Source organism: Campylobacter sp. CNRCH_2015_0814 (genome assembly GCF_025772765.1).
Lineage (GTDB): Bacteria > Campylobacterota > Campylobacteria > Campylobacterales > Campylobacteraceae > Campylobacter_D.
The window spans coordinates 57,672-115,342 of the sequence record NZ_JAKMSR010000006.1 but is presented as its reverse complement, the minus strand read 5'-3'; the positions used below and the strand labels follow the sequence as shown (position 1 = coordinate 115,342).

The 57,671-nt window shown below is 29.5% G+C and carries 58 protein-coding genes, 1 tRNA gene and 2 pseudogenes (1 of these 61 only partly in view); 24 read left to right on the top strand and 37 right to left on the bottom strand.

Annotated features, from left to right (window positions below; genetic code table 11):
• Window positions 1–181 precede the first annotated feature (181 nt).
• A complete protein-coding gene (locus L8X24_RS04815) occupies window positions 182–1,534 on the top strand; it encodes a hypothetical protein (protein WP_263663841.1) in 1,353 nt (450 codons plus the stop codon).
• 52 nt (window positions 1,535–1,586) lie between these two features.
• Here L8X24_RS04815 and L8X24_RS04810 read toward each other — a convergent pair whose 3' ends face one another.
• Genes L8X24_RS04810 through nadD form a run of 3 tightly spaced genes read right to left on the bottom strand, consistent with a single transcriptional unit; the run spans window position 1,587 to window position 4,860 of the window.
• Window positions 1,587–3,962: a tetratricopeptide repeat protein gene (locus L8X24_RS04810; RefSeq protein ID WP_263663840.1), complete on the bottom strand. Its 2,376-nt coding sequence runs from the start codon at window positions 3,960–3,962 to the stop codon at window positions 1,587–1,589.
• A 9-nt stretch (window positions 3,963–3,971) separates the two neighbouring features.
• The gene (rsfS, locus tag L8X24_RS04805; RefSeq protein ID WP_012661160.1) at window positions 3,972–4,301 is read right to left on the bottom strand and encodes a ribosome silencing factor; all 330 of its coding nucleotides are present in this window, start codon (window positions 4,299–4,301) and stop codon (window positions 3,972–3,974) included.
• Between the two features lie 13 nt (window positions 4,302–4,314).
• Window positions 4,315–4,860, bottom strand: coding sequence for a nicotinate (nicotinamide) nucleotide adenylyltransferase (nadD, locus tag L8X24_RS04800; RefSeq protein WP_263663839.1), 546 nt, complete (start codon window positions 4,858–4,860; stop codon window positions 4,315–4,317).
• A gap of 59 nt (window positions 4,861–4,919) precedes the next feature.
• On the opposite strand from nadD, the gene gap reads away from it, so the two are divergent.
• The 10 genes and pseudogenes from gap (at window position 4,920) to L8X24_RS07980 (ending at window position 14,051) form a co-directional block, all read left to right on the top strand.
• Window positions 4,920–5,915: a type I glyceraldehyde-3-phosphate dehydrogenase gene (gap, locus tag L8X24_RS04795; RefSeq protein WP_039628046.1), complete on the top strand. Its 996-nt coding sequence runs from the start codon at window positions 4,920–4,922 to the stop codon at window positions 5,913–5,915.
• A 1-nt stretch (window position 5,916) separates the two neighbouring features.
• On the top strand, window positions 5,917–7,119 hold the full coding sequence (locus L8X24_RS04790) for a phosphoglycerate kinase (protein WP_263663838.1): 1,203 nt from the start codon (window positions 5,917–5,919) through the stop codon (window positions 7,117–7,119).
• Window positions 7,116–7,796: a triose-phosphate isomerase gene (locus tag L8X24_RS04785; protein WP_263663837.1), complete on the top strand. Its 681-nt coding sequence runs from the start codon at window positions 7,116–7,118 to the stop codon at window positions 7,794–7,796. The genes L8X24_RS04790 and L8X24_RS04785 overlap by 4 nt, the downstream gene beginning before the upstream one ends.
• 3 nt (window positions 7,797–7,799) lie before the next feature.
• Window positions 7,800–9,434 carry a hydrogenase small subunit gene (locus L8X24_RS04780; protein WP_263663836.1) on the top strand — a complete coding sequence of 545 codons (1,635 nt, stop codon included), beginning with the start codon at window positions 7,800–7,802 and terminating at the stop codon, window positions 9,432–9,434.
• A gap of 126 nt (window positions 9,435–9,560) precedes the next feature.
• On the top strand, window positions 9,561–10,106 hold the full coding sequence (locus L8X24_RS04775) for an ATP-binding protein (protein ID WP_263663835.1): 546 nt from the start codon (window positions 9,561–9,563) through the stop codon (window positions 10,104–10,106).
• A 13-nt stretch (window positions 10,107–10,119) separates the two neighbouring features.
• Complete coding sequence (locus L8X24_RS04770; protein ID WP_240390174.1) at window positions 10,120–10,812, top strand: dUTP diphosphatase; 693 nt, start codon at window positions 10,120–10,122, stop codon at window positions 10,810–10,812.
• Window positions 10,809–11,519 (top strand): EI24 domain-containing protein, encoded by a 711-nt coding sequence (locus L8X24_RS04765; protein ID WP_263663834.1) that lies wholly within the window; start codon window positions 10,809–10,811, stop codon window positions 11,517–11,519. The genes L8X24_RS04770 and L8X24_RS04765 overlap by 4 nt, the downstream gene beginning before the upstream one ends.
• Complete coding sequence (locus L8X24_RS04760) at window positions 11,512–11,919, top strand: pyridoxamine 5'-phosphate oxidase family protein (protein ID WP_263663833.1); 408 nt, start codon at window positions 11,512–11,514, stop codon at window positions 11,917–11,919. Before L8X24_RS04765 ends, L8X24_RS04760 begins: the two co-directional genes overlap by 8 nt.
• A gap of 134 nt (window positions 11,920–12,053) precedes the next feature.
• Window positions 12,054–12,704: pseudogene (locus L8X24_RS07985) on the top strand (cache domain-containing protein); the annotation flags it as partial.
• A gap of 231 nt (window positions 12,705–12,935) precedes the next feature.
• Window positions 12,936–14,051, top strand: coding sequence for a methyl-accepting chemotaxis protein (locus tag L8X24_RS07980; protein WP_412175328.1), 1,116 nt, complete (start codon window positions 12,936–12,938; stop codon window positions 14,049–14,051).
• Between the two features lie 30 nt (window positions 14,052–14,081).
• Here L8X24_RS07980 and fldA read toward each other — a convergent pair whose 3' ends face one another.
• From fldA to L8X24_RS04730, 5 genes are all read right to left on the bottom strand, one after another.
• Window positions 14,082–14,573, bottom strand: a complete 492-nt coding sequence (gene fldA, locus L8X24_RS04750; RefSeq protein WP_240388293.1) for a flavodoxin FldA — start codon at window positions 14,571–14,573, stop codon at window positions 14,082–14,084.
• On the bottom strand, window positions 14,574–15,266 hold the full coding sequence (locus L8X24_RS04745) for a hypothetical protein (RefSeq protein ID WP_263663831.1): 693 nt from the start codon (window positions 15,264–15,266) through the stop codon (window positions 14,574–14,576). It abuts the gene before it with no gap.
• A 3-nt stretch (window positions 15,267–15,269) separates the two neighbouring features.
• A complete protein-coding gene (locus tag L8X24_RS04740; RefSeq protein WP_012661148.1) occupies window positions 15,270–15,587 on the bottom strand; it encodes a DUF2325 domain-containing protein in 318 nt (105 codons plus the stop codon).
• 87 nt (window positions 15,588–15,674) lie between these two features.
• The gene (gene truD, locus L8X24_RS04735; protein WP_263663853.1) at window positions 15,675–16,808 is read right to left on the bottom strand and encodes a tRNA pseudouridine(13) synthase TruD; all 1,134 of its coding nucleotides are present in this window, start codon (window positions 16,806–16,808) and stop codon (window positions 15,675–15,677) included.
• The gene (locus tag L8X24_RS04730; protein ID WP_263663830.1) at window positions 16,777–17,598 is read right to left on the bottom strand and encodes a thiamine-phosphate kinase; all 822 of its coding nucleotides are present in this window, start codon (window positions 17,596–17,598) and stop codon (window positions 16,777–16,779) included. The genes truD and L8X24_RS04730 overlap by 32 nt, the downstream gene beginning before the upstream one ends.
• Before the next feature lie 97 nt (window positions 17,599–17,695).
• On the opposite strand from L8X24_RS04730, the gene L8X24_RS04725 reads away from it, so the two are divergent.
• From L8X24_RS04725 to L8X24_RS04675, 11 genes are read left to right on the top strand one after another with little or no spacing between them, the layout of a single operon-like run.
• Window positions 17,696–18,334 (top strand): DUF5644 domain-containing protein, encoded by a 639-nt coding sequence (locus L8X24_RS04725; RefSeq protein WP_257396275.1) that lies wholly within the window; start codon window positions 17,696–17,698, stop codon window positions 18,332–18,334.
• Window positions 18,335–18,344: 10 nt separating this feature from the next.
• Entirely contained in the window at window positions 18,345–19,049 is a 705-nt protein-coding gene (locus L8X24_RS04720; protein WP_263663829.1) for a hypothetical protein, read from the top strand.
• On the top strand, window positions 19,033–19,428 hold the full coding sequence (locus L8X24_RS04715) for a hypothetical protein (protein WP_263663828.1): 396 nt from the start codon (window positions 19,033–19,035) through the stop codon (window positions 19,426–19,428). Before L8X24_RS04720 ends, L8X24_RS04715 begins: the two co-directional genes overlap by 17 nt.
• Window positions 19,421–20,077, top strand: coding sequence for an RsmD family RNA methyltransferase (locus tag L8X24_RS04710; RefSeq protein WP_263663827.1), 657 nt, complete (start codon window positions 19,421–19,423; stop codon window positions 20,075–20,077). Before L8X24_RS04715 ends, L8X24_RS04710 begins: the two co-directional genes overlap by 8 nt.
• Window positions 20,078–20,134: 57 nt before the next feature.
• Window positions 20,135–21,181 carry a flagellar basal body P-ring protein FlgI gene (locus L8X24_RS04705; RefSeq protein WP_039617681.1) on the top strand — a complete coding sequence of 349 codons (1,047 nt, stop codon included), beginning with the start codon at window positions 20,135–20,137 and terminating at the stop codon, window positions 21,179–21,181.
• Window positions 21,181–21,546, top strand: a complete 366-nt coding sequence (locus tag L8X24_RS04700; RefSeq protein ID WP_039617679.1) for a rod-binding protein — start codon at window positions 21,181–21,183, stop codon at window positions 21,544–21,546. Before L8X24_RS04705 ends, L8X24_RS04700 begins: the two co-directional genes overlap by 1 nt.
• A gap of 60 nt (window positions 21,547–21,606) precedes the next feature.
• Window positions 21,607–21,813 carry a hypothetical protein gene (locus L8X24_RS04695; protein ID WP_012661139.1) on the top strand — a complete coding sequence of 69 codons (207 nt, stop codon included), beginning with the start codon at window positions 21,607–21,609 and terminating at the stop codon, window positions 21,811–21,813.
• A 42-nt stretch (window positions 21,814–21,855) separates the two neighbouring features.
• Window positions 21,856–22,290 (top strand): flagellar protein FlgN, encoded by a 435-nt coding sequence (locus L8X24_RS04690; RefSeq protein ID WP_263663826.1) that lies wholly within the window; start codon window positions 21,856–21,858, stop codon window positions 22,288–22,290.
• 10 nt (window positions 22,291–22,300) lie between these two features.
• Window positions 22,301–24,130: a flagellar hook-associated protein FlgK gene (gene flgK, locus L8X24_RS04685; RefSeq protein ID WP_263663825.1), complete on the top strand. Its 1,830-nt coding sequence runs from the start codon at window positions 22,301–22,303 to the stop codon at window positions 24,128–24,130.
• Entirely contained in the window at window positions 24,130–24,879 is a 750-nt protein-coding gene (locus L8X24_RS04680) for a TIGR02757 family protein (protein WP_263663824.1), read from the top strand. Before flgK ends, L8X24_RS04680 begins: the two co-directional genes overlap by 1 nt.
• Window positions 24,864–25,616 (top strand): TSUP family transporter, encoded by a 753-nt coding sequence (locus L8X24_RS04675; protein ID WP_263663823.1) that lies wholly within the window; start codon window positions 24,864–24,866, stop codon window positions 25,614–25,616. Before L8X24_RS04680 ends, L8X24_RS04675 begins: the two co-directional genes overlap by 16 nt.
• Here L8X24_RS04675 and L8X24_RS04670 read toward each other — a convergent pair.
• The 27 genes and pseudogenes from L8X24_RS04670 to L8X24_RS04540 all read right to left on the bottom strand — a co-directional run bounded on the left by L8X24_RS04670 (window position 25,613) and on the right by L8X24_RS04540 (window position 51,409).
• Complete coding sequence (locus tag L8X24_RS04670; protein ID WP_263663822.1) at window positions 25,613–26,773, bottom strand: type II secretion system F family protein; 1,161 nt, start codon at window positions 26,771–26,773, stop codon at window positions 25,613–25,615. The genes L8X24_RS04675 and L8X24_RS04670 overlap by 4 nt on opposite strands.
• A complete protein-coding gene (locus L8X24_RS04665) occupies window positions 26,770–28,284 on the bottom strand; it encodes a GspE/PulE family protein (protein WP_263663821.1) in 1,515 nt (504 codons plus the stop codon). The genes L8X24_RS04670 and L8X24_RS04665 overlap by 4 nt, the downstream gene beginning before the upstream one ends.
• Window positions 28,277–28,606 (bottom strand): hypothetical protein, encoded by a 330-nt coding sequence (locus L8X24_RS04660; protein WP_263663820.1) that lies wholly within the window; start codon window positions 28,604–28,606, stop codon window positions 28,277–28,279. The genes L8X24_RS04665 and L8X24_RS04660 overlap by 8 nt, the downstream gene beginning before the upstream one ends.
• Window positions 28,587–29,977, bottom strand: a pseudogene (gene mshL / locus L8X24_RS04655) (pilus (MSHA type) biogenesis protein MshL). The gene L8X24_RS04660 and the pseudogene mshL overlap by 20 nt, the downstream one beginning before the upstream one ends.
• The gene (locus tag L8X24_RS04650; protein ID WP_263663819.1) at window positions 29,949–30,209 is read right to left on the bottom strand and encodes a hypothetical protein; all 261 of its coding nucleotides are present in this window, start codon (window positions 30,207–30,209) and stop codon (window positions 29,949–29,951) included. The pseudogene mshL and the gene L8X24_RS04650 overlap by 29 nt, the downstream one beginning before the upstream one ends.
• A 66-nt stretch (window positions 30,210–30,275) precedes the next feature.
• A complete protein-coding gene (gene nifJ / locus L8X24_RS04645; protein WP_263663818.1) occupies window positions 30,276–33,830 on the bottom strand; it encodes a pyruvate:ferredoxin (flavodoxin) oxidoreductase in 3,555 nt (1,184 codons plus the stop codon).
• 117 nt (window positions 33,831–33,947) lie between these two features.
• Window positions 33,948–34,592, bottom strand: a complete 645-nt coding sequence (locus L8X24_RS04640; protein ID WP_263663817.1) for an HAD family hydrolase — start codon at window positions 34,590–34,592, stop codon at window positions 33,948–33,950.
• Window positions 34,593–34,595: 3 nt separating this feature from the next.
• Window positions 34,596–35,582 carry an OmpA family protein gene (locus tag L8X24_RS04635; RefSeq protein WP_263663816.1) on the bottom strand — a complete coding sequence of 329 codons (987 nt, stop codon included), beginning with the start codon at window positions 35,580–35,582 and terminating at the stop codon, window positions 34,596–34,598.
• A gap of 251 nt (window positions 35,583–35,833) precedes the next feature.
• Window positions 35,834–36,223 (bottom strand): 30S ribosomal protein S9, encoded by a 390-nt coding sequence (gene rpsI / locus L8X24_RS04630; RefSeq protein ID WP_039617655.1) that lies wholly within the window; start codon window positions 36,221–36,223, stop codon window positions 35,834–35,836.
• A gap of 2 nt (window positions 36,224–36,225) precedes the next feature.
• A complete protein-coding gene (rplM, locus tag L8X24_RS04625) occupies window positions 36,226–36,651 on the bottom strand; it encodes a 50S ribosomal protein L13 (RefSeq protein WP_039617653.1) in 426 nt (141 codons plus the stop codon).
• A gap of 175 nt (window positions 36,652–36,826) precedes the next feature.
• Complete coding sequence (locus L8X24_RS04620) at window positions 36,827–39,574, bottom strand: RecB-like helicase (protein ID WP_263663815.1); 2,748 nt, start codon at window positions 39,572–39,574, stop codon at window positions 36,827–36,829.
• Entirely contained in the window at window positions 39,571–41,961 is a 2,391-nt protein-coding gene (locus L8X24_RS04615; RefSeq protein ID WP_263663814.1) for a PD-(D/E)XK nuclease family protein, read from the bottom strand. The genes L8X24_RS04620 and L8X24_RS04615 overlap by 4 nt, the downstream gene beginning before the upstream one ends.
• Window positions 41,961–42,473 (bottom strand): FixH family protein, encoded by a 513-nt coding sequence (locus tag L8X24_RS04610; RefSeq protein WP_263663813.1) that lies wholly within the window; start codon window positions 42,471–42,473, stop codon window positions 41,961–41,963. The genes L8X24_RS04615 and L8X24_RS04610 overlap by 1 nt, the downstream gene beginning before the upstream one ends.
• Window positions 42,474–43,049, bottom strand: coding sequence for a hypothetical protein (locus L8X24_RS04605; protein ID WP_149062089.1), 576 nt, complete (start codon window positions 43,047–43,049; stop codon window positions 42,474–42,476).
• Window positions 43,046–43,147 carry a hypothetical protein gene (locus L8X24_RS04600; protein WP_149062088.1) on the bottom strand — a complete coding sequence of 34 codons (102 nt, stop codon included), beginning with the start codon at window positions 43,145–43,147 and terminating at the stop codon, window positions 43,046–43,048. Before L8X24_RS04600 ends, L8X24_RS04605 begins: the two co-directional genes overlap by 4 nt.
• 2 nt (window positions 43,148–43,149) lie before the next feature.
• A complete protein-coding gene (locus tag L8X24_RS04595) occupies window positions 43,150–43,362 on the bottom strand; it encodes a DUF4006 family protein (RefSeq protein ID WP_263663812.1) in 213 nt (70 codons plus the stop codon).
• Window positions 43,362–44,240 (bottom strand): cytochrome-c oxidase, cbb3-type subunit III, encoded by an 879-nt coding sequence (ccoP, locus tag L8X24_RS04590; RefSeq protein WP_263663811.1) that lies wholly within the window; start codon window positions 44,238–44,240, stop codon window positions 43,362–43,364. The genes L8X24_RS04595 and ccoP overlap by 1 nt, the downstream gene beginning before the upstream one ends.
• On the bottom strand, window positions 44,240–44,443 hold the full coding sequence (locus L8X24_RS04585) for a cytochrome c oxidase, cbb3-type, CcoQ subunit (RefSeq protein WP_039617636.1): 204 nt from the start codon (window positions 44,441–44,443) through the stop codon (window positions 44,240–44,242). Before L8X24_RS04585 ends, ccoP begins: the two co-directional genes overlap by 1 nt.
• A gap of 8 nt (window positions 44,444–44,451) precedes the next feature.
• On the bottom strand, window positions 44,452–45,117 hold the full coding sequence (ccoO, locus tag L8X24_RS04580; RefSeq protein WP_149062087.1) for a cytochrome-c oxidase, cbb3-type subunit II: 666 nt from the start codon (window positions 45,115–45,117) through the stop codon (window positions 44,452–44,454).
• An 11-nt stretch (window positions 45,118–45,128) separates the two neighbouring features.
• Entirely contained in the window at window positions 45,129–46,595 is a 1,467-nt protein-coding gene (gene ccoN / locus L8X24_RS04575; protein WP_263663810.1) for a cytochrome-c oxidase, cbb3-type subunit I, read from the bottom strand.
• Window positions 46,596–46,718: 123 nt separating this feature from the next.
• Entirely contained in the window at window positions 46,719–47,381 is a 663-nt protein-coding gene (locus tag L8X24_RS04570) for a sulfite exporter TauE/SafE family protein (protein ID WP_263663809.1), read from the bottom strand.
• Window positions 47,378–48,496, bottom strand: coding sequence for a glutamine-hydrolyzing carbamoyl-phosphate synthase small subunit (gene carA, locus L8X24_RS04565; RefSeq protein WP_263663808.1), 1,119 nt, complete (start codon window positions 48,494–48,496; stop codon window positions 47,378–47,380). Before carA ends, L8X24_RS04570 begins: the two co-directional genes overlap by 4 nt.
• Window positions 48,493–49,044: a DUF507 family protein gene (locus tag L8X24_RS04560; RefSeq protein ID WP_039617626.1), complete on the bottom strand. Its 552-nt coding sequence runs from the start codon at window positions 49,042–49,044 to the stop codon at window positions 48,493–48,495. The genes carA and L8X24_RS04560 overlap by 4 nt, the downstream gene beginning before the upstream one ends.
• A 61-nt stretch (window positions 49,045–49,105) precedes the next feature.
• Window positions 49,106–49,621 carry a MotE family protein gene (locus L8X24_RS04555; protein ID WP_412174992.1) on the bottom strand — a complete coding sequence of 172 codons (516 nt, stop codon included), beginning with the start codon at window positions 49,619–49,621 and terminating at the stop codon, window positions 49,106–49,108.
• Window positions 49,621–50,040: a flagellar FliJ family protein gene (locus tag L8X24_RS04550; RefSeq protein WP_263663807.1), complete on the bottom strand. Its 420-nt coding sequence runs from the start codon at window positions 50,038–50,040 to the stop codon at window positions 49,621–49,623. The genes L8X24_RS04555 and L8X24_RS04550 overlap by 1 nt, the downstream gene beginning before the upstream one ends.
• Complete coding sequence (locus L8X24_RS04545) at window positions 50,037–51,287, bottom strand: adenylosuccinate synthase (protein WP_012661109.1); 1,251 nt, start codon at window positions 51,285–51,287, stop codon at window positions 50,037–50,039. Before L8X24_RS04545 ends, L8X24_RS04550 begins: the two co-directional genes overlap by 4 nt.
• Window positions 51,288–51,311: 24 nt before the next feature.
• Window positions 51,312–51,409: transfer RNA gene (locus L8X24_RS04540), tRNA-Sec, on the bottom strand.
• Between the two features lie 159 nt (window positions 51,410–51,568).
• Here L8X24_RS04540 and yedE point away from each other — a divergent pair.
• Both yedE and yedF read left to right on the top strand, forming a co-directional pair.
• Window positions 51,569–52,783, top strand: a complete 1,215-nt coding sequence (gene yedE, locus L8X24_RS04535) for a selenium metabolism membrane protein YedE/FdhT (RefSeq protein ID WP_263663806.1) — start codon at window positions 51,569–51,571, stop codon at window positions 52,781–52,783.
• On the top strand, window positions 52,780–53,007 hold the full coding sequence (gene yedF / locus L8X24_RS04530; protein ID WP_012661107.1) for a sulfurtransferase-like selenium metabolism protein YedF: 228 nt from the start codon (window positions 52,780–52,782) through the stop codon (window positions 53,005–53,007). Before yedE ends, yedF begins: the two co-directional genes overlap by 4 nt.
• Before the next feature lie 17 nt (window positions 53,008–53,024).
• On the opposite strand, the gene putP is transcribed toward yedF, so the two are convergent.
• Together putP and L8X24_RS04520 are read right to left on the bottom strand one after the other, a co-directional pair.
• Entirely contained in the window at window positions 53,025–54,506 is a 1,482-nt protein-coding gene (gene putP, locus L8X24_RS04525) for a sodium/proline symporter PutP (protein WP_263663805.1), read from the bottom strand.
• 17 nt (window positions 54,507–54,523) lie between these two features.
• Window positions 54,524–57,671 carry the 3' portion of a bifunctional proline dehydrogenase/L-glutamate gamma-semialdehyde dehydrogenase gene (locus L8X24_RS04520; RefSeq protein WP_263663804.1) on the bottom strand. It continues 350 nt past the right edge of the window, so the window shows 3,148 of its 3,498 coding nt (coding positions 351–3,498); the start codon falls outside the window, past its right edge — the gene reads right to left on this strand; the stop codon is at window positions 54,524–54,526.

Below are 57,671 nucleotides of genomic sequence, written 5' to 3'. Positions count from 1 at the left end.
TAGCTATATAGCTTTATTGAATCATCCACTTGGAGTTATTTTTTATTTATGTTTTTGGTTTTTTGTAGCATTTTTTAATGATTCATACCAAACTAGTATTTTTTTACTTTTAACCCTATTTATAATTTTTTGTGAAACATTCACTGAATCAAAAAGCAATTTAATACAAAATTATAAAAGTTTGAAAAATTTATGGGTTGGATTTTTTGGGCTAATTTTTTATATATTTTTAAATTTTATTTTTAAAGATGGTATAGAAAATTATTTAATATTTTTTACTAATAATTCTTTGTATATTTCCTTAACAACAGCTCTTATAGCTTTAGTATGTGCAAGAAAATTATATGATTTTAATTATTTTCATCATTTTTTAGCTGCCATTTCTTTTAGTATAAGCTTTTGGTTCATTTTTGGTATATTTTTGGCTATATTTTATGGTTCATTTGATTTTTTATTTGATATTTCTTCAAGCATGTTAGATTCTTGTGTTTTATCATTATGGCTTTGTAGTGCTGGAATTGTTTCTTTATTTTTACTTGGCAATTTTACTTCATACAATTTTCATAAAATTTTTGTTTTTATACTAAATACTTTTAGTATTTTATATATAATCATGCTTTTTACCTATGGTTTAGGAGCATTATTTAATCTTTTAGAAAATCTTAGTATAGTTCATTTATGTCTTTGGTTTGGTAGTTTTTTATTAATTAATCTTTGGATAAATTTATCTTTTTATAAAATCAAAAAATCATTACTTTATGCCTTTTTTATTGTGGTACTATCACTAAATATTTTCGTATTTTATGCTATTATAATTAGAATTACACAATATGGCTTTACGCCAGAACGCTTAGCAGTATTAGCTTTAAATTTATGGCTTTTGATTGCAAATTATCTAAGCGTGTTTAAACAAAAAATAGCATTAAAATTTTCTTTTTATCTACTTGCACTTATGGCACTATTTTTAGGATTTTTTGCAAATTACATAAGCTTTTCTTCACAAAAATATCAATTGCAAAAATTAGAAAACTCTATACATTCTTTAAATCTTGACTATATTCAAAGCAGGCAATATTATAATCAAATTAAAAGTATCAAAAACACTTTGCACAATCTTAATAAAAATTATAACAACAATTATAGTTTTGATGATTTTTTAAAAACTTATAATTTAACTCATTTAAAACCACAAAAGATAGAATTTCACAATATGTCCAAAAAATTTCATCCAAAATACTCCAAATTAAAAGAAAATTATGATGAAGTATTATTTGATTTTATTGCTGATTCAAGTGACTTTAAATATTTTATGAAAATTGATGATAATACCTTGTATTTTTTACTTCAAGAAAAAGAACTTTTAAAGCTTGAAAATTTTGACAAAATATTAAAAAATTATCAGAAAAATTCGCAATTAAGCTACAAACTTAACAATAACTCATCTTTGATTTTTATCCCTTTAGAATTTAATATAAATACAAAAGGTCAAATAACTTTTTTCAAAACTCATATTTTCATTAAAAACACCAAATAGACTTTATTTATGCAAATTTTCAAATCTGCACAAATAATAAATCACACAAAGCTTAATTCCAAATTTGCCACCATTTTTTATTTTGCTGTTTTAATTTTTGCATTAAAATATTTTGATTTTTTAATGCAAATTCATTTTCTTCATCAAGCTTTAATAATTCTTTAGTACACTCTAAAGCTTGCTCGTATTCTTTTAGCTCTTCTAAACACTGAATTTTTCCCACCAAAGCATCAGTATTTTCTTTTGTTATCTTTAAGCAATCTTCATAACATTGCAATGCATCGTGAAAATCACCTAAATTTCTTAAACACTCTGCCTTATAATAATGTGTCCAATTTTGACTTTCATCTAAATTTAAAGCCATATTAAGATATTTTATAGCTTCTTTAAAATCTTGCGAATACACTTTAACTGCACCCATAAAATGATAACACTCATATGATTTTGGTTCAAGCTCACTTGCTTTTTTTGCTGCTTTGAAGCTTTCATCATATTTTCCTAAAAAGCTTAAAATTTGTGCTTTTTCTATCCAATACTCCCCAATATCATCAATTATTTTTAAGCATTCATTGATATCTTTTAAAGCTTCATTATATTTTTCAAGATTTCTTTTACATTTTGCTCTATGAAAATATGATTCATCATCTTCTTCATTACTTAAAATCACACTATCGTAACATTTTATAGCTTCTTCAAACATATAAAGATCTTCATAACAAAGCCCCTTATAATACTTTGCTCCATTATGGTTTTTATCAATTTTTAAAGCCTTATTTAAATCTTCTATAGCTTCTTCTTCTAAGCTTAAATTATATTTAGCAATTCCTCGCCAAAAATAAAGTTTAAAATTATTTTTATCCACCTTATACGCTGCATTACAATAAGCTATTAATTCTTCATAAGATTCAAGTTCTTTTGCACAATATGCTCTTTCAAGTAATACATCTTTTAAATCAATATAATCTTTATATGTTTTTATAAGCTCATTGTATTCATCCATAGCTTCTTGAAATCTTTCAAGCTTGCTTTTGATCCAAGCTCTTTGAGAAAGAGAATTAACATAATCTTGAGTATTATTTTGCTTTTTATAGTATTTAACAGCTAATTCGCTATCTTCTAAAGCTTCCTCGTATTTTTCAAGATCAGATTTTAAATAAGCCCTATTAAAAAACACATCAGGATATTCTTTTTGATATTTCAAAGCTTTTTCATAACTTATCAAAGCTTCATCATATTTGTCTATTTCATATAAACTATTACCCAAATGATAAAAACCATAAGGAACTGCGTGTTCAAGTTCTGCTAATTCTGATGGAGTAAAATCATGCTTTCTTGCTCTTTCTTGATAATATTTAGCTGCTAAATCAAAATCTTCTATAGCCTCTTCAATCATTTTTAGGTTAATTTTAGTGTTGCCTCTATTAATATATGCTTGAGCGTATTCTTCATAAAGCTCAATTGTTTTATCATAATACCTCAAAGCTTGTTCATAATCTTTTAAATCATACAAAACTCTAGCTAATGCAAAACATGGATATTGTAAATTTTCATCTAAATCGATTGATTTTTTAAAAGCATCTATTGATAATTCTATCTTTTCTAAGTCTTTATAAATATGTCCCAAAATCAAATATGCCATTGCATTTTCATTGTCTAGCCCAATAGATTTTAAACAATCTTGCAAAGCTCCTTCTAAATCATCAACTTTACGTTTATTATTAGCCCTTTTATAATACGCATCAGCAAAACTCTCATCTTGCTCAATCGTCTTAGTAAAAAATTCTATAGCTTTTTGATAATCTTCCAAATTCTCACAAGCTACACCTTGATAATAAAAAATCTGCGAGGATTCAAATCCTAAATCTTGAGACTTTTTAAAATCAATCAAAGCTTGTTTTGGATCAACACTAAGCAAAGTAATAGCTCTAGTATAATAAGCCATATAATATTCTGGAGCCAAATCAATACAAGTTTGCAAATCTTTTAAAGCTTTTGTGTGCTCATCTAAAAGTATATAAACTCTAGCCCTATTAAAATATGCTAAATAATATGCATTATCTAGCGCTATAGTTTTATTAAAAGCCAAAAGTGCTTCTTGTAATAAATCTAATTTAAAATTACATAGACCCAAAAGATTAAATAAAAATACATTACTAGGATCAAATTCTACAGCTATGGTTGCATCTTTAAGTGCTTCTTGAAATTTCAAACAATTAAATCTACAAAGCGCTCTATTATGGTAAGCTTCTAAAAGCAAACGATGTTTGTCTTCATCATCTATAAAAATCATTTTACCATCTTGAGCAAGCGTAACCTCGCCTTTGCAAAAAGCTATAAGTTCACTTAAAACCTCATCGCATTTTTCAAATTCTGAATTTTCAAAATATTCTTTAGCTAAATCTGATAATTCAGTGATTAGATTATCCAAATCTTAATCCTAGTTTTGATTTTCTTTATTTAGACTTTTTAAAAATTCTTCTATATTATATTTTGCTCTATAAGTTTCACTCATTAAATGAATTAAAATATCACCTAAATCAAGCACAGTCCATTCTTCGCTACTTTCTATATTTAAAAACTCTTCACCCTTACTTTTAAGATTGGTTTTTAAATCATCAATCAAAGAAAGCGCATGTCTTTCCCCCATAGTAGTAGCAATCACTACAAATTTAACAAAATAATCTTTATCTTGCATATCAAAAGTTTCTATTAAATCTGCTTTTTTATCATCTAAAATCTGTACTATATTATTAATTCTTTCTTGCATTATTTTCCTTTTGTTAAATATTTTTAAATTTAGAATAATAAAGCTTAACTTCTTCTTTGATTTGCTCACAAACTTGCGATGTTTGCAAGGTTTCTCTTATAAAAGAAGAAGAGATATTTACTTTAGTATCTAAAGTTTTAAAATGTTTTGGTATAAAAATACTATCTCTTTTGGCTACAACAAATTCTACCAAATTTTGCAATCTTTCAAATTCATGCCATTTTTCAAGACTTCGTAAATGATCAGCTCCCAAAATAAGATAAAATTTAGAAATTTCATATTGCTTATGCAAAAAATCAACACTTTCTATACTAGGTACGGGTCTTTGTTTTTTTATTTCAAAATCACAAATTTCAACTTTTTCCAAACCTCCCCAAATCATCTCACACCATTTTAAGCGTCTTTGCTCATTTGCTGTAAATTCTTGCTTAAAGGGGCTAATAAAAGTTGGCATAATAATGAGTTTATCAAGCTCTAAATTTGCTAGTGCATTAAAGACTATAGCATTATGCCCTAAATGGGGTGGATCAAAACTGCCACCAAAAAGTGCGATTTTCATTAAAATTTAACCTTTTTTTAGTAGAATTTTACCTACTTAATCATAAAAAGGAAATGAAAATGGCTGTAAAAGTTGCAATAAATGGTTTTGGACGCATTGGAAGATGTGTTGCAAGAATTATTATGAAGCGCGATGATATCGAACTTGTAGCGATTAATGATACTACTGATATAGAGCTTACTAAATATCTTTTTAAATATGACACTGTTCATGGGGTATACGATGGTAGTGTTGAAAATGATGGTGATGATTTAATAATTGATAATAAAAAAATAAAAGTTTTAAAAAGCAGAAATGTAGCGGATTTAGACTTTGCAAAATATGGTGCACAAATTGTTTTAGAGTGTACTGGCGCACACTTAACTATGGAAAAATGTCAAGGATTTTTAGATCATGGGGTGCAAAAAGTTATCATGAGTGCACCTGCAAAAGATAAAACTCCAACTTATGTTTTAGGAGTAAATGCTCACGAATATAAAGGCGAAAACATCATCTCAAATGCAAGTTGCACCACTAACTGCCTAGGACCAATTTGTAGAGTTTTGCAAGATAATTTTGGCATAGAAAAAGGTTTAATGACTACTATACATGCCTACACAAACGGACAAAGCATTATTGATGCAAAAGCAAGAGATAAAAGAAGATCACGTGCTGCTGCGCAAAATATCATTCCTACATCAACTGGTGCAGCAAAAGCTATGAAACTTGTTATGCCTGAGCTTGATGGAAAATTACACGGTCAAAGTATGCGTGTACCTGTAGCTGATGTATCAACTGTGGATTTAACTGCAACTTTAAAGAAAAAAGTAAGTAAAGAAGAAATCAATGAAGCCTTTAGAAAAGCAGCTGCTAGCAATTTAAAAGGTATATTATTGGTTGATGATGAAGAAAGAGTTTCAAGTGATTTTATAACTTGCTCTTATGGTGCGATTGTAGCAAGTGATTTAACTCAAGTTATTTGTGATGATTTTGTTAAAGTGGTTGCTTGGTATGATAATGAATGGGGATATTCTTCTCGTTTAGTAGATATGGCAGTATTTGTAGCAAAGGCTTAAGATGAGTAGTATTTTATCGATTAAAGATATTGATCTTGCAAAGAAAAAAGTGTTTATTAGATGTGATTTTAATGTTCCTCAAGATGAGTTTTTAAATATCACTGATGATCGTCGTATTCGCTCGGCTATCCCTACTATAAGATATTGTTTAGACAATGGCTGTGCAGTTATTTTAGCTTCACATTTAGGGCGTCCAAAAGAAATAGCTTCAAAATACTCTTTAGAGCCAGTTGCAAAAAGACTTGCGCGTTTAATGTCTAAAGAAGTCATTATGGCTAAAGATGTTATAGGTGAAGATGCAAAGAAAAAAGCTAGCGAATTAAAATCAAGTGAAATTTTGCTTTTAGAAAATTTACGCTTTGAAAAGGGTGAAACCAAGAATGATGAAAACTTAGCCAAAGAACTTGCTTCTATGGCTGATGTTTATATTAATGATGCTTTTGGGGTTTGCCATAGAGCTCATGCTAGCGTTGAAGCTATTACAAAATACTTTGATAATGCAAATAAGGGTGCAGGATTTTTACTCCAAAAAGAAATCGAATTTGCAAGCAATCTCATCAAACACCCTGCACGACCTTTTGTGGCAGTAGTAGGTGGTTCTAAAGTAAGTGGGAAATTGCAAGCTTTAACTAACTTACTTCCAAAAGTAGATAAGCTCATCATAGGTGGTGGTATGGCCTTTACTTTCTTAAAAGCTCAAGGTTATGATATAGGAAATTCTCTCTTAGAAGAAGATTTAATTGAAGAAGCAAATAAAATCTTGCTCAAAGGTAAAAATCTAGGGGTGAAAATTTATCTTCCTGTGGATGTTACAGCAGCACAAACTTGCTCTCAAGAAGCGGTGATGAAATACACTCCTGTGCAAGAAATTCCTGCGGGTTGGATGGGGCTTGATATAGGTCCTGCTAGTGTAAGGTTGTTTAAAGAAGCACTTTCTGATGCTCAAACTATATGGTGGAATGGACCTATGGGGGTTTTTGAAATCGATAAATTCTCAAAAGGTAGCATTAAAATGAGTCATTATATTAGCGAATCTCATGCAACAACTGTAATAGGTGGTGGCGATACTGCTGATGTCGTAGCAAGAGCAGGTGATGCTGATGAGATGACTTTCATTTCAACCGGTGGTGGAGCATCATTAGAGCTTATAGAAGGAAAAGAACTTCCTGGTGTAAAACCTTTGACTATAAAGGATAATGAATGATTTTTGCAGCAAATTTAAAGTGTAATCATACAAGATCAAGCTTTGAACTTTACGCTCAAAAATTAAACCAAAACTTAAACAAAGAAGATGAAATTTTCATCTTCCCTCCTAGCATAGCTTTCTTAAAAGACAATTTTTCATTTCAACAAGGCGCGCAAAATTTCTACCCTTGCGAAAATGGAGCATATACTGGGGAAATAGGTAAAATTCACTTAGAAGAATTTAATATCAAAAGCGTTTTAATAGGCCATTCTGAAAGAAGAGCTTTAAAGGAAGATGAAAGCTTTTTAAAGGCTAAATTTGACTTTGCAAAAAATCTTGATTTTAATATCATTTATTGCATAGGCGAAAGCTTAGAAACTAAAAAAGCTAACAAAAGCTTGGATTTTTTAAAAAAACAAATTGAAAATATTGATCTATCTTATAAAAAACTTATCATAGCTTATGAGCCTATTTATTCTATAGGTACAGGAGTTAGTGCTAATCTTGATGATATCAACACTATACTTAATTTCTTAAGAGAATTTACTAATGCTAAGCTTTTATATGGCGGAAGTGTTAATCAAAGCAATATTAAAGAAATTTGCGCTTTAAAAAATTGCGATGGAGTATTGATAGGTTCAGCTGCATTAAATGCAAATGATTTTTTAAATATGATACAAATAGCTAAAGGTTAAAAAATGTCTTTGGACAATGAAGAATTAAAAAGCATATTAGAGCATAAAATCACTCTATTAGAAAACTCTCGCAAAGAAGAAAAAAATATCTCATTAGAGGCCGTAAATTCTATCATTAAAATTTTAGGCTTACCAAATGAATTTAGCCCTTTGGCGCATAGATATTTTCAACTTCACACCCCACCTAGTCTCATATGGCTTCATTTAAGTGAATGCACAGGGTGTAGCGAGAGCTTACTTAGAACTTCATTGCCAGATTTTTTGGATTTAATTTTTGATTTTATTTCCTTAGAGTATCATGAAACCTTTATGAGTGCTAGCGGACATCAAGCAGAATCACATTTAGAGGAAGTTTTAGAAAAAAAAGATTTTCTTTTAGCTGTTGAAGGTGGAGTTTGTGCTATAGATCCTTTTTATCTAACCATAGGAGCACATGGTGAAAATGGATATGAAATTTTACAAAAATGTGCTAAAAATGCTAAAACAATCTTTGCTATGGGAACTTGCTCAAGCTATGGAGGAATTCAAGCTGCATATCCAAATCCTACCAAAAGCATAGGAATTTCTAAAGTCTTAGAAGAAAAAGTAATCAATATACCAGGTTGTCCCCCAAGTGATGTAAATATCATCGCAGCACTTTGTTTTTATATATTATTTGAGCAAGATATGGCTTTAGATGAGCAAAATAGACCTTTAGCCTTTTATGGTAAATGCTTGCATGATTTATGCGAAAGAAAAGCTAAATTTGAAGCAGGAAATTTTGCTCAAAGTTTTGATGATGAAAATATAAAACAAGGTTATTGTCTTTTTAAAGTAGGTTGCAAAGGACCTTATGCTTATAATAATTGTCCTAAGGTTAAATTTAACTCCAAAACCTCTTGGCCGGTAGCTGCAGGACATGGATGCATTGCTTGTAGTGAAGAAAATTTTTGGGATGATTTTGGTTTTTATGAAAAACCTATGAGTAATGAATTTGCTTATAATGATTTTTCTATTTTATTAGATGATAAAATAGTCCATAATAGTTCCATCAATGAGCTTAATTCAAATAATATTTTACTAGATTTAGAAAGTGACACTAGTGGGATTTTTTATCAAAATGATACAAAGATTAATTTTTTAGATTTTAGTTTTGAAGCTAATCCTAAAGTTTTCTTAAATAATTTTGCAAAAACCAAAATGGCTATGACTTTAGTGCAAAATTACCAAGAGCAATTTAAAACATATTATGATTTTATACAAGAAAATTATGGTGATGAAAGTAAAACTAGCAATAATATCTTAGACTTATTTTATTTTATATATCCATTTATTAGTGGAAAAAAATTAAACCATTTAGATGAGTTTTTAGATCTTGCTTTAGCTTATAAGTTTAAACATCCTAGCAAATTTGATTTTAAAATCACAATTAATGAACAAGCAAAACTTGATGTTTCTAAATCAATGCGCATGCCTTTAATTTATATTCTAGGCGGCTTAGATAAAGAAGGTATTGCTTTTGGATTGATTTTTTCTTTAAAAGAACATTTAAAACAAGCTCTAAAAGCATGCAAAAAGACACATAACAAAGAGCAAATTTTAATATGTGCAAAAAACGAAAAATTATTAAAATTATTTTGGGATTTAACGAGCATTTAAAGACTTAATGCTAAAATATTTATCTCCCTAAATATTTGAAATTTGCAAAGTGCAAAACTTTGCAAATTTATTCAAGATTTGGTTATTTTGACGATATAACCTTATCTTTACTTGAAAGGAAAAGCTATGCAAATTTCTAGCTACAATTCTCAAAATTTTTCTATGGATATTAAAACAAAAAATGGCAACCATCTTTCTTTTTCTATGTATGATAAAAAAGAAGCAAAATTAGATAAAGATGGAAATTCAGCATCTTTGAGTTTAAGAAATCAATTTGGTTTTTCATTTTCATATAGTGGAACTAAACTTTCACAAGAAGAAATTGAAGAAATAAAAGAAGCAGTAGCCAAAGTACAACCTCAAATCGATGAGTTTATGAAAAACTCAAGAGTTGGAACCTTAAAACCAAAAGAGCTCATTACCACTGCAATGAAAATTGGCGATGCCTTACCTGAACCAAAAAATGAAGAACATAAAAAGGCTACTTTACATGAGTTATTTAACACCATGGATAAGAGTTTAAACAAAGAAATGAATAAAACTGATCTTGAAGATATTAAAAAACAAATTTTCCAAGATAGCACTAAATTACTAGAAGAAATTTGGGAACAATATAACAAACAAAAAGAACAAAAAGAAGAAGACGATAAAGAATTTGGATTTTATGCTTAAAAAAGGAAATAACATGGAAGTAAAAGATATTTTAAAAAGCATGCTAGAACTCCAGCAAAAACTAAATGATGATACCAATGGTATAGGATGGGAAAATGGCTATACCAAAGAAGGCAAATTGATTAGTTTTAGAAGATGTATTTATATGGAGTGTGCTGAGCTTATTGATTCTTTTGCTTGGAAACATTGGAAAAGCATACACACTCCTGCAAACTGGGACAATGTGCGCATTGAAATAGTGGATATATGGCATTTTATTTTAAGTTTGATTTTAGAAGAATACAAAGAAAAACAAATAGATGATAAAAATTTCATAGCAGAGGAAGTTTCTTCTGTAACTTTTTTTGATGACTTTTGCAAAGAAACTTCTAATCCAAATGAAGCAGATATCTATGGAATTTTAAATGATATTGAGCTTATTATCCACAAATGCAGTGGTTTTGATTATGATTTAGGTGAACTTTTGAGTGCATATTTTGTTTTAGCGAGAAAATGTGGTTTAAATTTCTTTGAGCTTTATAAAACCTATATTGGAAAAAATATATTAAATCAATTCAGACAAGAAAACGGCTACAAAGAAGGCACTTATAAAAAAACTTGGAATGGCACAGAAGATAACGAAGTTTTAAATCAAATTTTAAAAGAAACACTAGATTATAAAGAAATCTATCAAAAACTTCAAGATGCTTATAAGCAAATTAAATGAATATACTATACCTAAGCTTGCAAGATTTTCTTAGCAAGCCTTTTTTAAAATTCTCAACTTTGCCTTTTTTAATCAGCTTGGTTATTTTTGCCCTGCTAGTGTATTATAGTTATGATGTATTTTTTTCTTATATTGAAGATGTAGTCAGTGGCTCTTTTATGGCTTGGTTTTTTAGTTTTTCTATAGTGCAATTTTCACTTGCATTTTTAAGTGCTATAGGAGGATTTTTTATAGTAGTATTTGCCTCTGTATTTTTTACTATGTTTATAATTTCCTTTTTAACTCCTTATATAGTCAAAAAAATCAACCAAAAATACTACAACTATTCTATGCAAAAAGAAGTAAATTCTTTAGAAATTTTACTTAAAACATTCAAATTTTTACTCATCTCATGCGTATTATTTGTAGTAGCTACTTTCTTGTTAATTATACCTTTTGTTAGCATTGTGATTTATTATGGAGTATTTTATTATTTATTTCACAAACTTTTATTACTAGATGTATTAAGCAATGTCTTAGATAAAAACAATTTTGATGATTTTTATAAAAATTCATCACCATTATATTTTAAAATTATCACCTTAGTCTTTTTTGCTTTATCAAGCATACCTTTACTTGGTTTATTTTTACAAGTATTTTATATAATCTTCTTAACCCACTTAAGTTATCAAAAAATTTTAAAACTTAAAGCCAATAACAATGGATGAAAGAATTAAAAAATTTATCCATTCACAAAAACTTTTAAATTTAAGTATGCTTGATGAGGATGGTGGAGTATATTGCGCAAGCTGTTATTATGCTTTTGATGATAAAAATTTAGCTTTAATTTTTGCTAGCGAAGAACATACTAAACATATTCAACTTGCCTATAAATCCCCTAAAGTAGCAGTTAATATAGCGCTAGATACAGATATTATTAATCTTATTAAAGGAGTGCAAATCAAAGCTCTTTTTCAAAAAGCCACCAAAGAGCAAGAAAGAATATACTATAAAAAATTTCCCTTTGCAAAACTTGCACAAGCTTGTATTTTCGCTTTAAATATACAATGGGCAAAATACACTGATAATAAAATTTTACTTTCCAAAAAATTAGAATTTTCTCTTTAAAATACTTTTAAAATATATTGTATTTTTAATAAAACCTAATATTATTTATAAATTTTTAAATATTTTTTTAATAAAATCATATAATTTACCATAGTAGTAAAACTTTAAATTTTTAACTTTTCAAGGAGAAAAAAATGTTCTCATCTACCAAAAAATATTTACTAGGTAATTTTTCCAACAAAATTGCCTTTTTGGTTTGTATTTTTGTTATAGTTTTATTATGTGTTTTAGGTGTTTTTAATTATATTAAATCAAAATCTAATAGCCATACTTTGTTAGTTCAATTTCAACAAAAAGTTGCTTTTGATGTAAGCAAAAGATTTGATTTATATGCAAGTGATAGACGTAATATAATTAATTCTTTAACAAAATATATCAAAGAAAATAAACATAATATAAATTCAAAACAATACACTAGCTTGTTAAAATCCATAGGAGATTCTTTAGGTTTTGACTTAACTTATGTAGGATTTGAAGATGGCTCTATGTTTAGATCAAATGGTAACAACCAAACTCCAGAAAGTGGATATGATCCTAGAACTAGAGGATGGTATAAAGAAGCCAAAGAAAAAAAAGAGTTAATTGTCACAGAACCATACATATCTTCTAGCATGAAAAAACCTACTATTTCTTATGCCAATCCTATTATAGAAAATGGTGAAGTTATAGGTGTAGTTGCGGCTGATTATGATTTAAAAAAATTCTCAGAAGAAGTTTTAGCTATAGGTAAAACTTCTTATTCGCATGCTGCTGTTTTAGCTCATGATGGAACCTATCTTTTTCACACTGATCCTTCTAAAATTTTAACCTCAACCAATACAAGTAAAGATATTGTTGCATATTATCTTAAAACACCAGAAGGTACAAATAGAAGTCTTTCAAAAGATATTTTTAAAATTCAAACAAAAGAAAATGAAACTAGAGCTTTAATTTGTAATGGTGGAATTAATCCAAAATATGTTATCTGTTCTATAGCTGATTATGATTTTTACAATGATGCAGCTAAACAAACACTAATGGAACAAATTATTATTTCCTTGATTGCTATTTTTTTCACTTTGATTTTTATTAGAATGATTATTTCTTACAATCTTAAACCAATTGCAATCATTTCATCAGGATTACATAATTTCTTTAATTATTTAAATCACAAAGATTCTCACTCTCATCCTATTAAGCTTAAAACTCAAGATGAATTTGGAAAAATGGCAGAAGAAATTAATGAAAACATTGAGATCATTAAAGAAGCTCTAAACAAAGATGCAAAAGCCATTGAAGAATCTGTCAATATTGCTAAAAAAATAGAAACAGGTGAGCTTGATTTGCATATTAGCTCTCATGCTAACAACCCTCAAATTCAAGAATTAATGAAAGTGTTAAATAGTATGCTTACAACTTTACAAAGAAAAATTGGCAGTAATTTAAACGAAATTTTAGCTGTATTTGATAGCTATAAACGCTTAGATTTCACAGCAACTATTAATGCACCAAAAGGCGATATTGAAAAGGCTATAAATTCTCTTGGAGATGAGATAAAGAACATGCTTACACAATCACTTTACCAAGGAGAATTACTCAACCAAAAGGCCGAAGCACTCAAACAAAGCATGCAAGAACTTACAAATGACGCTACACATCAAACCTCATCACTGCAAGAAAGTGCAAGAGCTTTAGAGCAAATGAACTCGGCTATGAGTGAAATTTCCATTAAAACACAAGATGTAGTAAAACAAAGCAATGATATCAAAAATGTAACTACAGTAATTTCAGATATTGCAGATCAAATTAACCTACTTGCATTAAATGCAGCTATTGAAGCAGCACGTGCTGGTGAACATGGACGTGGCTTTGCTGTTGTTGCTGATGAAGTTAGAAATCTAGCAGAAAGAACTCAAAAGTCTTTAGGTGAGATTGAAGCTAATACTAATATCTTAGCCCGGTCAATAAATGATATGGGTGAAGCCATAAAAGAAGAAGCAGATGATATTAGTCAAATCAATGAATCAGTAGCTACTATAGAAAAACTCACACAACAAAACTCTCAAACAGCTATGCAGACTAATACTATTGCAAATGAAGTAGATTCTTTAGCACAAGATATGCTAAGTGAAACTAAAAAAAGAAAATTTTAAACATAAAGATGCCTTTTAGGCATCTAATTTTTAAGAAAAAGAAGGTTTAATTTGCTCTAACCAAGCATCAATTCTACTTTCTGTTAAATCCTCATGATTATCATTATCTAATGCTAGTCCTACAAACTTATCACCTTCTACGGCTTCACTTGATTCAAAAGTATAACCACCCGTAGAAACAGCACCTACCAAATTTGCACCCGCTGCTTTTAAAGCTTGAGCAAGTTTTCCCATAGCACTGCAATATGTATCTGAATAGCTTTCACTATCTCCCATACCAAAAACAGCAACAGTTTTACCGCTAAGATTTAAAGCTGAAAAATCAAAACCATCCCAATCATCTTGAAAATCACCACTTCCCCAAGTAGAAGTTCCGCAAATTAATTTATCATAAGAATTAATTTTCTCTGCATCAATATCTGCGATATTTAATACATCTGAAATTCCTAATTTTTGAGCGATCATGTTTGCCGCACCTTCGGTATTACCCATTGAACTACCATAAATTACTGCTATTGACATTTAACATCTCCTTAAAATTTGATTATTAATAGTATAGGGAACTAATTTTAGCAAAGTTTTATTATTTTCGCATAAAAAATGTCTTATTTCTTCATGTTGAGTGAAATTTTTATTTCTTGGATACACAATATAAAATCTTTCAAAAGAATTTTCTTTTATAAATTGCAAAGCAAGCTCTATATCTTTATCACTATCTTTACAAAATAAAGGCATGACTGCCATTTTTTCATTAATAATAATGATATTTTTATAAATCTTTACTTTGGATTTGGTATTGCTTTTGCAAATTTTATCATATACAAAAGCCTCAAAAGCAACTTGTAAAGGCAAAGTAAAACTAGGCGATAAGAACACATTTTGTATTAATTTAGCTAAAGTATATTTTGGCATCTTTGCTTCAAGTTGTATTTGATTTAAATTTCCTTCTTTATAAGCTTTGATGATTTTATGAGAATATGGACAAAATTGTTTTATTTTGCTAAATCTCAAAGTCCTTTCTATGCTCATATTTTGAATTTTTAACTCAAAAATATTTCTTAAACAGTCAGCTTTTTTTGCATAGATATAAGGTATTTTTAGATCATCTTCAACTAAAGAATTATATAAATTTAAAAAAATATGATTAATACTTTTTTGCTCTAAATCTCTAAATATTTTAGGTATAAAATCCTCTTTTTCATTAAATCCAAACATACACTAAGCCTTCTTTGCGCACTCATAGGTTTGATCAAGTCCAAAAACCTTACAATATTCACAATACACGCAACTTACACTGCGTTTAGCACAAACTAAAGGTATATTGCGTTTTTTTGCCTCTGTTTTGATTTTTTTCATAGTATTATGATTTAAAAAACTAGTAAGCATAACTATACATTCAGTATTTTGTGGAATGGGTTTTCTATTTACCCTATTTTCATTTCTAGCATCCCAATGCTCTATGCTTTTTGCACCTAGGTTTGTCAAAACTGCTTTTATTGGGGTTATTTCATCCGCTCCGATAACCAAAACTGACATTGAGTTTTCCTTTTTATAAAAATGATAATTGTTATTATAATTTATAAAAGATAAATTTTTACTGATACTCAATATCAATTTTTTAAATTATATATTATGAGTTTGTTCAAAGATATCTGTGTGTAAAATTTCTTCTAAAATCACTGTGGCATACGAGCCTTTTTGCAAGAAAAACTCCAAAGTAAAATGAGCTTTTTCTTCATCATAATAACTTTTGCAATCTTGCAAATAAGACCACATAAAGCGCCTTGAACCTTGCATTTTATTTTTAAACTCATATGCAAAAGAAAAAATCTCATCTTCTAATTTTTTAGCTAAACCTTCGTTTGCTTCATAAGCTTTAGAGCCTATTAAAAGACCCATCGCGCTAATATCTTTTTGATTAAATCTTTCTACTTCACTTGATAAATCTTCACATATAAAACATTTACCAAAAGGATAATGTCCTAAAACTTCACCCTTTAAAAGTTTAAAAAACTGCTTTTGATTTTTTAAACTTTTGATTTCTTCTTTTTCTAAACCATAAATTTGTTTTATTTCTTTTTCACTAAATTCATTAATAAAATGTGATAATTCCACCCTTTTGCTCAAATATCTATTAAAAAGCTCGCTTTGAAAAGCAGAAATTAAAAATTCTTGCATTTTTTTATTTTTGATTTTTTTGCCTTTTAAAATTTCTAGTCCTTGTGAAAAATTATCTTGAAATTTGCCAAAACGCTGATATCCAAAATAATTAGCAAAACCTTGTTCTTGGATATTTTTAAAAGCTTGTTCTATTTTTAAAGCATCTACTTTTGAAACTTTTTTTAATCTTATAAAAAATGAATTTCCTTTTAAATGCCCTATTCTAAGTTTATTATCATGATAAAAACTTTCTAAAATTTTCATCTTATCATGTTTAAATTTTTTTAGACTCTCTTCAAATTTTTTAGGCATAGAAATATATTGAAAAGTTAAGCCTTGTTTATCTTTTAAACCACTATAACCAAAATCTCTCATTTTAACACCGCTTTGCTCACTTAAAATTCTCAAAGCCTCGCTAGTGCTTAGATCTTTTTTTTGTATATGTAAAATTAAATGTTCACCTTTACCACTAAATTCATACAAAGGCTTTTCTCTTACTACAAAATCATTACTATTTTTTGAAAAATACACATTTATCGGGCTGTGTTTTAAAGTATATAAGGGCTTAAAAATGATGTTCTCTTCCATAAAATTTATACCTTCCTGTTGTTGTTTTTGCAAAAATATTTAGTTTAATTCTATGCTTTTTTGCCATATTTTGTATAAATGCTTTATGTTTTTTATCAAAAGCAAATAAAATTTCATATTCTTCTGCACTATTTAAGCTAAATTTATCTAATTTTTTTAAAAATTTTGCATTAAGTTGATTTTGAAACAATATTCTTGATAAGTCTTTATTTAAACCATCTGAAATATCCATACTTACTCTAACTTTTTTTGCTATATCATAAAAAAATTTTTGTCTCAAATTAGGTTTTATAAAACGATGTTTAGAATGCAATTTTCCACCGCGAAATAATATATTTAAACCTTTTAAACTCTCACCTAATTTCCCACTAAAAGCAAGCAAATCTCCTTTTTTCAAACCTTTTCTAAAAATAGCCCTTTTATTTACCTTAGAAATAATAGTTATACTAATATTGATTTTATTATCCGCTATGGTATCTCCGCCTATAATTTGTACTCCAAATTCTTTTGCACTATCTAGCAAGCCTTTTTGCAAGGCTTTAACTTGTTTCATATCTAAACATTTTGGCAAAGAAAGTCCCAAAAGAGCGTATTTTGGTGTAGCATTCATAGCAATTGCATCAGAAATATTAACAAGCATAGCCTTTGCTCCAATTTGTTCTAAACTCATCCAAGAGCGCTTAAAATGCACGTCTTCACAAAATAAATCTTTAGAATAACAATATCCATCGATTATTGCCCCATCGTCTCCATTGATAGAATTAGCAAAGGCGTTGACAATAAATTTTTCTTTATCCATGTGAATATTTTATACAAAAAGCTTTTAATTTTATATAATAATCAAATTTTTATAAGTTTAAAATGTATATAATGAAAAATAATACCAAGGATAAAATATGCAAATAACTTTAAGAATTTTTCGTTTTGATAAAGATAGTGATTATTTAGCTTATTATAAACCTTATGTTTATGATAGTAAAAATTTTAAAAGTGTTTATGATGTTTTAAGTCAAATTAAAAAAGATGACATATATTTTGATTTTGAAGAAAATCCAGAAAGTTGCATTAAAGTCAATCAAGTTACAATCAGACAAAGAAGAGATTTAAATAATATCATAGAAAGATTTGGCAAAGAACTTACCATAGAACCACTTGATACCAAAAGAGCAACCAAAGATTTAATCATGGATAAAAGTGATTTTTTAGAAAAGCTCGAACTTTTTAAAGGACTTATTGATATACACGATATAGAACTTTATAAACAATATGATTTTTTATATTATACAAGTGAAGTTAGGGAATTTTTACCTGAATATCTTGGCGATAGCTTTTTTGTATTTGCTTATAAAATGCTACTTAAATACCCAGAAAAAGCACCTCAATTTTTAAAATTAGTCGCAGATGAAGAAAAAGGAATTTATTATCACACAAAATTTAAAAATTTTATTTCTTCAAATGAGCTTGATTATGAATCTTATATTAAAGAATTAAAAGTTATGCTTGTAAAATCAGGCCTTGCAAGAAGTATTTTTTAAGGAATGAGTAATGTACAAAATCTACACCAATAGCAATAATGATTTATTTTGTTATTTTGATATTATCAAAGATGCTTTAGATAAAGTTGGAGTTCAAAGCACATTATGCGAAAAGCCTTTGGGTAAAAATTATTTTATTATTGATTATGATCCAAAAGATATCTTAGATGAATATTCTAGAATGATGGATGAGGATAATATTTTAGCTTGTGAATGTAGCTCTTATGAAATTATGAGTAAAATTGAAAAAATCCAATATGCTCCAAAGATTTTTTTAGATCATCTTAAACAAGAACACATTAAGCATTTTTTTGAACAATTTAATATAGGTGTATATCAGGGATTTTCGGATGCAAGCTGCTCTTTAGAACTTGCCAAAGTGCTTAAAGCAAATGTAATAGATTTTGAAAGAAAATACAAAAGTTGTGGCTATAGTTTTTTAAATTTAAACACCCAATTAGCATACAAATGTGCAGCTTCTGTCGTATTAGATGCTTATGATAATGGTTGTGATTTTTTAGTAGTTGAGGATTTTTATTCTTTTTATATGTTTGATAAATGTTATAAAGAATTACAAGTTATTTCAAATAGAAATTTTGAAGATTTTTATATTTTAACTTTTGCAGAGCTTGCAAATTTAGCTCTAGGTATAGTACCATACACTTTAAAAAAACACAAATTAAAAGTGAGTTTAGTCAATGAAAATCGCTCTTGAATGTAAGGATTTAATTTTAGAAAAAACTTTAGAAATCGCTTTGAGGGATTTTTTAGTTTTAAAAAAAGATTGTGATTTTTTAGTCTGTGATGAAAAAGTTAACACGCAAAAACCACAATTTATCATCAATAAAAAATCAAATTTTTTATCTCATCCTTTTAATATAGAGGAATTACTTAATGCTTTAAATGATTTCAATGCAAGTTTACAAAGTATTGCTTATAAAATAGCCATGCGTGAAAAAAAACTTATGAATCAAAAATGTGAAGCCATTTTAGAGCAATTACGTCAAGAAAGTCATGAAAAAATCGATGCAATATTTGATCTTTACAAAACAGAGTTAAAAAATCTTATCAAAGAAGAAAATAATAATGCATAAAATACAAGAATATCAAAGCGTAAAAGATTTTTTAAAAAATTACAAAGAAGATAAAAAAACAAACTCAAAAAAACAAACTCAAAAAATTTACACCACCATAGAAAGTGGAATCTATAAAGGTAAAAAAATTTTACTTCCTAGTCTAGATACCACAAGAAGCACCAAAAGCATAGTAAAATCTTGTGTTTTTAATGTTTTGCGTTTTTCTTTACAAGATAAGGTTTTCATAGAGGCCTTTGGAGGAAGTGCTTTAATGGCATTAGAGGCAAGAAGTAATGGCTGCTTAAAAAGTTATGCTATAGAAAAAGATAAAAAAGCTTATGAAATTGCTTTAAAAAATGCTTCCAATATTGATCAAAATACCATTTGCTTTAATGATGATACTTTTAAAAAAACCCCTCAAATTATTCAAAATTCCAAAGAAGATATTATTTTATATCTTGATCCACCCTTTGATATTAGAGAAGGTTTTTTTGATATTTACGAAAAAACTTTAAAGTTGATAGAAAATATAAAAAATTCAAATGTTAAAATCATCATCATAGAACATCACAGTACTTTTAAAACTCCAGCTAAAATACAAAATTACGAAAAAACAAAAGAAAAAAAATTCGGTTCAACCACTCTAAGTTTTTACTCCTTTATATAAATTTGGAACCTTTTTTGCTTTAATTTATGAAAATAGCATAGATTAAAGGAAGAATCGATGAGAATATTATTTTTAAGCTTGGTGCTAAGTCTAAGCGTTTTTGCAGCTACTATTAAAGAACTTACCAATGTAGTAGGTGTTAGAGATAACCAACTTATAGGATATGGTTTGGTTGTTGGTTTAAATGGAAGCGGAGATGGTACAAGTAGCGAATTTACTCTACAATCTATTTCAAATATGCTTCAGGGTATGAATGTAAAAGTTAGCCCAGGTGATATAAAATCAAAAAATACAGCAGCAGTAATGGTTACAGCAAAACTTCCTGCTTTTGCAAGAAGTGGGGATAAGCTTGATGTAAGCGTAGCTTCTTTAGGTGATGCCAAATCTTTACAAGGTGGAACCTTACTTATGACAGCTCTAAAAGGGGTTGATGGAGAAATTTATGCAGTAGCTCAAGGCTCTTTAGCTATAGGTGGACTTAGTCCAAGACCAGGCGCAGCAGGAACACACTCAACCTCAGCAAATGTTATTAATGGTGCAGTCGTAGAAAGAGAAATTCCACAAAACTTTAGCCAAAGTGAAGATTTGATTTTAAGTTTAAAAGAAGCAGATTTTAAAACGGCTAACAATATAGAAAGAGTTTTAAATACTATTTTTGATACAGATATAGCAAAAGCTTTAGATTCTAGAACTATAAAATTAACAAAACCTGAAGAATTTTCTCATGTTGAATTTATGGCAAGAGTATTAGAACAAGATATAGCTTATACTCCAGAAAGTAAAGTGATCATCGATGAAAGAACAGGAACTATAGTAGCGGGAGTAAATATAGAAGTTGAACCTATATTAATTACTCATAAAGATATCACTATAAAAATAGATCCAAACAATACCGTAGCTTTAGGACAAAATGAAATCGATATGAAAGATGGTGGTATTTTAGATCCAGTATCTAATACTTTAAAAATCACAAACAATAAAACAACAGTAGCAAACATAGCTAGAATGCTAAATAAACTTGGAGCAGCGCCAAATGATATCATAGCTATTATGCAAAATTTAAAAAGAGCTGGTGCAATTAGTGCTGAATTAGAGGTGATATGATGAGAGTTGATAATTATTTAGCGAGCAAAAACTATAGTAGCGAACTTTATGAAAGTATTACTAAACACAACAATAGCTACAAGGCTGCTAAAAACTATGCAGATAGTGCTTTTAAAAATGATTTAACTCATATACAAGCATTAAATGATGAAGATAAAGCTTTAAAAGAACAAACTGATGCTTTTGAAGCTTTTTTAATCAAAAGTGTTTTGGATATTTCTTTAAAACAAGAAAATTCTTTATTTGGAAAAGATGCAAGTGATGAAATTTATTCATCTATGTATAATGATACTATGAGTAAAGCATTAAGCGGGGGGTTAGGTTTTTCAAAATTATTATTTGATTATTTAAAAGAAAGGGGTTAAGTTATTTTTTTAAGTGTCGATATAGTTCTTAGAGTTTTTCAATAGAACTGGAGGCTTAAAATGATAAACCCTATACATCAAAGTTATGTAGCTCAGGTTGCTACTAATGATATAAATAAAACAGAAAACAAAGAAAACAACAAGGCAAAAGAAACTCAAAAGGCAGAAGAAAGTAAAGCATCTTTAATTGCTTCTCAAATTAAAAATGGCGAGTATAAAATCAATCTACAAGCCACTTCTAAAGCAATAGCAGATTCTTTATTATAATTTTTATCCTTTTTTGGGTTGGTGCCTAAGAAAGGATAAAAAATGGTTAAACAATATTTAGATGAAACAAATTCTATTTTAGAAAAACTCATCAATCTTACTTTAGAAGATATAGCACAAATTCAAGCTGCTAATCATAAACATGTAAGTAAAAGTGTTGAAGATAAAACTAAACTTGTAAATGACTTCCAAATTGCTAAAAAAAATCTTGACAAGGCTTTGGTAGAACTTAGTAACCAAGGAAACAATAAAGGCTTAGATGAGCTTTTGGATGACGAAGATAAAGAAAAACTTGCTCTTTTAAAGCAAAATTTAAATACCTTACACCAAAAAAATAAAGAATATGCCAAACTAGCTCTTATTATTAAAAATTTTTACGACAATCTTTTAAATGCAATGTTTGAACAAAATGGAACAAATAATGCTTATGGAGACAATAAAACAATTCCAGATTCATTATTTAAGATTAATGTTTAAAGGCTAAGTCATGGGAATTTTTGATAGCTTATATACCGGAGTTAGTGGCATAAGAGCTGCTGAGCTTCAAATTAACACAACAGGTAATAATATTGCCAATGCAGACGCAGTATTTTACACAAGACAAAGAGCTGTGCAAAGCTCAGGTATGTCTCTTGATAGAGGTGGTTTACACTTAGGAACAGGCACACAAATTGATACCATAAAACGATTGCACGATGAGCACTCTTATTATGAGTTAAAAAATGCCACTACTCAACAAAATTATACAAATTATTTAGGACAAATTTTACAAGAAGCAAGCCAAAGATTTCCTGATATGCAAGGAACTGGTATTTTACAAGATTATAAAAATTATTATGATGCATGGAATAATTTTGCTTCTAATCCAAGTGATGGAGCAAGTAAAATAGATCTTGTTAATAGTGCAAATACATTAACTCAAAACATACAAAAAACCCTACAAGATCTTAGCAAAATGCAACAAACTGTCAACGAGCAAATCAGACAAACTGTAGATGAGATCAATAATATTGGTCAAGAAATTGCAAATATCAACAAACAACTTGAAAATGAAGAAGTTTTACCTACTGATAATGCTAATCAATTAAGAGATAAAAGAGATGAACTTGAACTTAGACTTTCAAAATTAGTTGATGCAGTAGCCTGGAAAGGGAAAAGCTCTCAAGATAGTACCCTAGAATCTACTATGACTGATTCTGGAAGATATTATGATTTAAGTATTCAAGGTTTTAGTATAGTCAATGGCTCTAGCTTTCATCCTTTAAAATTAGATGATAATAATCCTAATGGATTTTATCAAATTTATTATGAAGTAAATGATGAAAACCGCTATGATTTAACTAGTAAAATTTCAGGTGGACAACTTGGAGCTCAGCTTGACCTTAGAGGTAGAAACTATGATGGCAATCACGATACTTACAGCGATGGAAAATTGCAAGAGTATAAAGATATGCTCAATACCTTTACAAAAACACTTATAACTCAAACTAATAATGTCTATGCTCAAGCAGCAACTGATAAAGTAAATTCGGATGATTTAAAAGGCTTAAAACCTGATACTTCTTTAATGAGTTATGATAAAAATATCCAAGCAGGAAGCTTTGACATCACAATTTATGATGAAGAAGGCAATGCAGTAGCTACTAGAACCATAAAAATTGATGTTAATACCACCATAGAAGATGTTGTTAAGCAAATCAATGCAGATATAGATGACAACCATGATGGAAAACCTGGTAATGATTTAAATGATTATTTTCAAGCCTTTTATCATTATGATGGACAAAGTGATAGTGGAAATTTCCAAATCAATGGCTTAAAAAAGGGTTATAAAATAGCTTTTAAAGACAATGGTACAAATTTCCCAGGTGCTTTAAATGTATCTTCGTTTTTTAATGGTCAAGATGCAAGCAATATCAATGTAAATTCAAGCATTAGAAATGATCCAAATAGCTTAAAAGCAAGCTCAAATGGAGTTGATGGAAACAATGATGTAGCTAATGCTATGTTGCAACTTCAAAATCAAAAAGTAAATTTTTATAATAAAGATGGTACAGTTGATACTATGTCTTTAGATGGATATTATAGAAAATTTACAGGTCAAATTGCTTCAGATGCTGAAAGCAATGGTTTTGCGCATGCAACTAATATGACAGTATTTAATACAGCCTATGCAGAATATCAATCAAAAAGTGGTGTAAATACTAACGAAGAATTAGCAGCGCTTATACAATATCAAGCAAGTTATGGCGCTGCAGCTAAAATCGTAACTACTGTTGATCAAATGCTTGAAACCTTACTTGGTTTAAAATCTTAATGCAAATTAAAGCTCTTTTAGATGAGGCTATTTTAAGTAAAAATACTCAAAAAGAGCTTTTCTCTCATCCTGATCCTTTGCAAATTGCAAGTGTTTATAAAGATGAAACTATAGCTTTGCTTTGCGCTTTATTTGCTTATGGAAATGCTAAAAATATTGTAAATTTTTTAAAAAAACTTGATTTTTCTTTGTTTGAAAGAAATGATGAGATTATTAAAAAAGAATGCAAAGATCTAAAATACCGCTTTCAAAACTCTCAAGACATAGCTCAAATTTTTATCACACTTAAACGCTTAAAAAATGAAGATAGCATAGAAAATATTTTTACCAAGGCTTATCAAAAAGAACAAAATATCACACAAGCAATAAAATTTTTTATAGAAACAATTTATAAGCTTAATCCTTATAAAAGCTATGGTTATGAGTTTTTCTTTTCAAAAGAATTTAAAACTCCAAAAGGTCCTTTAAAAAGATACAATATGTATCTTAGGTGGATGGTAAGAAAAGATGAGCTTGATTTGGGTTTGTTTAAAAATATCGATAAAAAAGATTTACTTATACCCTTAGACACCCATACTCATAAAGTTTCATTAAAACTTAAGCTTTTAAAGCGTAAGATTTATGATTTTAAAAGTGTTTTAGAGCTTACTCAAAGTCTTAAAAAATTTGATCCACAAGATCCTATAAAATATGATTTTGCTCTATATAGAATCGGACAAAACAAGGAAAGCTTATGGAGCTTGAATTAACTTATTATGTGATTTTATTTTTTGTTGCTGCTTTTGCAGGCTGTGTTGATGCGATTGTAGGTGGTGGTGGACTTATTACTATACCTGCTTTATTTGCTTGCGGGATCCCTCCTCATTTAGCCCTAGCTACCAATAAACTTCAAAGCACTTTTGGCTCACTTACTGCGGTTTTATCTTATAGAAAACATATGAATATAGAAAAAATTGCTTTAGGTATTTTATTTACCGCAATTGGAGCTGTTATTGGTACTTATGCAGTTTTACTAATAGATCAAAACGCTGTTAAAATCATTGTGCTAATATGCCTAGCTTTAGTTTTTCTTTATACTATTTTTAAACCTAATTTAGGAAATGTTCATAATGAAGCAAAAATGAGCGCCGCAAGCTTTCAAGTCACTTTTGGTTTATTGCTTGGCTTTTATGATGGCTTTTTAGGGCCTGGAACTGGGTCTTTTTGGATTTTTGCTTGTGTAATATTTCTTGGTTTTAGTATGAAAAATGCAAGCATTAATACTAAAATCTTAAATTTCACTAGCAATGTAGTGGCTTTAGGGGTGTTTTTATACTCTTATGAAGTACTTTGGAAAGTTGGTATTTTAATGGGTATAGGCCAAGTCTTAGGTGCCTTTGTAGGCTCAAAACTAGTCTTAAAAACACAAGGAACTTTTATCAAAAAACTCTTTTTAACTATGGTTGCTTTAACTATAGCTAAGGTTGCTTATGATTATCTTGTTTAAATTCCTTGACTAATTTGCCACATAGGTAAAAATACACCCAAGGCTAAAACTAAAATCAAACTCGCCATAAAAATTGTCATCAAAGGCTCTAAAACACTTAAAAGTCTTTGAGTGTAATTTTCTTTTTTATGTTCATAAAATAAAGCAAGCTCATAAGTACTCTCATCTAGTTTAGAACTTTTTAAAGCTAAATTTAACATTCTTATCGCAAAAGATTCAAAAAGCTTTATTTTGAAAAAAGCTTGATCTAAATCAAGTCCTGATTCAAATGAAGTCTTTATAATAAACATTTTGTTTTTAAAAAATTGATTTTCTATACCTTCACAAGCAAGCTCAAAAGCTCTTTTTATATCCACCCCTGCTTTCAATAAATAAGAAAAAATCAAGAAAAAACAAAATTTATCTTGATAAAATATTATCTTTCCAAAAATGGGAGAATAAAAAAGAATTTTATGAAAAAACAAAGACTTTCTAAAAGAGTAAGCAAGCATTATAAAAAATCCCATACCTAATAAAATAAATACATAAAAATGTTTAAAAAAATCTCCTAAAACAAAAAGAATTTGAGTGATTTTTGGCAAATCTAGTTCAAGTTGCAAAAATAAAGTTTTAAATTCAGGCAAAACCAAAATCATCAGTACAAAAAAAGCTAAAATAATACATGTAAAAACAAAAAGTGGATAAGTTATAGACTTTTTAAACTGCTTAAAACTATGAAGGTTTTTCTCTTTTAGATTAATGATAATCTCAAAAGCCTTATATAAATCCTCCTTACCGTCACAAATTTTTAAAACAGCACATTCTCTAGAATTTAAAACACCTCTAAAAGCTTCATTATAAGAGCTTCCATTTTTGAGTTTATTATAAATCATACTAAATATTGTAGCTATATGCACATCATGATTTGATCTTGCAAATTCTAAAATAGCTTCTTGTAAGCTTAATCCTGCTTTTAAAATCATACTTAAATCTTTAAGGATAAAAATAAGCTCTTCTTCTTTAATTTTATGTTTTGTTGTCCCAAAGTATTCTTCAACACTAATTATATTTTCAAATGATTTTTGTGCAAGATTTCTGGCTTCATATAGATTTTTGGCTTTAATTATACTTTGCTTTTGCTCTTTGTTTAAAGCATAAAAAATAATAAATTTTTTCAAAAACCAATCTTTCTTAGCTCATCTACACTTGTTAAACCAAGCTTAACTTTTTCCAAAGCATCCATACCTAAAGTTAAAAAGCCTTTTTTTAAAGCATATGTTAAAATATTTTCATAATTTGCATTATTTTCTATCATACTTTTTAAATTATGGTCTAAAAACAAAAACTCAGCCACCATTAAGCGCCCTTTATATCCACTATACATACACTTAGCACAACCCTTTGCTTTATAAAATTTTCCTTCAAAAACTTGATTTTGAAAATGAAATTTTTCATCGCTAAGTTCTTTACATTTACATAATTTTCTTACCAAACGTTGGGCTATGATCAAATTAAGCGCATAAGCTATTAAATACTCTTTTGCACCCATGTGTTTCATTCTAAAAATAGCTTCTATAGCACCATTAGTATGCAAGGTGCTTAAAACTAAATGTCCACTTAAAGAAGCTTTTAAAACTATATCCAAACTCTCCTCATCTCTGATTTCACCCACCATAATCACATCAGGATCTTGCCTTAAAACCGCTCTTAAAGCTTTGTGAAAATCAAAACCAGTTTTAGAATTTAACAAAATTTGCTGAGCATGTTTAAGTTTATATTCTATAGGATCTTCTAGAGTAATGATTTTTTTATTTTGATCAAGCTCGTTTAAAATAGCATGCATAAAAGTGCTTTTACCACTCCCCGTTGGCCCGCAAAATAAAATCAAACCATAAGGTGCATTCATGTATTTTTTCAAATAGATTAAATTTTCTTCTTTAATAAAAAGTCTATCAAGTTTTAAAACATGCTCATCTTGTTTTAAAATCCTAACCACCACACTTTGCCCAAATAACAAAGGCATAATTGAAATTCTAAAGTCATACTTTTGCTCTAAGATTATCTTAGAAAAACTCCCATCTTGAGCTTGTCTTTGTTCGGCTACATTAAGTAAGGCAATGATTTTTATATGCATTAATAAAGCCTGATAAGAATCTACATCAAGACTATGGATATATTTTAATTCTCCATCTATTCTAAATCTTATCAAAACTTCATTTTCCAAAGGCTCCAAGTGAATATCACTTGCTCTTAAAAAACAAGCATAAGTTAAAATTAAATTCAAAAACTGCTCTAATAAAAACTCATCTTTATTTTCATCACTTTTTAAATTAAGCTCTAATTTATCAAGATAGTTTTGAAAGCAAATTAAAAATTTAATCCTTTCTAGCAAGAATTTAAATTGTGTAACATCGCAAAGAAAAATTTTAATAACCTTTAAGCGGTATAAATTTTGTATTTTTTCTAAAATACTCTCATCTAAAGGTTTTAAAGAAGCTATATGAATATTTTCATCATCTTCATAAAAACAAAAAATATTATATTGTTCTATTAAAGAAAAAGGCAAAACATGAAGATATTTTTCTATTTTAAGAGTTTGATTTAAGTCTAAAATTTCCAATTTATACTCTAAAGCCAATTCTTGCAAAGAAAGTTCATTTAAAGCTTTTATTGTTTTTGCATCATTCAAAATAATTTCCTAAAAGTTTTTCATACTCTTCTTTAGCTCTTAAAGCATCTTCATACTTTCCAAGTTTTAATTTAGCATTGATAAAAACTAACCATGCTTCTTTTTCCAACAACTCAAATTCATTTGCCTCAATAGCCCAAAAAACGGCCTTTTGATAATCTTTTATTTGATAAAAATATTTAGCCAAATTTAAAGCATTTTCATAACTTGGGTGATTAATAAATTTTTCATAGAATACATTTTGCTCAAAACTTTCATTTTGAATATTCATTGCATTCAAAAAAGACAAACAAATTAAAAAATTAAAACATATCATCTTCATGTTCAAAACCTAATTCTTTCAAACTTAATACTTTTTTATCAGCTCTTATTAAACTTGGCTTGATGATAAAAACTATTTCACTAATATCTTCTAAATTTTGCTTTCCTTGAAATAAAGCACCAAAAAGTGGTATTTTAGATAAAGCACTTACTTCATTATGGTTACTAATCGTATTTTTACTAATCAATCCACCCAAAATTAAAGTTTGTCCATCATCAACTTCAACTACAGTAGAAAGCTTTTTTTGTATAGTATCTGGTGCTATATTTCTTGGTTTATTTTGTCTATGATTATCAACACTATATTTAAAATCACTCAAACTAGGATTAATCCTAAGCATGATTTTATGATCATCTGAAATTTCTGGCAAAATATTTAGTAAAATTCCTACAAAAATAGAATAATTATTATAAGTTTCACTAATAGTTGTACCATTTCAGTACCCTTAGAGCTTTCTTTTACTTGATAATTAATCGTATCACCTATGGAAATAATAGCTTGCTGATTATTAAGTGCCATAAGTTTTGGGTTAGAAAGTACAGTAGTTTTACCATTTTCTTGTAATAAATTTAAAATAGCCTTAGTTTCAACATTAGCTTTAAGATTAATATTTTTAACACCGCCTTTATTGATTATAAAATCATTATCATCTCCATTAAGTTTAAAAGCAAGCTCTTGCCAATTAATTCCACTTGAATGACTTTTATTTAAATGTACTGCAACTATACTTACATCAATTAAAACTTGTTTTTTAAGTCTTTTATTTAAATCTTTTAAATATTTTTCAACCCTTGTAAGCTCATACAAAGTAGCATTTAAAGTGATAATCCCTGCATTAGTATTAATAATAGGCTTAGTTGTATTTTCATCTAATAAAGCTTGTATTTCTTCTGAAATTTTTTCCCAAAAATCAAATTTATCCGTGCTAATGACCAAATTATCTGCTTCTTTAGCACTATCATAATCGCCCTGTTTAGGTCTTGAATCCACTGAAGCTTTGGTAATACTTTGCCCTTCTCTAATAGAGCTTATATAATGCACTTTAAAAGTTTTAACTTGTCTTCCATAAATTTTTAAAATATTTTTTTCATACTCATAAGCAAGATTATTTTCCATCAATAAAAGTTTAAAAATTTCTCTTAAAGACATTTTTCTTATGTGCAAATAATTTTGAGTATGATTTAACTTTTCTCTGGCTAATGAATCTTTTATTATAATACTAAAACCACATTCTCTACCAAGTTCATTTAAAATTTCAATCAAAGAAGTTTTATTTTCTACACTTATATCAAAAAAGCGTTGATGACACTGTGAAGCAAAAACGTTTGTAAAAGTTAAGATGCTAATAAATAAAAATATTATTTTTTTCATACAATTTTAAAACCATGATTTTTTCTTCCTTTATCAATACAACTTGAGAATTTTTAATCTCAACAATCTTAAAACCTTCAATATCATCATTTAAAGCATACCATTTATCATTAATCTTAACTTTATTAGAAATGATAGCTTGCAAAGAAAAATCAGATTTTATATTTGTAGTCTTTTGAAAAAAAGGATCTTGAATCAAAGAAAAATCAATATTACTGCAATCTTGATTCAAAAATGGGTACTTAGCACCAAAAGCACTAAGCACCCATAAACTCACAAGTAAAAATCGAAGCAAATTTTAATTTTCATTACTAAAATCAGCACTTGCTAGACGTTTAAGTTGTCTATAACGGCGTTGTGCTTCTGCTTTGTTTTTTTCAAATAATTCTTTTGCTTGCTCAGGATTTGATTTTTTCAAAGAATTATAACGCACTTCATTCATTAAAAAGCTTTCATATAAATCCCAATCAGGCTCTTTAGAAGAAATTGTTAAAGGATTTTTACCTTCTGCTTCTAAACGTGGATCATAAATATAAGTTGGCCAATATCCACATTTTGTGGCAAGTTCTGCTTGATTTCCTGAATTTCCAAGCCCACCTTTAATACCATGAGCTATACAAGGAGAATAAGCAATAATCAAAGAAGGTCCATCATAAGCTTCTGCTGCTATTATTGCTTTTAACAATTGCGCATAATTTGCATTAGAATTTACTTGAGCTACAAAAATATAACCATAAGTCATAGCAATTTGACCCAGATCTTTTTTCTGCACTGGCTTACCTGCTGCAGCAAATTGAGCTACTGAACCTGTTCTTGAAGATTTTGAGCTTTGGCCTCCAGTATTAGAATACACTTCAGTATCAAGCACTAAAATATTTACATTTTCACCACTTGCTAAAACATGATCAAGCCCACCATAACCTATATCATAAGCCCAACCATCACCACCAAAAATCCAATGTGATTTTTTACTTAAATAGCTTTTCAGTTCTAAAATATCATTTACAGTTTTAATCTGTTTATTTTCTTCTAGCAATGGCACTAACTTATCTCTTAGCTCTAAAGAAGCTTTAGAATCTTCTTTATTTGCAATCCATTCTTTATATAATGCAGAAAGCGCATTAGGAACTTCTTGCATACTTTCATTCATGATTTGCTCAATTTTATGTCTTGTTGTTTCAGTTGCTATTTTCATACCAAGACCAAATTCAGCATTATCTTCAAATAAAGAATTACCCCAAGCTGGTCCATGACCATTTTTATTACTTTTTCTATATGGAGTTGAAGGAGCTGAACCACCATAAATAGAACTACAACCTGTCGCATTAGCGATAATCATTCTTTCACCAAACAATCTAGTGATTAAAGTGATATAAGGAGTTTCTCCACACCCTGGGCATGCTCCATGGAATTCAAATAAAGGTTGAGCGAATTGAATACCTTTTGCATTTTCTCTATTTAAGATATTATCTTTATAGCTTACTTTTTTGAATAAATAATCTGCATTTTCCTGCTCACCATGATCAAGCTCTTCACCTAGTGGAACCATTACTAAAGATTTTTCTTTAGTTGGACACTCATGTACACAAAGCTCACAACCTGTACAATCAAGTGGCGAAACTTGAATTTTGAAATTTAATTTTTGCTCTTTTACGCCTTTTGCATTTAAACTATGTTCTTTTACACCTGCTGGAGCATTGTTTAATTCTTCTTCATCAATCAAGAAAGGTCTAATAACCGCATGCGGACACACTGAAGCACATTGATTACACTGAATACAATTAGTTTCTATCCATCTTGGCACCATAACACCAACGCCTCTTTTTTCATACTCAGTAGTACCATGCTCAAAACTACCATCTTCATAACCCAAAAATGCTGAAACTGGTAAATCATCTCCCTTGGCTGCATTCATAGGTTTTGCGATTTTTTCAACAAATTCAGTGCCTTTATAGGCTATAGTTTCTTCTTTAACTTCATCAGCTAAATTTGCCCAAGAAGGATCAATATCAACTTTTACAAGTCCATCTGCACCCACATCAATAGCTTTGTAATTCATCTCAACTATAGCATCACCTTTTTTACTATATGATTTATAAGCCAATTCTTTCATATATTTTTGCGCATCTTCAAAAGGAATGATATTAGCAAGCTTGAAAAACGCTGATTGCATAATTGTATTTGTTCTACTACCTAGTCCTATTTCTCTAGCAAGTTTTGTAGCATTAATAATATAAAAATTAATTTCTTTTTGCGCTAAAACCCTTTTTACTGCATTTGGAATCTTCTTAATAGTCTCTTGCGCACTCCAAATACTATTTAAAAGGAAAGTTCCACCTTTTCTAATGCCTGCTAAAACATCATAAATTTCTAAATAAGCAGCCACTGAACACGCTACAAAATGCGGTGTAGAAACTAGATAGGTTGAAGTGATAGGTTTTTTAGAAAATCTTAAATGGCTTCTTGTATAACCACCTGATTTTTTAGAATCATAAGCAAAATAAGCTTGTGCATAAAAGTCTGTTTTATCCCCTATAATTTTAATAGAGTTTTTATTCGCCCCTACAGTACCATCAGCACCAAGTCCATAGAATAGGCACTCTATAGTACTCTCATCACCCAAAGAAATTTTTTCTCCCACAGGCAATGAAGTAAAGGTCACATCATCATTAATTCCTATGGTAAAACCATCTTTTGGATTTGCTTGATTTAAGTTTTCAAAAACCGCTAGAAGTTGAGCAGGATCAACATCTTTTGAAGAAAGTCCATATCTACCACCAACGATTAAAGGTGCTTTTTCTTTTCCATAATATGCGCTTTTCAAATCTAAATAAAGTGGCTCACCTAAACTACCTGGCTCTTTAGTTCTATCTAATACAGCAATTTTTTCAACACTTTGAGGCATTACATCAAATAAATATTTTAAACTAAATGGTCTATATAAATGAACTTTTAAAACCCCTACTTTTTCGCCTTTGTTGTTTAGATGATCTACAACCTCTTTTAAAGCTTCAGTCACTGAACCCATTGCTACTACAATGCGCGTTGCGTTTTTATCCCCATAATATACAAAAGGTTTGTATTCTCTTCCTGTAATTTTTGAAATTTCTTGCATATATTCATTAACAATGTCAGGAATAGCTTCATAATATTTATTTGCTAACTCTCTTGTCTGAAAATAAATATCATCATTTTGAGCCGTACCTCTTGTTTTTGGATTTTCTGGATTTAGACAGGAATTTCTAAATTCTAATAAAGCTTCACGGTCAAGCAAACGATCAAAATGCGCATAATCCATTACTTCAATTTTTTGGATTTCATGGCTTGTTCTAAAACCATCAAAAAAATGCATAAAAGGTACTCTACCTTTAATAGCTGCTAAGTGTGCAACACCTGCTAAATCCATACTTTCTTGCACAGAATGCGAACAAAGCATAGCAAAGCCTGTTTGTCTTGCCGCATAAACATCTTGATGATCGCCAAAGATAGATAGTGCTTGAGAAGCCAAAGCTCTAGCTGCCACATGAATAACCCCAGGTAAAAGCTGACCCGCGATTTTATACATATTTGGTATTTTTAGTAAAAGTCCTTGAGAGGCAGTATAAGTAGTAGTTAAAGCGCCAGCTTGCAAAGAACCATGAACCGTCCCTGCCGCTCCTGCTTCACTTTGCATCTCTACAACTTTAACCGGTACTCCAAAAAGGTTTTTTTTACCTTGAGAAGCCCATATATCAGTATAATCTGCCATTGGTGAACTTGGGGTAATAGGATAAATTCCGGCAACTTCTGTAAATGCATAAGCTGCATAAGCTGCTGCTTCATTACCATCCATTGTTTTCATTATTTTACTCATCTAATTATCCTTATAATTAAAATAATTACTTAAAATCAATAGCTACTTTATCTTGAATTGTCTTAAACAATGATAAAAAATTTTTATTATTTATAAGTATGGAGTTTGAGTGTGAAATTATCGGATATTTTTTATATACTCTATTGCCTCATAAGTATTTTTAAAAAGTGGAATTTTAAATTTAGCTAAACTTTCCTTGCTTTCATAACCACTACTTACTGCTATGGGTTTAACGCCAGCATTACAAGCTGCTTGGATATCTAAATGAGTATCTCCAATCATAAATGCATTTTCTTTACCTTTAGATAATTTTTCTAAAGCTAATAAAATAGGCTCAGCATTTGGTTTTGGGTGAGTTACATCATCTCTACCTATAATAACTTTAAAGTATTTTCCTATCCCTAAATGATCTAGCAAAGGTTTGGAAAATTTAGAACTTTTAGTCGTTACAACAGCTAAATCAGCAAACAAACTAGCCTCATATACACTTTCTTTTGCCAAAGAGAGCAAAGAAGTTTGCTCTATATAGATTTTTTGATATACGCTTCTATAAGCATTAATATACTCACTTGTTTTTTCCTTTGGCACTCCAAGTTTTTCAAAAGCCACATCTAAAGGAAAGCCTATTAAAGCTTTAATGGCTTCATGATCTCTCAAAGGCTCGCCAAAAGCTTTAAAAGCAGCATCAAATCCATCTAAAATGGCACTTGTAGAGTCTATCAAAGTGCCATCTAAGTCAAACAAAATTGTCTTTTTTAACAAAGCTTATTCTTTAATGAAAAATTTTGCTTCCACGCGTCTATTTTGCGCGCGACCTTCTTTAGTATCATTGCTTACTTTTGGCTTATCAAAACCATAGCCTTTAGTTGCAATTTTTTCTTTAGCTACGCCTGATTTTTCAAGTTCTTTCGCAACTGCCTTTGCACGCTCTAATGATAATTTTTGATTATAAGCTTTAGTTCCTGTACTATCTGTGTGACCCTCTAAAATAGTATAATATTGTGGGTTTTCTTCTAAAACCTTACCTACTTCTTGGATTTTTTGTGCAAATTCAGGGTTTATAGTGATTTGATCAAAACCAAAATGTCCTTCAAGCGCTATTGTTTTTTCACAACCTATATGATCAAGTAAAGCACCTTTTCTTGGTTCTGGACATGATTTATCAATTTGTTTTGATTGCGGTTTTTCTTCGATTTGTTTAGTTGCAGTTTGAGGAGTTTTTGGAGTTTTATTACCAAAATAAAAACTCAAGCCAACACTAGAAATCAAATTATGTTCACCATTATTGAATTTAATTTGATCTCTTGCTTCAAGTCTTAAAGCCAAATCTTCTCCAAGTGCAAATTTAAAACCTGCACCATATTGAGCAAACATACCACTTTTATTTTCATAAGCTCCATGACTCAAATACTCATAACCTGTTCCCAACAAACCATATAAATATACATGATTAGCCAGATCAATTCCTTTAATAGCATTTACATAAAATCTTGAAACACTAGTATCTGTATGTGTATTATCGTTTGGATTATTATATTTTGCATTGTCATAATACTCTAAGCCAAGTTCAGCCTGATCTAGCCATAAACCATCATAATGATAACCAAATCTCAATCCCACTCCACCATAATTTTTAAGATCTAAATTTCCTTCTGGAGTTGTGTAGTTAAAGGTTGGAGTGATTTCTATTTTGCTAGCATCAAAAGCAAACAAAGCACTAACTAAACTAACCAATCCTATGATTTTTTTCATCGTCTATCCTTAAAAATGAAAATAAATGGGGTATTATATAAAATGAATATTAAAATAAAATAAGCCCCTTTTGGGTAAGGGGCTTAAATTTACTACAAAAAGGAGGTTTCCCTGATCGGACTTTGAAATTATAAAAGTTTATTATAAATAAAAAATCCTATAATTTTAAACAAAACTAAAATATATGAAAAAATATGATTTTTTTAAAAAATGAAAGAAAAAATGGATCCAAAAATGGATCCAAAAAAAGATTAACGTTTAGAGAATTGTGGGCTTCTTCTTGCTTTTCTGCGACCGTATTTTTTACGCTCAACAGTTCTACTATCTCTAGTAAGAAGTCCTTTTGGTTTTAATAATGCTCTAAAATCTGCATCCATAGCAGCTAAAGCTCTTGAAATACCATGTCTTAAAGCTTCAGCTTGAGCGCTGTATCCACCGCCTAAAGTTGTTGCTTTAATATCCATAGAAGTTTCTTGCTTAGTTACTAATAAAGGCTGAACTACTTTTAATTTTATAGCTTCATGTCCGCCAAGCCAAGTGTTTAAATCCATACCATTAACGATGATTTTACCACTACCAGCTTTTACCCAAACTTTAGCTACAGCGGTTTTTCTTTTACCTGTTGCGTATGTTGTTGCCATGATTATTTTCCTTTATTAGCAATTTGAGCAGTATGAGGATGTTCGCTACCTGCATAAATTTTTAATTTTTTTAGCATAGCTCTACCTAGGTTTGTTTTAGGTAGCATACCACGAACTGCTAATTTATATAATTTAACTGGATTTTTTTCTAATAAATCACCAAATTTTTCACTTTTTACACTTCCAAAATACCCTGAATGTCTGTGGTATAGTTTATCTTCTGCTTTATTTGCACCTGTGAAAACTGCTTTAGAAGCATTGATAATGATTACATAATCTCCACAATCAACATTTGGAGTATAGCAAGGTTTATTTTTACCTCTTAAAATAGTCGCTACTTCTGTTAAAAGACGACCAAAACGCTTTCCTTCAGCGTCTAAAACGATCCATTCGCGTTTTACTTCGTTTGGCTTTGTTATCTTTGTCATCATCTTACCTTTGCCAAAAATTTTTTTAAAAATGAGATTATAATTATTTTAGCTTAATTAATACTTAATTTAAGAATATTTAAAGCTTAAATATTCTTACCACTATATGAAAAATATTGAGTATGAAAAAATACACAACTTAAAAAATAAAACGATATAGATATCTTATATAATGTTAAACCTCTATTACATCCACTTTATCTTTTAGAATATACACCAAAAAAGCCTTAGTGGAAGTCTTGGTTAAGATTTTTTCTATGGCTTCTTTGTAAAGTAAAACTTGCTTTTTATGCTCGTTTAAATTTAAACCTGTTTTATAATCTATAATGATAGCTTCATTATCATCAAATGTAAGCATATCAAGCTGTTTTTGCTCGCCTTTATAAGTGATGATTTGCTCTTTAAGTAACTTTTTACCCACTAAAAGTGCGTTAAAACTCTCATCTTTTAAAAGCATAGTAAGTCTTTTAAAAAGCTCATTAAAAGCTTCATCATCTAAGTAAAAACGATATTTTTTATACACCATTTGCTTACAAAATTCAAAATTATTTTTAGTGTTAAAATCAAAATATTGTAAAAATTCATGCAAAGCCAAGCCAAAATGTATTTGCTCACTTGTAAAATAGTTTTTAACTTTAACTTCTTGTAAATTTACCTTTTGAAATTCTTCAAAGCTTTCTATTTGCTCTAATTTTTCCAAAGGCTCATTTGTTTTGACAAGTTGTTCTTCTAAAATGCCTATTTGCTTTTCTTCATAATCTTTAAAATATCCTTTAAAACCCTTATAATTTTCATCATTTTTTATAACAAAAAGAGAATTTTTAGCTCTAGTAAGTGCTACATATAAACAATTTATCTCATCTTCTGTTTGGAGTTTTTTTCTTTTGTCTAAAAAGGCATTATAGCTATCATCTTCAAGGTATTCTCTAGCACTATGTCTGTATTTTATTTCCCAGCCCTGCTCTAAATCATACTCAAACATTAAAGTATCAGTGTCTGGAGCTTTTTTACTAAGTCTATCAAGCACGATTAAATTTTCAAATTCAAGCCCCTTAGACTTATGCACGGTCATAATGCTAACTCCATCATTTTGCGCTTGTAAAGAACTTAATTTACAAGGACTAAATAAAAAATCAAAAAAATTATCAAAAGTACTTGCATGCTCTAAATAGGCGATGAGATTAACATCACTTAGATCAAGCTTTAAATAATCAATCAAGTATTTTAAAATTTCACCTACACTGCGGTTTAGATCAAGCTCAAGATAGCTAAGTTCTTTTTTTAAAATATCATTTACAAAATACAAACTAAACTCATCTTTAAGCACACAAGCCTTTGCATACTCAAAAAGCACTCTTACGCTAATACAATCTAACAAAGCTACATTACTTTGCGTATAAGCTTTAACGCCATTTTCTTCAAGAAATTCTTGAATCAAAGTGGCATCTTTATTGACCCATACTAAAATGCAAATATCATCAAGCTTAATGCCTTTTTCTAAAAGTCTATGGATGATTTTTAAAGCTTCTTTAGCACTTGCCTCATAAACAGAACTATCTTTACTAGGGATGTGATTTTGCAAAATTTCTACATACCCGCCTTCTTTAACGCTTTTTTGCAAAGTAAAGCTAGAATTTAAAAAGCTATCAAAAAATTTATCCTTAAAGGTGTCATTGACATAATCAACAATGATCTTTTTACTACGATAATTAGTATCCAAATGCTCTAGCTTAATTTGTGGAAAGTCTTTTAAAAGCTTATCAAAAAGTTCTTTTTTACCCCCTCTAAAACCATATATACTCTGCTTTTTATCGCCTACATAAAAAAAACTTCTGTTTTTTTTCACACCCTCACCTGAAACAAGCTCAGCGATAATAGGCTTTAAAATTTGATACTGCAAGACATTAGTATCTTGAAATTCATCGATTAATAAATGAGAAATATAACCATCAAGTCTAAAATAAATCAAATCTTTATTAGCCTCATCACTAATTAATTCATAAGTTTTTAAGGCTATATCTGAAAAAGTTAATGCATTTTGCTTGGTATTATTTTCATTTCTTGCTTCTTTAAAATGCGCCAAAAGCTTTGCAAGCATACTTATGCGGTAATTTTCCATTTGATTAAAATATTCTTTTGCATTTTGTATAAGTTCTGCTCTTTTTTGTAAAAATTCATTATCAATGACTTTGGTAAAATAATCTTTTTTTAAATTACTAATAATAGGCTTAGCGAAAAAATCTTCCATTCTTTCAAAATTAAAATTTGAAAGATAATTTTTATTTGCGCTTAAATTTTTTGCATAAGCTATAAACTCATCAATATTTTTTTCTAAAGCAGCCTTGCTTGGAAAGTAAGCTTTTGGATTTGGCTTAACATCACAATGTTTGGTATATAAATTTTCAAGGTTTTTTAAAAAATCACTTTTGCTTTTTGTTTGGATAATGTAATACGCTAGACTTTTTAGCTCTTCTTCGTTTAATTTAGCAATGAAATTTTTATAACTATCTTGACTTTCTATGATCTCAAAATCACTCATAAAACCTAAATTTAAAGCAAAAGAACGAATGATTTGCGAAAAAAAACTATCAAAGGTATAGATATTGAGTTTAGATCTTAAAAATTCGTTTTTACGCTTTTGTCTTAAATCTACAAGCTCTTCTTTGCTTTTGCCTAGCATTCTCATAAGCTCATTGCATTCTGCTTTATTTTCTCCATTTTCAAGCACATCAAATTCTAAAAAGGTTTTAAAAATCCTTTCTTTCATCTCACTTGTGGTTTTATTGGTAAAAGTAAGAGCTAAAATTTCATTAATCTTAGCTCCCATTAACACCAAGGCTACAAAACGCACGCTTAATGCAAAGGTTTTTCCACTTCCTGCACTAGCTTCTAAGGCCAAAAAAGGCTCAAAATTACAACTCAAAGCTTAAACTCCTTTTTATAAAGCATGGTATAAGGACTATAGGTATTATCATTTCTTTGATTAGTAAATTCTTTTTCTAAAGGATCTTTTGCAAGCTCATTAAGCATGTCTTTAAGCTCTTGCACCTTTTCACTTTCAGTATTTTCATAAACGATTTTCATATTTTTTAAATCATAAAAACAAGCATTTATATTTTCTAAAGGGTATACACCCTCTAATAAAAACTTATAAAAAGCAAGCTGGTAAGTTTTTTCATCTATTTTCCCAGTTTTATAATCTATAACTAATTTTTCATTTTCATTTTCATCTAATCTATCTAAACGACCAAAAATAGTAATTTTAACTCCATTTTGAGCGATAAAATCTTTTTTTTGTGAAAATTCACAATCTCTTACCATAAAACCTTGTTTAAAATGCTCATTTTCAAGCACTTGAAATTCTTTAAACATTGCTTGTATTAAAGCTAAATTTAAAGCATCGATTTTGTAATCTTTCAAATTTTTTACAATATCCATAAATTTTTCATAGTCAAAATATTTTGCTTTTTTGTTTTGTTTATAGTATTTTTCCAAAGCTTTATGAATAAAACTTCCTAGCTCATTCGCTCTAAGAGTATCTTCTAATTCTTTTGGTTCTTTTAGTCCTAAGACATATTTATAATAATAATCTAAGCCATAATTTATCAAAAGGTGAAATCTCGTAAAAGTAAGCTCTTTACTAAAATAATCATGCTTAGCCATTATATGTGCAATTGGCTCAAGGTTAAAATCACACTTGTGTGTTTGAAAGTATTTGATATAGGCATTGTCACTGTATCTTTTATCTTCTATGAGTGAAAAATCAAGCTCACTTAAAAATCTTGACTTGATTTTTTCTTCATTTTCTACATAAGAAATTCCTACTAATTTTGCCTTGGCTATTAAAGTGTAATAATAATGTCTTTGTAAATTTTCTCTTTGAGCATGAGTAATAAGTCCTGCTTTTTTTCGAATTTCATTATTTAAAAATAACTCACTTGAAACTCTTTTAGGGATAAACTCATCATTAAAATCAACTATAACCACCCCATCAAAGCTGAGCCCCCTACTTTCTAAAAGACCCATTACAGTAACTTCACCACCGCCAACACTACTTAGTTTTTTACTGTCAATTTGCATGAAAAATAACTCTAAAATTTGCTTAAAACTTAAAGTATGTGTTTTTATAAGTTCTTTGATAAAAGCAAGCTCTTGATAGATATAATCTTGCAATTCTTGATTGTTAATATCTTCTAGTAAATTATGGATGAAGTTTTCAAAAAAATCAAAAGAGATATCTTCATCAAAAAGCTTTCTAAACTCTATAAAATCAACACCAGAAGGATAAAAATGCAAATTACATAGGTGCTTGTTTAGCTTTTGCCTATCAAAAAAATCTTCACTAAGCTCATACTCAAACTCATCATCTTTAGCACTTTCATATAAAGTCTTTAATCTATGATAAAAAAGCGTATGTTTGATACTCTCCCCATTAGCATAGTTTAATACATTGTTTTTATCATAAAGTCTTAAAATATCTACAAAGTTCTCATCAGGGGTAATCACTACAATATCTTTTGCACTAATACCAGCTTTTAAAAAGCTGTTAATTTTTTCAAAAACAAAAGCAGCTTGCAAAGACCGTAAATTAAAACTTTTATAAGTGATTTTATTTTCTTGTACAAAAGGACACTCTTGTAATATTTGCGCTTGGTTTACATCATATAAATACGCATGATTTTCCTTAAGAGAAAGCCCTTGTAAAAAGCTAAGAGAACTTAAAAAATCTTTATTAAATTTAGTACAATTAAATTGCACTTTAAGAGGAAGTATTTCCTTAACTTTTAACAAAAGCTCTACTTCAAAAGCATTCAAAAAACCTTGAAAATCAAAAATAATCTCATCATAATTTTTTAAAAAATCATTATTAATTTCATAATCTAACGCTAAAGAAATATCATCATATAAATTTTGTTCATGTAATAGGGTAAGATAATTTTTAAAAAGCTCTTCTAAAATTTGTAAATGTTCATCATACTGAGCATAAGCGTCATAATTTTTTAAAGCACTAATATCCTTTTTCTCCAAGCTAAGTTCTTTAAAAAAACTAAATAAATAAGCATTGTTTTTTAAAAATGCAAAAAAATTACTCGGTATTTTCAAACTTTGTTCTAAATTTTTAGTTTGTTCACAAGCCTTTTTCATCAAAAGCAAACACTCATAATGAGTTGCTTGAAAATGTGGAGAAAAAACTAATTTTTGCATAAATTCAGCTATACTCATAGCCGGATCTACTAAAGTGTCTATTTGTAGTTTTTTCTCATAATATTTTCTTAAAGCTCTTAGTGAGCTAAAAACAAAAAGCTTCATTATTTAGTCTGTAAAAAGAATTTAAAAAATCCTACGCTATTTTCATCTTGAGTGATTTTTAAAAGTATTTGCCAAACACCTTTTTCTTTGATATTAAAATCAAACACCAAATCACTTCCTTCTAATCTTGCTTGTAAATTCTCATCATTTACATTTGTATGTGGACGCGAAAGCAAGGTTTGAATTTGAAGTTTATTTAAGTCATAATCTTTTAAATTTTCAATCGCAATCCTAAGTTCATTTTGCCCTTCATTAATATAATAAACTTGATTTTTCTTATGCATAAAGCTTTCTTTATCTTTAATGCTTAATTTAAAATTTTCATCAAAAGTCTTTTGTCTGTTTTGAATTTCATTATAATTTAACTCTACATTTTGATAAGAATCAAAATAAAAATTATCTTCATATACAGGTGCTTTGCTTGCAATAAAAATCGTTACAATACAAGCTATAACAATAAGCCCTAAAGAAATCAAAATACCATAAGGCCAAAATGTTTTCTGATTTTGCATTTATCTTCTCCTTTTGATTTTTCTTTGAACTAGCATCAAAATTGCGACACATAAAAAACCATAAATTAAAATTCTCATGATATTTAAAGTATCACGATTTGAATTTCCATAAAAAGGTTTTATATTAAAATGATTTGCCACTTGATCAGCAATATCTGCATAACCATTTAAAATAGCAGCATTATAAATGTCTTTTTGTTTAGGATTTGCAAGTATAGGCAAAATCGTTCCTTTTTCAGGGTAAGGACTCAAAACACCTTCTTTATCAAAAAAAGCTAAAGCATCATCACTTGCAAGTATATCCACCTTATGTGAAGCTTTAGAAAATACAAGTAAAATATATGGTTTACTTAAATTAGCTTCATAGCTCTTTAAACTTTCAAAATCTTTTTTATCACTTAATGCCAAAGCGATATTTACTCCAGTTAACTCACGAATTTGCTTAGAGCTTGAAGTAATATTTTGTTCTATTGCAGTATTTAAGATATTGTCATTTAATAGTATTTCAGCATGTAAGAAATTAGCAAAGCAAATAAAAACGGCGGTTAAAAAACCGCCTTTAAATATATTTTTCATCCTATAAAAAGGTGATTTACAGTTAAAACTGACCAAGCAGTAACTCCTGCTGCTACAACTAAGCCAGCTATGATTAAGTATTCAAGAACTTTTGCCATAATCATTCCTTTATGATGATATGTTCTTCTCTTTTAGAGTCAAACATTTTAATTTGCTCTGCATTTTCTATTTTATAAGGTTTTTGCATAACATCTTGCTGTGTTTTAAGACCCAAAACAGTAAGTCCAGCTAGAATCGATAGCAATAAAACAGTTGCTATTAACATTCCACTAACACCCGAAAGTGAAAATACACATCTATTTGAATTTTCCATTATTCACCCCTTGAAAGAGAAATTGCATATTCGCTAACTGCTTCTTTTTGAAGCTCATTTAATAAACCATTATTAAAATGAGGCATTATACCTATACTACCTGCTTTACCACGATTTAAAACATCTACTACAAACTCAGCACTGCCATATTTTGTCAAATCCGGAGCAACCAATTGCCCATCAATAGTTCCTTTTCCATCTTCACCATGACACACCGTACAAGTTGCAAAAAGCTCTTTTCCTTTTGCGACAAGTTGAGGATTTTCAGTTTTTTTAATTGCTGAAATTTCAGAAGCAACATAGGCAGCAATTGCAGGGATATCAGCCTCATCTATGCCATTATCAGCTGCACTTAACATTTCACCCATAGGATAATTCATACCCTTAGAACCTTTAGTAATTACCTCTATAAGCCCTTCTTCTGAACCCCAAATGTTTAGATTTTGTGCTTTTCCATTAATACCATCACCTGTAATACCATGACAAGAAGAACATTGAACCAAGAAAATATTCTTACCCATTTCTTGTTTATCTTGTGCACTTAAATTTGCAAATTTTTGTGCAAATTTTTCATTATGTGCTTGTACTTCTTTATTATACTCACCAATTTGAGAATAACTATTTAAAGGATATCCCCAAAGAAAATACCATATACACCATACTATAGCTAAGAAAAACACTACAGCCCAACCAAGTGGTATAGGATTTTTAAACTCACCTATACCATCCCAACTATGCTCGCTTAGTTCACCTTGGCTCTTTTCTTCTTTCATACTTTTAAACAATTTTCCTACCACAACAAGCGTAATTAGTATGATAAGAATTGCTCCGATAAAAGATAATAAATTAACATTATCTTGTAAATTCAACCATTGCATTAAGCACTCCTTTTATTTTGCTCTAAAACACGATCGCTGATTTCATCATGCAATGCCAAATCAGCGTATTTTTCATAGTTTCTTCTACCTGTTTTTTCAGATCTATACAAATGAAACCAATAAGAATACAAAACTACCACTAAAAATACTACAAGAGCAAAAAAACCATAAGCTTGTAGCTCTCTTATTAGTTCTAAATCCATAGTTTTTCCTATTTTAAGCTGTTAAGATACGCAATCAAAGCTACAATCTCTCTAATTTCACCTCTAGCAAACGCATCTTTAACATCTTGATTTTTCATTTGATCTACTATAGCTTGAGCTTCTGCTTTAACTTCTGCTTGAGCCTCTTCCCAAGTACCTAGTTTTGTACCATTTTCAGTATCATAAGGCACATTGAAAACTTTTTTTACAGTTAATGCTTCTGCATAAGCTGTTTCTATATTTGCATTATTGCTAAACATATGTTTATAAGCTGGCATAATAGAACCAGGAACAACTGAAACTGGATCCCACATGTGATTTTCATGCCAATCTGTTGTTCTAAAATTACCTATACGCAATAAATCAGGCCCTGTTCTTTTTGAACCCCATAAAAATGGTCTATCATAAGCATATTCGCCACTAACTGAGTACATACCATAACGATCTGTTTCTGATTTAAAAGGACGAATAAGTTGTGAATGACATGCATTACAACTTTCTTTAATATAAGCATGACGTCCTGCAAGTTGTAAAACTGTATAAGGCTTTTTACCTTCAATTGGCCTTGCATTCTGAGCAAAATCAGGTAAAACTTCTACAATACCTGCATATGCAATCACTATAAATACTGCCACAGCAAAAAAGAATGGATTTTTTTCTAACCAACTAAACATATTTTTCCTCCTTATGCTGCCATAGGTGAAGCACTTTTTGGCTCTTTATCAAGCACTCTACCCACTGAAATTGATTTATAAATATTATAAACAAACATGAAAAATCCTACTAAGTATAACAAGCCACCCACAGCTCTAATCCAATAATAAGGAACAATAGCTTCAACAGTATCAATGAAAGTATAAAGTAAGTTACCATACTCATCAGTAGCTCTCCACATCATACCTTGAGTAATACCTGCTATCCACATAGAACTAAAGTACAATACTATACCTGTAGTTTGAATCCAAAATTGAGCTTCCATTAATGATTTGCTATATAGTTCTCTTTTAAACATTCTAGGCACCATGTGATAAAGTGCAGCCATAGTCATAAAGCCAACCCAACCTAAAGTACCATCATGAACATGTCCTGGAATCCAATCTGTAAAGTGTGCTAATGCATTAACTGATTTAATAGAAAGAATAGGACCTTCTAAAGTTGAGAACATATAGAAAGTTGAAGCTAAAATCATAAATTTAATCAACGGACTTTCTCTTAATTGACTCCACTCACCTTTCATAGTAAGTAAGATATTAATTGCTGAACCCCAAGAAGGTAAAATAAGTACAATTGAAAAAACTGAACCCATAGTTTGCATCCAATCAGGCACAGTAGAATAAATCAAGTGGTGTCCACCTGCCCATAGATAAACAAACATTAAGCCCCAAAACGCAAATAAAGATAACTTATATGAGAAAATTGGCTGACCACTTTCTTTTGGTAAGAAATAATAAATTTGAGCAATAATACCAACAGTAAATACAAATGCAACAGCATTGTGTCCATACCACCATTGGACTAACGCATCATTAGTTCCTGCATACATAGAAACACTATGCCACCAATCGCCCATTCCACTTACAAAGTATGTTGGTACAGCCATATTATTAAATAGATAAAGCATTGCTATACCTAGGAAAGTAGCTATATAATACCAAAGTGAAACATATAAAGTTTTTTCACGGCGAATTCCAATAAGTCCAAAAATACTTACACCCCATAAAACCCAAACTAAAACTACCAATATATCAAGTGGCCATTCAAGCTCTGCGTATTCTTTTGAAGTACTAATACCTGCAAACAAAGTAATAACAGCTATAATCATAGTGATCATATAAAGCCAAAAATGTAGTTTACCAACAAACATTAAAAAGCTTGATTCTGCCATACTAACTTTTAGTACACGCTGACCAATATAATACCAAGTAGCCCAAATTCCTGAGAGCATAAAACCAAAAATTACACCTGAAGTGTGCAATGGTCTAAGTCTTGAAAAAGTGCCATACTCACCAGCTAAATAGTTTAAATCCGGATAAGCCATTTGAAAGGCAATAAGCGTTCCAATAGCCATACCAATAACACCAAACAATAAGGTAGCAAACATAAAATATTTAGCAACCGTATAGTCATAGTTTAATGCATTTCCTGGGTGCATTTCCTCTCCTTAAGTTTTTTTCTGCAATATGCAATCGCTATATTATATGATAATTATCATCTTTTTTAGCTTAAAATCACAATGATTAATCATCTATTAAGAATTATAAGTAAATAATAAATTTTATCGAGTTAAAGAAAAACCTATATAAGAAAAATACAAGCCATAAAAAAATATTAAAATATAAGAAATCAAACTAGCTGTTTTTTGAAATTTTTCACTCAGTGTTTTAGAAAAATAAGCAAAAAATACCAAAGCAGGCAGTGTTGAAAGTCCAAAAACAAGCATAATTAACGCTGATAAGTATACATTTTGTACACTCATTCCAAAAGCTATATAAAAATATACCAAGCCACAAGGTACAAAACCATTTAAAAAGCCTAAAAAAATAGTACTTTTTAAAGACTTATTTTGAATTAATCTTGAAATGTTTTTTTTAATGACACAGTCAAAAATTAAAGAGCTTTCAAAAAAAGCTAACAATTTTCCTTTAAAAATTAAAGCAAAAGCTAAAACCACCATAAAAATCCCGATAGTAAAAAGCATTATACCTTTTGCAAATTCGCTAAAAGAAAATAAATTTCCAAAAAATCCAAAAAATACGCCCAAACAAACATAGGCAAAAATTCTAGATAAATGATAAGAGAAAATCAAAAGAGAAAAAGGGAGTTTGATCTGCTTTGAAAGCTGAGTATAAGCTAAAATAAAACCTCCGCACATTCCATAACAATGTCCAAAGCTAGAAAGAAAAGCTATACTCGCTAAAGCAATAAAATCTAAATTCACAAAAGCTCTAAAAATTCTTTAAAGATGTATTTGCTCTCATGTGGTCCTGAGGAGCTTTCTGGGTGATGTTGTACTGAAATGATAGGATAATTTTTGTATTTTACACCCTCTACATTATCACCAAATAAATTTCTATGAGTAATTGTTGCAACCTCTGCTATTTCTTCAGGAACATTATAGTTGTGATTTTGCGCTGTGATTTCTACTGTATTATTTGTAAGATTAATTACTGGATGATTTGCTCCATGTTGACCAAATTTCATCTTATAAGTTTCATAACCAAATGCATTACTTAAAAGCTGGTGCCCTAAACAAATACCTAGCATAGGAATTTTTGCTTCTGCTAATTTTTTAATCTCTGTAATTTCATCTTTTAAAATTTTTGGCTCACCTGGTCCATTGGATAAAAATACCCCATGAATTGCACCTTTTTGGTATAAATCAATCAAATCTTTTGCCTTGGTATTATAAGGAAAAACCTCTACTTCAAGTCCTACACTCACAAGTTCATTTAAAATATTTTCTTTTACACCATAATCAATCACAGCTACTTTTTTACCATTTGCTTTTACATTCTCATAAGTTTTGTTGCTATGATCCCAAGCACCTTTATTATGCTTATAAGAGCTTTTAGTGCTAACTTGTGCTACATAATTTACCTCATCGATTTTAGCACTAGAAAGAAGCATTTTCTTAAGCTCTTCTTTGTCTTTAACTTCAGTAGATATTACAGCTCTTAAATTTCCTTGATCTCTAATCATTTTAACCAAAAATCTAGTATCAATTTCGCAAAGTCCTATTTTGCCATGGTTTTTCAAATAAGCACTTAAAGAATCATTGGCTCTAAAATTAGAATAATCTTCATTTAATTCTCTTATGATCATACCACTAGCAAAAACTTCTTTACTTTCATTATCTTCATCATTAACGCCAACTATACCAATTTCTGGCATTGAAAAAACCACAAATTGACCCGCATATGAAGGATCAGAAATAATCTCTTGATAGCCCGTTAAAGAAGTATTAAAAACGAGCTCACCAAAAAAAGTTCCACTTTCTCCAAAAGCCTTTGCACTTAAAAAAACATCATTTTCTATATAAATATATGCTTTCATAAAAGTCCCTTTTTTCTAAGCTCTTCTTGGTAAAGCTTTTCAAACACCAATTCATATTCTTCAGAACCTGGGATAAGCTTTCTTTTATAATTTGAAATTTTTTCATAAACCAAATCTTCTAAATTTTCATACTCTTTTAAATAAGACATAATACTTGAGAAAATGAGATTTTTCACACGATTTTCTGATACATTATAATTTATCAAATCCTCTTCTACTAAATTTTCTAAAATTTTATGAGAAAGGTTATTGTATCTATCTTCACTATCAAGCATAAATTTAAACTCATTTGCTAATTTTTTCTTAATCATCCAAAACATACTTTTTCTATCTATTTGCATAAACTCGATTTCATCTTCCTGGCTTTCTAAAAGCTCTTTTGCTTTTTCATCAAGCTTACGCTCGTTTAAAACATCTATTTCTATAATCTCTTTTGCTATTTTTAAAAGTTTTTGACTATCATCTTTAATTTTAACAAAAGAAGAATGCATTAAATCAAGTATTATTTTATTTGCTATATAAGGTATGTGAGCTGGTTTGATACGCATTTATTCACCTTTTTATTTTTATTGAAATAATACTAAAAAAAAGGTAAAAACTGCTTAAAACTTACTGCGAACTTGCATTTTGATCTAAATTTTTTAAAAGTAATGTTAAATCTGAAGCTTTCTTAGGTTCCATTTTTGCCATAATGGATGAAATTTTTCTAGGATCAAGCGAAAGTAGAATTTTTGAAGCTTCATCAGGTTCCATTTCGCTTAATATACCTGCAACAGCCACATCTTTCATTTTTGCATAGATTTCTGTAATACGCCCCATAGTTTTATCATTAATCGCTTGGAGATTTTCTCTAGTTGCTTTCAATATACGTTCATTTTGTTCTTTTAAGCTTTTGATTTGTTCTAAACTTGCATTAATATCAGCTTCTTTTTGTACCAAAGCTTGCATTTTTTCTTTTTGCAAAGCTTCAAAAGATGCTCTATATGCTTCTAAACTTTGTCTTGCCTCATCATATTCTCTAATTTGTTCTTGCATTTGCTCTTTTCTTGCTTCAAAATATTGCTCACAATTTTGTTGCGCATTTACAAAATTTAAAAAAATTAATAAAAATATTATTTTTTTCATTATTTATCCTTATTAAAATGCCTTGTTATAGCAAGTTCATCTATAAATTTTTCTTCTTCTTTTTGTAAGGCTTTTTGAATCTTTTTTAATTCTTCATTTTCTAAAACTTTGATTTTTTCAAATTCCAAATGAGCTTTTTTATATAAATGCTGATGATGCGCTAATTCTTTTTTGGTTAAATCCAATTTTTGTTTAATTCTTTGCTTGCCTTCTCTTGCAATTTCTTGCAATTTTAAAGACGATCTTAACAAAGCTATCGAACCCTTATCGGCTAAAGTTAAACTTTCGCAAGTTTTTGAAGCTTCTTTAAGCTCTTCTTCACACTGCAAAAGCTTTTGTCTTGTTTTGGTTAAATTTGCTTCTGCTTTATCAAGCTGTTGTTTTCTAAGCTTAATCACAGAAGAATATTTGCTTTTCATAAAATGATAGTATCTTCTCTTTCAGGGCTTGTAGAAATATAACCTACTTTAACACCACTTAATTCTTCCAAACGCTTAATGTATTTTTTAGCATTTTCAGGTAATAAATCATAATCTCTAATCCCTGCAACTTTATCCCAACCTTCCATTACTTCATAAATAGGTTTAGCATTTTCTAAATCACAAGGTACATAGTCTATTTCTTGTCCCTTATATTCATAAGCTTTACAAATTTTAACACTTTCAAAACCATCTAACACATCAAGTTTCATCAATGATAAAGTATCTAAACCATTTAATCTTGCAGTATATCTTACCGCAACCGCATCAAACCAACCACATCTTCTTTTTCTACCTGTACTTACACCAATTTCTTTACCAATAAGTCCTATTTTTTCACCATCTTCACCTAAATCTTCACTTGGAAAAGCTCCATTTCCCACTCTTGTTGTATAAGCTTTTACTATACCTATAACTTTTCCAATTTCTTTTGGATTTAACCCCAAACCACTTAAAGCCCCAGCCGAAATAGTCGTTGAACTAGTTACATAAGGATAAGTTCCATGATCAATATCAAGCATTGACCCTTGTGCACCTTCTAATAATACTTTTTTATCCTCATCCAAAGCTTTCCAAAGCATTCTTGTGGTATCTGTAATATATGGCGCTAGCACTTCTTTAAAGCGTTTTAAATCTTTTAAAATTTCATCATAACTAGGCATTGCAATACCTAAAACATCAAAATAAGTTTTTTTAAGTTCAAAATCTTTCATTAAATTTTCACAAAGTTTTTCAGGCTCTAGCAATTCCCCTACTCTATGTCCATTACGACTTATTTTATCTTCATAGCTTGGCCCTATGCCTTTGCCTGTTGTTCCTATAGCTTTATCGCCTTTAAGTCTTTCTCTTGCTTGATCAATCAAAGCATGGTGATTTAAATTTAAATGAGCTCTATCACTTATAAATAATCTTCCTTCTAAATTTTCAAATTGAGCCATTTCGCTAATTAATACATCAGGATTAACTACAACTCCATTTCCTATAACATTAATACATTGCTTATTCAAAACACCTGATGGCATTAAATGTAAAGCGTATCTTATACCATCAACCCATATAGTGTGACCTGCATTATGTCCGCCTGCACTCCTGCAAACATAATCATAATTTTCACATAGTTTATCAACTATCTTACCTTTACCCTCATCACCCCATTGGATACCAACGACAATATCTGCTTTACTCATGAAAACTCCATTTTGACTTAAATTTGGCGAGAAGGTGAGAGAATCGAACTCCCCAAAAAGTAGTCAACTACCCTTTCATCTGATTTGAAGTCAGTGGCCATCACCAGATAAGCTAACCTTCCAAAAAAGATATTATATCTTAATATTTTTAATTAAAACAAAAACCAAATACGTAAAATTGAAACTATTTTTAATAATATTTTATTTTGTATAAATTTATTAGCTATAATGCTAACTTTATTAGTGTCAAGTTTTGACAATCACAATTTTTGGATACGATGATGCATTCTTTCAAACAATCTTTTTTTATAAATTTTTGGGATAATTCCAAAGGCATGATTATGCTTGGAATTTTAAGTGCTATTTATTTTGGAATTTTTGGTAGTGTTTGGGCAGTCACTGGCGAAATGACGCGCTGGGGCGGAGAGTTTTTAGAATTTTTTGGCATAAACTTAAGCTCTTATTCTTATTATCAAAAGCAAAATTTAAGTGGCAGTCCCTTAACAAGAATTGATGGTATTATGCTTATAGGTATGTTTATAGGGTGTTTAAGTGCTGCATTTTTAGCAAATAAATTCAAATGGCGCTTACCTGCTAGCAAAATTCGAATTTTTCAAGCTATTATAGGTGGAATTTTATCCGGTTTTGGTGCAAGACTTGCCTTTGGTTGCAATTTGGCAAATTTTTTTACAGGTTTACCTTATTTTTCTTTGCATACTTGGGTTTTTACCTTATTTATGATTTTAGGGATTTATTTAGCTGTTAAAGTTTGCAATCTAACACCTTTTAAACCAAAAGCTAAATTACAACGTGTATGCAAAGAAAACCAACCGTTAAAAACACAAAATAACACTGCAAAGATATATTTTTATATAGGACTTAGTGTATTTATAATTTTTATAACTTATGTTGTATTTATACTACAAAAGCAACCTTTAAATATTAAAAATAAAGAAAGTATTCTTCCTTTAGCGTTAATATTTGGCTTTGTTTTTGGTTTTATCATATCTAGAGCTCAGATTTGCTTTACTTCTTGCTTTAGAGATTTATTTTTATTTGGTAGGGATAATGCCATAAAGGGTGCTTTAATAGGTATGATTATAGCTTGTTTAATAGCTTTTGCTTTTATCTTACAAGGACACACTAACAAAATAATAGAAATATCACCAAATATTGCTTTAGGTGCTTTTTTATTTGGCTTTGGGATAGTTTTTGCCGGAGGATGCGAGTGTGGCTGGATGTATCGAGCTTGTGAAGGACAAAGTCATTTTATTATAGTAGGTATTGCAAATATTATTGGCACTATGATATTAGCTTTAAGTTACGATCATTTTCCAAATTTCTTAACAGATGGAGTAAAGATTCATCTTTTAAATGAATTTGGTTATTTTAATGGTTTAGTAATCAATTTAATTTTATTTACAATTTTATTTTTATTTATATTAAAGTTTAAAAAATCATTCTTTTTCAAACAAAATAAAAAAGGAAAAATATGATTATTCATTATAGTTTAAATTTAGAAGGTGAGGCTTGTCCATACCCTGCTATAGCTACTATTGATGCCTTAAAAGAACTAAAATCAGGTGAAGTTTTAGAAATTTTATGTGATTGCCCACAAAGCATTAATTCCATACCACAGGATGCTAAAAATCGTGGTTTTGAAATTCTAGAAATCAATCAAGATGGTCCAACGCTTAGATTTTTAATTCAAAAGCCTTAAAGGCTTTTGAATATATATTAAAGATGTTTTAACATTGTTTCATAAGCTGCTTTAGTTCCTGGACGCACTTTTGTAACCAAACTCACTAAAACAATCACAATAGATGCAGCTAAAAATCCTGGAATGATTTCATAAATAGGAAAATTAAGCCACTCAGCCAAGAAATTTTTATATGCTACAACTACAACTGCGCCCGTAATCATACCTGCAATAGCAGCATATCTAGTCATTTTTGACCAAAATAATGAAAAGAGCATTACAGAACCAAAACTTGCTCCAAACCCTGCCCAAGCATAAGCTACTATGCTTAATACGCTTGAGTTTTTATCAGTAGAAATAACAAAAGCTATCACGGCCACTGCTAAAACACCAAATCTACCTAAAGTCATTACCATTTTATTAGACGCTTCTTTATTGAAAATTCTTTTATAAAAATCTTCTGCTATAGTCGAACTTGAAACAAGCAATTGTGAACTTGCTGTACTCATAATAGCTGCTAAAATAGCACTTAATAAAATACCTGCTATCCAAGGATTAAAAAGTAATTGTGACATTACGATAAAAATCTTTTCAGGATCTTGCAAACTAAGTTCAAATTTACTCACATAAGCTATACCTAAAACACCTATCAAACAAGCACCAATTAAAGATATAACCATCCAAGAAATTCCTACAAAAGTAGCAGTTGGGATGTCTTTAGTTGAGCGTATAGACATAAAACGCACCAAAATATGTGGCTGACCAAAATATCCAAGCCCCCAAGAAAGCGCTGAAACTATACCTAAAAAGCTTAATCCTTCTCCCATAGAAAAAGTATTTGGCTTAATTTCTTTGACTATATTAACAGCTTCACTAAGGCCACCCAAATGATAAATCATCACTATTGGTACGATAATCAAGGCACTCATCATTAATAAACCCTGAATCAAATCCGTCCAACAAACTGCCTTATATCCACCCAAAAATGTATAAGCAACTATAATCACAGTTCCTGTGGTTAAAGCATAATCATATTGAATTCCAAAAGTTGCTTCAAAAAGTTTTGCTCCACCTACAAGTCCTGAAGAAACATAAAAAGTAAAGAAAATTAAAATAACAATAGCACAAACCACTCTTAATATATGCTTATCATCATCAAATCTTGTTTCAAAATAATCTGGAATGGTAATAGAATTTGCAATCACGCTAGTGTAAATTCTAAGTCTTTTTGCTATAAAAGCCCAGTTTAAAAACGCTCCTATACTAAGACCTATTGCAATATAACTTTCAGCTAAACCACTTACATATAAAGCTCCTGGCAAACCCATTAAAAGCCATCCACTCATATCAGAAGCTCCAGCACTAAGTGCTGAAACTACCGGCCCCATAGAACGACCACCTAAAAAATAGTCCTCTGAATTTTTATTTTGTTTATAAAAATAAAATCCGATAAAAAGCATTAATGCTGAATAAGCGACAAACATTATCGCAATTTGAGTATTAATTTGAACAACCTCCATTTTATCTCCTTTTTATATTATTTTAAAGCACGAATGCCTAGATTTCCATAACGATGGAAAGATATACTTAAAGCTTTTTCATTGTGATATAAAAGCAACTCAAAACGTCCATTCATTAAAGGCTTAGCATTAGCGATGATTTTTGCGCAACTTGCTGCCTTTATGAAAATTTCATCATTAACATCTAATGGAGCAAAATAACGAATTCTTTCATAATCAGCTATTTTGCTAATGAAATTTTCTTTACTTTCTTTAAGGAATAAAGTTTTTGAACTAATTTTTTGATTAATCTTTTGCACAAGATCTATTTTTTCATGCTCATCATAACTTAAAATAAGATCAATATTTAGCACACTAGCTGCTAAAATAACTCCTAAAATATCTTTTAAGCTATCATCTTTATGCACTCTATAGGCGATATTTTTAACCTTTGTATAAGAGAAAAGATTATCCTCACCTCTTATATTGACATAATCTTTCGCGCTTGCAAATTCATGTTTTGCATGATAAGCATAGCTTCTTGCCATAGCTTTAATGACTTCAAAATCGGCTTTATCTTTTTCATTTAAATCCAAACTTAAAGCGTTTAAATTTGATACTAATTCATTGTCTAAAACATTTTGATCAGCTTGACTTTGCTCTATGTCTAAAAATTGGGTAATGTAATTATAAATTCCAACTTTTCTACCAAAACCAATGGCTGATTTTTTAATACCACCAAAAGGTTGTCTTAGAACTATAGCTCCCGTTGTTGGTTTATTAATATAAATATTTCCTGCCTCTATGTGAGTATGAAAATACTCCCATTCTCTCTCATCTAAACTTTCAAATCCTGCTGTAAGTCCATAACCTGTAGAATTTACTATATCAATAGCTTCTTTTAAATCTTTTGCTTTCATTACAGTTAAAATTGGTGCAAAAAGCTCATTCATATGCGTAAAATCACCTTTTTTAGTACCATATTTAATCCCTGGAGTTAAAAGATAAGGATTATCATCTATAAATTTAGGTTTTAAAGCCCAACTTTCATACGGAGCTAATTCATCTAAAGCTTTTTGTAATTTCACATCTGGTTTATCTGCTAAAGCTCCAAGTTTATTTTTAAACACAAATGGATTTCCAACCGCCATAGAACTAGCAGCATCTACCAAAGTCTTTTTGAACTCTTCATCATTATAAACTTCTTCTTCTAAAACTAGTAAAGAAGTAGCAGAGCATTTTTGACCTGAATTTGAAAAAGCTGAATGAATGATATTTTTAATCGCACTATCACGATCGGAAAATTTAGAAACAATAGTTGCATTTTTACCGCCTGTTTCGGCACTTAAAAGCAAGGTTGGATTAGCTTTGAGCATTGCATAAGCAGTTTCTTCTCCACCAGTTAATACTGAAAATTTCACACTTTGATCAACAAGTAAGTATTTTGATATATCACTACCTTTAGCAGGTAAGAAAATCAAAGCATCTTTAGGAATTCCTGCATCCCAAAAGCATTTACAAAGCATATAACCTGTTAACATCGATAAAGATGATGGTTTATATATCACTTTATTTCCTGCAGCCAAAGGCGCTGCTATGGTTCCTACTGAAATGCCTACTGGGAAATTCCATGGTGCAATCACCACGCCTATGCCTTTTGCTTTAAAAGTGGTATTTGGATTTTGCTCTTTTAGTTTTTCCAAAGAATGTGGGTAAAATTCTAAAAAGTCTATAGCCTCACTAACCTCAGGATCAATTTCTAAGAAAGTTTTTCCTACTTCTAAGGCTGCTATACCTATTAAATCTCCTCTACGTTCTCTAACAAGTTGAGCAGTTTTTGCTAAAATTTTATAAATTTCATCATGACTTAAATCACTAAAATTTGAGCTCTTAGCTACATCTAAAGCGTGTTTAATCTCTGCTTGGCCTGCTAAGTGTGCTTTACCTATAGTGCGATTTTTGATTTTATCTTTAATTTCTATTACTTGTAAATTTTCGTTTTTAATTTCTTCTTTTGCAACTGGATAGACATCATAATTTTCTAAATTTTCATACTTAGCTCTTATACCCTTAGCCCATTCTCTATTTGCTTTTAAGATAAAATCTGTGTCAGGTTCGTTTTTAAATTCTTTACTCTCATAAGAACTAATAGCCTTTGTTTCATTATTTCTATCTTGAGTTCTATGAGTAGAATTATCCAAACTAGCAACACCTTCTAAAGATTTTAGAAATAATTCTTTTTGTATTTGCCAATTTTTATCATTAATTTTAAGATTGAAAAAATATCTCATGAAATTATCTTCACTAGTATTTTCATCAAGTCTTCTTACTAAGTATGCAATAGCATTGTTAAAATGTGCTTCATCACAAACTGGTGCATAAAGTATAAGATCATGCATTTTAGAAAGCTCATAAGAGCATTGTAAACTCATACCCTCAAGCATTTCAAAAGTAAAAGACGATAAAGCTCCAGCTTGTGAAATTCTAGTATAAGCATAAGCAATTTCAAATAAATTATGACTTGCAATACCTACATTAATATATTTATGATTATCTCCATCTAAGACAAAATCAAGCATTTTTTTATAATTACTATCGGTGTCAATTTTTTTATAAAAAGTAGGCAGAGCCCAACCTCTTTGTGAAGCTATAGTTTCTTCACTTTCCATATTCGCTCCTTTAACAAAACGAATTTTTATAGGCTTCATACCTTTTAAAACTCTTTCTTTAGAAAAAGCAAAAAGTTTTTTCAAATACTCATAAGAATCAGGCAAATAAGCTTGCAAAACAATACCTGCTTTAATATCGTATTTTGCAACACTTTCCATAAAAGCTTCAACGGTTAATTCTAAATCTCTAAATTCTTCCATGTCAAGATTGATAAATTTAGACACACCTTGCTTTTTTTCTTCCTCTAAAGCAAGAGCATATAATTTATCCAATCTTTTTACCACCTCATCTTTAGAGTATTCAAAATCAATGATATTGATTTGGGAAAAAATGGTAGTAATTTTAATAGAAATATAAGTAATATAGCTTGTTTTTAATGCTTCTTCGTATTTTTTCATCCTATAAGCACTCTCAGCTTCACCCAAAACCTCTTCACCAATTAAATTTACATTTAAAGTGATTTTATCTTCATCTTTTCTTTTACGCATATGAGGCTCTAAAACACTAGGATTTGCA

Excerpts from the sequence above, each read along its gene's own strand:
- rsfS (WP_012661160.1), bottom strand. The coding sequence starts at position 4,301 with ATGCAAGAAAGAATTAATAATATAGTACAGATTTTAGATGATAAAAAA.
- nadD (WP_263663839.1), bottom strand. The coding sequence starts at position 4,860 with ATGAAAATCGCACTTTTTGGTGGCAGTTTTGATCCACCCCATTTAGGG.
- gap (WP_039628046.1), top strand. The coding sequence starts at position 4,920 with ATGGCTGTAAAAGTTGCAATAAATGGTTTTGGACGCATTGGAAGATGT.
- L8X24_RS04790 (WP_263663838.1), top strand. The coding sequence starts at position 5,917 with ATGAGTAGTATTTTATCGATTAAAGATATTGATCTTGCAAAGAAAAAA.
- L8X24_RS04785 (WP_263663837.1), top strand. The coding sequence starts at position 7,116 with ATGATTTTTGCAGCAAATTTAAAGTGTAATCATACAAGATCAAGCTTT.
- L8X24_RS04780 (WP_263663836.1), top strand. The coding sequence starts at position 7,800 with ATGTCTTTGGACAATGAAGAATTAAAAAGCATATTAGAGCATAAAATC.
- L8X24_RS04775 (WP_263663835.1), top strand. The coding sequence starts at position 9,561 with ATGCAAATTTCTAGCTACAATTCTCAAAATTTTTCTATGGATATTAAA.
- L8X24_RS04770 (WP_240390174.1), top strand. The coding sequence starts at position 10,120 with ATGGAAGTAAAAGATATTTTAAAAAGCATGCTAGAACTCCAGCAAAAA.
- L8X24_RS04765 (WP_263663834.1), top strand. The coding sequence starts at position 10,809 with ATGAATATACTATACCTAAGCTTGCAAGATTTTCTTAGCAAGCCTTTT.
- L8X24_RS04760 (WP_263663833.1), top strand. The coding sequence starts at position 11,512 with ATGGATGAAAGAATTAAAAAATTTATCCATTCACAAAAACTTTTAAAT.
- L8X24_RS07980 (WP_412175328.1), top strand. The coding sequence starts at position 12,936 with ATGGAACAAATTATTATTTCCTTGATTGCTATTTTTTTCACTTTGATT.
- fldA (WP_240388293.1), bottom strand. The coding sequence starts at position 14,573 with ATGTCAATAGCAGTAATTTATGGTAGTTCAATGGGTAATACCGAAGGT.
- L8X24_RS04745 (WP_263663831.1), bottom strand. The coding sequence starts at position 15,266 with ATGTTTGGATTTAATGAAAAAGAGGATTTTATACCTAAAATATTTAGA.
- L8X24_RS04740 (WP_012661148.1), bottom strand. The coding sequence starts at position 15,587 with ATGTCAGTTTTGGTTATCGGAGCGGATGAAATAACCCCAATAAAAGCA.
- L8X24_RS04730 (WP_263663830.1), bottom strand. The coding sequence starts at position 17,598 with ATGGATAAAGAAAAATTTATTGTCAACGCCTTTGCTAATTCTATCAAT.
- L8X24_RS04725 (WP_257396275.1), top strand. The coding sequence starts at position 17,696 with ATGCAAATAACTTTAAGAATTTTTCGTTTTGATAAAGATAGTGATTAT.
- L8X24_RS04720 (WP_263663829.1), top strand. The coding sequence starts at position 18,345 with ATGTACAAAATCTACACCAATAGCAATAATGATTTATTTTGTTATTTT.
- L8X24_RS04715 (WP_263663828.1), top strand. The coding sequence starts at position 19,033 with ATGAAAATCGCTCTTGAATGTAAGGATTTAATTTTAGAAAAAACTTTA.
- L8X24_RS04710 (WP_263663827.1), top strand. The coding sequence starts at position 19,421 with ATGCATAAAATACAAGAATATCAAAGCGTAAAAGATTTTTTAAAAAAT.
- L8X24_RS04705 (WP_039617681.1), top strand. The coding sequence starts at position 20,135 with ATGAGAATATTATTTTTAAGCTTGGTGCTAAGTCTAAGCGTTTTTGCA.
- L8X24_RS04700 (WP_039617679.1), top strand. The coding sequence starts at position 21,181 with ATGAGAGTTGATAATTATTTAGCGAGCAAAAACTATAGTAGCGAACTT.
- L8X24_RS04695 (WP_012661139.1), top strand. The coding sequence starts at position 21,607 with ATGATAAACCCTATACATCAAAGTTATGTAGCTCAGGTTGCTACTAAT.
- L8X24_RS04690 (WP_263663826.1), top strand. The coding sequence starts at position 21,856 with ATGGTTAAACAATATTTAGATGAAACAAATTCTATTTTAGAAAAACTC.
- flgK (WP_263663825.1), top strand. The coding sequence starts at position 22,301 with ATGGGAATTTTTGATAGCTTATATACCGGAGTTAGTGGCATAAGAGCT.
- L8X24_RS04680 (WP_263663824.1), top strand. The coding sequence starts at position 24,130 with ATGCAAATTAAAGCTCTTTTAGATGAGGCTATTTTAAGTAAAAATACT.
- L8X24_RS04675 (WP_263663823.1), top strand. The coding sequence starts at position 24,864 with ATGGAGCTTGAATTAACTTATTATGTGATTTTATTTTTTGTTGCTGCT.
- L8X24_RS04660 (WP_263663820.1), bottom strand. The coding sequence starts at position 28,606 with ATGAAGATGATATGTTTTAATTTTTTAATTTGTTTGTCTTTTTTGAAT.
- nifJ (WP_263663818.1), bottom strand. The coding sequence starts at position 33,830 with ATGAGTAAAATAATGAAAACAATGGATGGTAATGAAGCAGCAGCTTAT.
- L8X24_RS04635 (WP_263663816.1), bottom strand. The coding sequence starts at position 35,582 with ATGAAAAAAATCATAGGATTGGTTAGTTTAGTTAGTGCTTTGTTTGCT.
- rpsI (WP_039617655.1), bottom strand. The coding sequence starts at position 36,223 with ATGGCAACAACATACGCAACAGGTAAAAGAAAAACCGCTGTAGCTAAA.
- rplM (WP_039617653.1), bottom strand. The coding sequence starts at position 36,651 with ATGACAAAGATAACAAAGCCAAACGAAGTAAAACGCGAATGGATCGTT.
- L8X24_RS04615 (WP_263663814.1), bottom strand. The coding sequence starts at position 41,961 with ATGAAGCTTTTTGTTTTTAGCTCACTAAGAGCTTTAAGAAAATATTAT.
- L8X24_RS04610 (WP_263663813.1), bottom strand. The coding sequence starts at position 42,473 with ATGCAAAATCAGAAAACATTTTGGCCTTATGGTATTTTGATTTCTTTA.
- L8X24_RS04605 (WP_149062089.1), bottom strand. The coding sequence starts at position 43,049 with ATGAAAAATATATTTAAAGGCGGTTTTTTAACCGCCGTTTTTATTTGC.
- L8X24_RS04600 (WP_149062088.1), bottom strand. The coding sequence starts at position 43,147 with ATGGCAAAAGTTCTTGAATACTTAATCATAGCTGGCTTAGTTGTAGCA.
- L8X24_RS04595 (WP_263663812.1), bottom strand. The coding sequence starts at position 43,362 with ATGGAAAATTCAAATAGATGTGTATTTTCACTTTCGGGTGTTAGTGGA.
- ccoP (WP_263663811.1), bottom strand. The coding sequence starts at position 44,240 with ATGCAATGGTTGAATTTACAAGATAATGTTAATTTATTATCTTTTATC.
- L8X24_RS04585 (WP_039617636.1), bottom strand. The coding sequence starts at position 44,443 with ATGGATTTAGAACTAATAAGAGAGCTACAAGCTTATGGTTTTTTTGCT.
- ccoO (WP_149062087.1), bottom strand. The coding sequence starts at position 45,117 with ATGTTTAGTTGGTTAGAAAAAAATCCATTCTTTTTTGCTGTGGCAGTA.
- ccoN (WP_263663810.1), bottom strand. The coding sequence starts at position 46,595 with ATGCACCCAGGAAATGCATTAAACTATGACTATACGGTTGCTAAATAT.
- carA (WP_263663808.1), bottom strand. The coding sequence starts at position 48,496 with ATGAAAGCATATATTTATATAGAAAATGATGTTTTTTTAAGTGCAAAG.
- L8X24_RS04560 (WP_039617626.1), bottom strand. The coding sequence starts at position 49,044 with ATGCGTATCAAACCAGCTCACATACCTTATATAGCAAATAAAATAATA.
- L8X24_RS04555 (WP_412174992.1), bottom strand. The coding sequence starts at position 49,621 with ATGAAAAAAATAATATTTTTATTAATTTTTTTAAATTTTGTAAATGCG.
- L8X24_RS04550 (WP_263663807.1), bottom strand. The coding sequence starts at position 50,040 with ATGAAAAGCAAATATTCTTCTGTGATTAAGCTTAGAAAACAACAGCTT.
- L8X24_RS04545 (WP_012661109.1), bottom strand. The coding sequence starts at position 51,287 with ATGAGTAAAGCAGATATTGTCGTTGGTATCCAATGGGGTGATGAGGGT.
- yedE (WP_263663806.1), top strand. The coding sequence starts at position 51,569 with ATGCATTCTTTCAAACAATCTTTTTTTATAAATTTTTGGGATAATTCC.
- yedF (WP_012661107.1), top strand. The coding sequence starts at position 52,780 with ATGATTATTCATTATAGTTTAAATTTAGAAGGTGAGGCTTGTCCATAC.
- putP (WP_263663805.1), bottom strand. The coding sequence starts at position 54,506 with ATGGAGGTTGTTCAAATTAATACTCAAATTGCGATAATGTTTGTCGCT.